Source organism: Streptomyces sp. S465, from assembly GCF_026898115.1.
GTDB classification, from domain to species: domain Bacteria; phylum Actinomycetota; class Actinomycetes; order Streptomycetales; family Streptomycetaceae; genus Streptomyces; species Streptomyces luomodiensis.
In genome coordinates, this window is the sequence record NZ_CP114036.1 from 5,565,622 (window position 1) to 5,622,137 (window position 56,516).

The following is a 56,516-nucleotide window of genomic DNA, read 5'->3' on the forward strand; positions in this document are numbered from 1 at the left end:
CAGCGGCCCGAACCCCGGCTACGACGACGACTTCTGTAGTGACTGAAAGCGGCTCCGCAGCTCCTCGTACCGCTCACTCGGGCTCTCCCCGCGCTGCTTGGCCGCCTCCTCGATGCGGGTCAGCAGCTGCCTGACCCGCACGGCGTCCGTGTAGGCGTCGCGCTCCAGCTTCTTGTACGCGGCGGCGGCGGGCCCCTTGTGGTCGTCGGGGTCGACCGACTGCCTCAGATGGCCGAGACGCTCGATCTGCTCCTCGAGATAACTGAGCATCCCCTCAAGGTCTTTGATGAGATCCGACAGCTCCTGATCCGATACGGACAGTTTGTCTTTACTCATGTCCCATCCGTCCCTGCCACCCTCCGATCGGCCCATTAGCGGGATGATCGTGCCATGACCGGGGCCGGTGTGGAGAGCCACCCGGAGTTTCCGCTCGGCCGAACGGCCCGGCGTGGTGGGCCGTCGCGCTGAGCGTCCGCGGGACCGGCGGGGACTTACCGCTCCGGTACCGCCGCGAGGTGGTCGAATTCGCCCGCCTTGATGGAACGGAGCAGGGCTCTCAGCTTCGTGGGGGTCGTGGTCACGACGGTGCGGGGGTCGTCGCTCTCGCGGAGGGCCACGGCCGCGCCCAAAGAGGCGAGTTCTATGCAGGAGTTGCCGTCCCCCGCGCTGGAATACGAAGATTTCTGCCAGTTGAGCTCGGTCATCTCCACGCCCTCTAGGTCTGCTGTGCGGCGTCACGAATGAAATCACGTGACTCCTCCACCGAGAGGGCCGCCTCGGTCGTGCGGTCCAGCACGCCACGGTGGTTGGCGAGCTGGGACTGCGCGTCCAGGAAGACCGGGCCGTGCGCGGCGTCGAGTTGCGCGGTGTCCAGCTGGGGCACCGCGCCCAGGGCGTAGGTGACCGAGAGTCCGGGCACGTGGAACCCTCCGGCCTCGAAGGTCAGCACCCGCACGGTGACGTTCTTCCGCTCGGAGGACTCCAGCAGGCTGTCCAGCTGGGCGCGCAGGACGCGCCGCGTTCCGAACCGCATGCGCAGCGCCGCCTCGTGGATGACGAAGGTGCACGGCGGCGGATCGTCCCGGTCCAGGATGTCGCGGCGCTTCATGCGGTGGGAGAGTCTGCGCCGCAGATCGGTGGCGGACCACTGCGGAACGGTGGAGCCGAGCACCGCCCGCGCGTACTCCTCCGTCTGCAACAGGCCGGGCATATGCATGATTTCCAGCACGCGCAGGCTCGTGGCGTAGTACTCCAACTCGGCGAGGTCGAGCCCGCCGGTGGCGATATGGCCCCGGTACTCCTCCCACCAGCCGCCCTTGCGCTCCCGGGCCATGGCGGCGAGCGCGTCGACGTACGCGGTGTCCGGGCAGGCGTAGATGGCGGCGAGCGCGCGGACCCGCTCCTCGCTCACTCCGAAGCGGGCGAGCTCCAGGTTGGTGATGTGGGTGCGGTTGATGCCCAGCCGGTCGGCGGCCTCCTGGATGCTGAGGCCCGCGTCCTCGCGCATCCTCCTCAATTCTGTTCCGAGCCGGACTTGACGCGCGGTCGGGACGCTTCTGGGTGGCATGGCCCTCCGTAACCCTCAAGGAGTAATCGTCGAGGAAATTCAACGGGACCGTAGCAGTTGTTTGCACCGCTGCCCTACCGTGGGTGCCGTTGCCGCTACAGCGCGTTGATCGCCGTAACGGTACGCGCGCTGTCGGCCCCTTTGCAGGGAGTTGCCCCATGGATTCCGATCACGAGTCCGACGACCGTCCCCCACCGCGCCCGCCCGTTCCCCCCAAGGACCCGTACGTCTATACCCTCCAGAGCAGTCGACAGGCGACCTCCGCCAAGGTCTGCCGGGACTTCGTCGCCTGCGTCCTGAACTCCGTGGGCCAGGAGGAACTGGTCGAGGTGGCGACGCTGTGCACCTCGGAGCTGGCCACCAACGCCTTTCTGCACGCCGAGGGCGACTCGGTGATGCTCCGGGTGGTGATCGAGTCCCCCCGCTTCCGCGTCCTGGTCTACGACGCCTCCGCCGAGCTCCCCACCGTCGCCCGCCTCCCCGGGGGCGACCGCCTCTACGGCCGCGGCCTCGGACTGGTGGCGGCCCTGGTCGACGGGTGGGGTACGGCGGAGGGGGACGCGGGCGGGACGTATGCCAAGGGGGTCTGGTTCGAGCTCGTGGGCACGGAGGAGGACGAGGGCCGGCCCTGACGGCACGCGGGTGGCCACCGTCCGTACGCCGCCGAGGCCGCTGGACCCAGCTACCGCCGGGAGGTGCCCCTGCTCGCGGCCGGGCACCCCCTTTGGCCCCTTTGGCGACGGACCCTAGGGCTGGGCCGGGTGCCCCAGGAGCATCGTGGGGGCGCCCGCCGACCGTGTCAGCACGATGGTGCAGGCGTTCTCCCCTTCCAGGCGGAGCTTCTTGCGGAGGTGCTCCGGCTCGATCGCCGAACCGCGCTTCTTGATGGTCGCCACGCCGACCTCGCGCTCCCGCAGCAGCGCCTTGAGCTTCTTCAGGTTGAAGGGCAGCACATCCGTGATCTCGTACGCGGTGGCGTACGGCGTCGGGCGCAGCTCGTCCGTCGTGATGTAGGCGATCGTCGGATCGATCAGCCGGCCGCCGACGCGGGCCGCGACATCGGCGACCAGATGGGCGCGGATGACCGCGCCGTCCGGTTCGTAGAGCCAGCGGCCGACCGGGCCGGGCCCGGGGTCCGGGAGGTGCGGGGTGCCGATGAGGGAGTGGACGCTGGGCAGCAGGGTGGCGCGGCGCAGGCCGGGGCGGGCGGTGCCGAACCACAGGACGGCCTCCTTCACATGGCCGTGGTCCGAGATCCACTCGGCCTCCGCGTCCTCGGGGATGGCCTCGTGGGGCACACCAGGGGCGATCTTGAGGGCGGCGCGCGGGGTGGTGCGGGCGGCCTCGACGGCCCAGGAGAGGGGCGGGGAGTACGCCTCGGGGTCGAAGACGCGGCCCCGGCCGCCGCGCCGGGCCGGGTCGACGAAGACCGCGTCGAAGGGCCGGGTGTCGATGCCGGTGACATCGGCGCAGCGGACCTCGATGAGATCGGCAAGGCCGAGCGCCTCGGCGTTGGCGCGGGCGACGGCGCAGGTCAGCGGGGAGCGGTCGACGGCGAGTACGGAGATCCCGGCGCGTGCGAGCGCGATCGCGTCGCCGCCGATCCCGCAGCACAGATCGGCCGTGCGGCGGACGCCGAACTCCGCGAAGCGGGCGGCCCGGTACTCGGCGACGGAGGTGCGGGTGGCCTGCTCGACGCCGTTCGGCGTGAAGTACATGCGGTGGGCGTCCTCGGAGCCGAATTTGGCCACCGCCCGCTGCCGCAGCTCGGCCTGGGTCAGGGCCGCCGAGACCAGCGCCGGGGGATGGTCCCGGCGCAGCCGCGTCGCGGTGGCGAGCTCCTTCGCCGGGTCGTAGTCGCGCAGCGCGGAGAGCAGAGCCTGCCCCTCGTCGCCGAGCAGTGAGTCGAAGGCGTCAACGTCCACATGGCCCATTCTCCCCGCTCCCACGAGCGCATTCGCCCCCGCAGGGCGCGCGGGTCCGTGCGGGGGAGCAGAAGATCGCTTTTGTGATGATGATCAAAGCTGGGTTTTCGAGGTGTCTGGTTCTCGCTGCCGCGGCGGTCGTGCTCACCGGCTGCGGAGGGCTCGGCTCTCCCGGGCCGCACACCAGGACGGGGGAGGCGACCGAGCCCGCGCGGCCGGCCTCCGCCACCCCGCACGCGGTGTCCGGGAACTCCGGGGAGCCGCCGTCCCCGGGTCTGTCGGGGACGGACTCGGTGCCGGGAGCGTTCCCGGACGCGTACCGCCGCTGGGGGCTCGACCGGCCGCTGGCCCCGCCGCCCCGGCCCGCGGTCAAGCCGCCGCTCGCGGCGGTGTGGCCGCCGGCGCCCGGACTCGCGACGGTCATCCGGCGGGTCGACACCACCGATCGGGTGGTTTTCCTGACCCTGGACGACGGGATCGAGAAGGACCCGGCCTTCGTCGACCAGGCCCGGGACCTGGGTCTGCCGTTCACGCAGTTCCTGGAGAACGAGGTGATCGGCGACCACTACGACTACTTCCGCCGGCTGCGCGAGCTCGGCAACCGGATCGGCAACCACACGCTCACCCACCCCAACCTCGCGGGTAAGGACTACGCGACCCAGCTCCACGAGATCTGCGGCCAGCAGCAGGTCCTCCACGACCGCCTCGGCCTGGAGCCCCGTCTCTTCCGTCCGCCCTACGGGGAGTACGACAGGGTCACGCTGGAGGCGGCGGCGGAGTGCGGACTGGGAAAGCTGGTGCTGTGGCGCGCCGAGATGGAGCCCGGGGGTCTGGTGTACCGCTCGGGCGACGGGCTCCGGCCCGGGGACATCATCCTCGCCCACTTCCGCGGCCCGGACCTGCTGGAAGGCAGGACGATGACCGACATGATCACTTCGATGCTGCGGGAGATCCAGGCGCAGGGGTTCACGGTCGCCCGGCTGGAGGACTACATCTGAGGGCCCCGCGCCCCTCCGGGAGGAGGGGCGGCGGTGCGGCGGGTGGGAGGCGCCGATCGGGGGGCGCCACCACGTTGCTTGGCACTCTAGTTGACTGAGTGCTAACCGCGTCATAATGTCGACGCTGGCACTCGGGACCGACGAGTGCCAGGGATACAGCGACGGGCAGGTCCGGCACCCGCGACGACGGATCCACCTGGTCGCCACCTCAGACAGTTGACCCCGTGAGATCTCCGAAGGGGGAGGTCGGATCGTGACGACCACCAGCTCCAAGGTTGCCATCAAGCCGCTCGAGGACCGCATCGTGGTCCAGCCGCTCGACGCCGAGCAGACCACGGCCTCTGGCCTGGTCATTCCGGACACCGCCAAGGAGAAGCCCCAGGAGGGCGTCGTCCTGGCCGTGGGTCCGGGCCGCTTCGAGGACGGCAAGCGTCTTCCGCTCGACGTCTCCGTCGGTGACGTCGTGCTCTACAGCAAGTACGGCGGCACCGAGGTGAAGTACAGCGGCGAGGAGTACCTCGTCCTCTCGGCTCGCGACGTCCTCGCGATCGTCGAGAAGTAATCACCGAAGTTTTGCCTATGAGCCGTGCCCCGGTGCCCGTGTCATCTGAAACCGGGGTCGGGGCGCGGTTCGTTTGAGAGGACATACGCAACTCATGGCGAAGATCCTGAAGTTCGACGAGGACGCCCGTCGCGCCCTCGAGCGCGGCGTCAACAAGCTTGCGGACACCGTCAAGGTGACGATCGGCCCCCGCGGCCGCAATGTCGTCATCGACAAGAAGTTCGGTGCTCCGACCATCACCAACGACGGTGTCACGATCGCCCGCGAGGTCGAGGTCGAGGACCCGTACGAGAACCTGGGCGCCCAGCTCGTCAAGGAGGTGGCGACCAAGACCAACGACATCGCGGGTGACGGCACCACCACCGCGACCGTGCTGGCCCAGGCGCTGGTCCGCGAGGGTCTGAAGAACGTGGCCGCGGGCGCCTCCCCGGCCGCCCTCAAGAAGGGCATCGACGCGGCCGTCAAGGCCGTCTCGGACGACCTCCTGGCCACCGCCCGCCCGATCGACTCCAAGTCCGACATCGCCGCCGTGGCCGCGCTGTCCGCCCAGGACAAGCAGGTCGGCGAGCTGATCGCCGAGGCGATGGACAAGGTCGGCAAGGACGGCGTCATCACCGTCGAGGAGTCCAACACCTTCGGCCTGGAGCTGGACTTCACCGAGGGCATGGCCTTCGACAAGGGCTACCTCTCGCCGTACATGGTCACCGACCAGGAGCGGATGGAGGCCGTCCTCGAGGACCCGTACATCCTGATCACCCAGGGCAAGATCTCCTCCATCCAGGACCTGCTGCCGCTGCTGGAGAAGGTCATCCAGGCCAACGCCAGCAAGCCGCTGCTGATCATCGCCGAGGACGTGGAGGGCGAGGCCCTGTCCACCCTCGTCGTCAACAAGATCCGCGGCACCTTCAACGCGGTCGCGGTGAAGGCCCCGGGCTTCGGCGACCGCCGTAAGGCCATGCTCGGCGACATCGCCACCCTTACCGGCGCCACCGTCGTGGCCGAGGAGGTCGGCCTCAAGCTCGACCAGGTCGGCCTGGACGTGCTGGGCACCGCCCGCCGCGTGACCGTCACCAAGGACGACACCACGATCGTCGACGGTGGCGGCAAGGCGGACGAGGTCAGCGGCCGCGTCGCCCAGATCAAGGCCGAGATCGAGACCACGGACTCCGACTGGGACCGCGAGAAGCTCCAGGAGCGGCTCGCGAAGCTGGCCGGCGGCGTGTGCGTGATCCGCGTGGGCGCGGCCACCGAGGTCGAGCTCAAGGAGAAGAAGCACCGTCTGGAGGACGCCATCTCCGCGACCCGCGCCGCGGTCGAGGAGGGCATCGTCTCCGGTGGTGGCTCCGCGCTGGTCCACGCCGCGAAGGTGCTGGAGAACAGCCTGGACCTGGCCGGCGACGAGGCCACCGGTGTCGCGGTGGTCCGCCGCGCCGCGGTCGAGCCGCTGCGCTGGATCGCCGAGAACGCCGGTCTCGAGGGCTACGTCATCACCTCGAAGGTCGCCGAGCTCGAGAAGGGCCACGGCTACAACGCGGCCACCGAGGAGTACGGCGACCTGGTGAAGGCCGGCGTCATCGACCCGGTCAAGGTCACCCGCTCCGCGCTGGAGAACGCGGCGTCGATCGCCTCGCTGCTGCTCACCACCGAGACCCTGGTGGTCGAGAAGCCGGCCGAGGAAGAGCCGGAGGCCGCCGGCCACGGCCACGGTCACGCGCACTGACGCTCGGCTGCCTGCCGCACGCGGCACAAAGGCGCGGCCGCCCCTGGGGCGGCCGCGCCTTCGCGTTCGGGTCCCGGGGCCGCGCCCCGGCCCCGGCCGGCTGACACTTCGAGGGGACACCGGAGACCCGGACCGGCTGGTCCCCGGAGGACCTACGCCTTCGCCGGGGGGCGGCCGACCTTGGAGGAGAGGGAGGAGAGCGCCGAACGCGGGGTCAGCTTCGCCAGGCCCGTCATCGCCTTGTAGCGCGGGTCGGGAATGGACAGCGACTTGCCCCGGGCGAAGTCCTTCAGGGCCGCCGTGACCAGCCGGTCCGGGTCCAGCCACATCCAGCTCGGCACGTTGTCCGGCTTGATCCCCGCCCGCGCGTGGAACTCGGTGCGGACGAACCCCGGGCACAGCGCCATCAGCCGTACCCCCGAACGCGCCAGGTCCTTCGCCGCGCCCTGCGTGAACTGCACGACCCACGCCTTGCTCGCCCCGTACGTCCCGCGCGGGAAGAAGGCCGCGACCGACGCCACATTGATCACCCCGCCGCGCCCCCGGCCGCGCATCGTCTCGGCCGCCGCGCTGGTCAGCCGCAGCACCGCCTCGCAGTGCAGCTTCAGCATCCGCAGCTCATCGGCGATCGGCACCTCCAGATAGCGGGCGCGGTTGCCGAAACCGGCGTTGTTGACGAGCAGATCGACCGGGTGGGTGCGGTCCCCCAGCCGGGCCTCGACCGCCGCGATCCCGTCCTCCTCGGACAGGTCCGCCACCAGCACGTCCGCCTCCACGCCGTGCCGGTCGTGCAGATCCGTCGCCTGCTCCCGCAGCCGCTTCTCGTCGCGTGCGACGAGCACCAGGTTGTGCCCGTCGGCGGCGAGCCGGCCCGCGAAGGCGGCGCCGATGCCCGCCGTGGTTCCGGTAATCAATGCAGTCGTCATACGCGCACGTTATCGGCCATGACAGGTCCCGGCGGACCGCTGAACGGGCCCGCGGAGCGATCTGAGCCGGAATGAACACTTCCGTCTGCCGGACGGAAGGCCGCGGGGTCAGCCCGCCTTCTCGGCCCGGTACTTCAGGGCGGCCTCCCGCGCCTCCGGATGCAGTGCGTCGCCCGCCGCCAGCACCCTCGGCAGCAGCTCCCGCTCCAGGGTCTCGGCGCGGAAGAGGAAGGCGACCGTCACCTCGTGGTCGGGCCGGTGCACGATCTCGACGGGGTCGCCGGAGCGGATCTCGCCGGGTTCGAGCACCCGCAGATACGCCCCCGGGACGGCGGCTGCGGTGAACCGCTTGACCCATCCCCGTTCGCCCAGCCAGCCCGCGAACGTACGGCACGGGATGCGCGGTGAGGTCACCTCCAGCAGCGGTCCGCTCCCCACCCGCCAGCGCTCGCCGATGAGGGCGCCGCTGACGTCGATGCCGCTGGTGGTGAGGTTCTCCCCGAAGACGCCGTTGGCCAGCTCGCGGCCCAGCTCCCGCTCCCAGGCGTCGAGGTCCTCCCGGGCGTAGGCGTAGACCGCCTGGTCGTCGCCGCCGTGGTGGCGGCGATCGCAGACCGTGTCACCGGCCAGCCCGCTCCCGGCCCGGCCCTTCGGCCCCGGGGCCGCGACCCGCACCGGGCCGTCGACCGGCCGCTTGTCGATACCGGTACCGGTGGGGCAGTCGGTGTGTTCGGTCATCATCGCCCGGCCCAGGTTCACGGTGAGCACGGACGGCGAGGCGGCGGGACGCGCGGAGGAACCCGGAGAATGAGGCATGAGGGCACCGTAGAACAGCGCGGTCAAAGCGTCGACGTAATATCCCGGCGGGTACCCAAGGGTCCCTTATGCTCAAGGCATGATCGAGGCCCGCCATCTCAGGGTGCTGCGCGCGGTGGCCGCCACCGGCTCGTTCTCCGCCGCCGCCCGTGAGCTGGGCTGCACCCAGCCCGCCGTCAGCCAGCAGATGAAGGCCCTGGAGGGCGCCGCGGGCACCCCTCTGCTGATCCGCAGCGGCCGGGAGACGCGGCTGACCGAGGCGGGCCGGGCGCTGGTCAGGCACGCCACCGGGATTCTGGCCGGGCTGACCGCCGCCGAGGAGGAGGTCGCGGCGATCGCCGGACTGCGGGCGGGCCGGGTGCGGCTGGTGTCCTTCCCCAGCGGCAGCTCGACCCTGGTGCCCATGGCGCTCGCCGAGATGCGCGCGGCGCACCCCGGAACCCGGGTCTCGCTGGTGGAGGCCGAGCCGCCGGGCTCGGTGGAGATGCTGCGCGCGGGCGACTGCGAGATCGCGCTGGCCTTCCGGTACCCGCGGGTGGACGCGGACGCGGGGGCCGCTTCGGGGGATGGCGCCGAGTGGGACGACCTGGTCCTGCGGCCGCTGCTGAGCGACCGGCTGGTGGGCGTGGTGCCGGAGGGGCACAAGCTGGCGGGCGCCGGGTCGGTGGGGATCGCCGAGCTGGCCGGGGAGCCGTGGATCGCGGGCTGCCCGCGCTGCCGGGGCCATCTTGTCCAGGTGTGCGAGTCCGCGGGCTTCACCCCGCGGATCGACTTCGCGACGGACGACTATCCGACGGTCGTCGGCCTGGTGGGGGCCGGGCTGGGGGTGGCGGTGCTGCCCGAGCTGGCGCTGGAGTCCGTACGCGCCAAGGGCGCCACGACGCTGGCGGTGGAACCGGCGGTGCGCCGGGAAGTGGTCGCGCTGACCCTGCCCGACCTGGCCCGCGTCCCGGCGGTGGCGGCGACGCTGGACCGGCTGGAGCGGGCCGCCCGCAGGTGACCGGCGCGCCGCCGGGTCCGCCCGTCGGCCGGTCGCGCCCGGCGGAGGGGAGAGGAACGTTTCTTCAGTTGGCCGGGACCAGGCTTCAGGATCCCGGGGCCCCGGTGCTGGCGACGGTGCGGTGGCGCGCCCGGCCCATGAGCTCCTCGCGCTCGTCCTCGGTCAGTCCGCCCCACACCCCGTAGGGCTCGCGTACGGCGAGGGCGTGAGCCGCGCACTGTGCCCGTACCGGACAGCGCATGCACACCTCTTTCGCCGACATCTCGCGCGCGCTGCGGGCGGCGCCGCGCTCTCCCTCGGGGTGGAAGAAGAGCGAGCTGTCGACCCCGCGACACGCGGCCAGGAGCTGCCAGTCCCACAGGTCGGCATTCGGACCGGGAAGACGGGAGAAATCTGCCATTGCCTTATCTCCTCGAAACGATCGGCTGCGGACTGTGTCCTGGGTCGTACACCTACGGTCTAAGTAGATGTAAATATGACTCATTGCGAATCTAGCCACATAGACCCGCAAATTGGAAGCAAGGTCGCCAAATGCCACCGAAGGGACTGCCTCGGGGGCTGCCCTATGGGGGAGGCGCACAGAACGCGGCCTGGGCGACGAAGCTGCTCCGTGTCCGGTCCCTCACGTAGAGTGTCGAAGGTGGCCGCCGAACCCCGTAACTCTTTCGGGTGACCGTCGTTGAGAGTGCGGAGGCGGTTGATGGGTAAAGCTCTCGGACGGATGTCCGGGGCTGTCAATCGCACAGGTGACGATATGTACCAGCCTGGAGGCTCAAGGTGACGCGCATCAGCTGCGGAGGGCGGCCATGACATCCGTCCTCGTCTGCGACGACTCCCCGCTTGCGCGAGAGGCGCTGCGCCGCGCGGTGGCGACCGTGCCCGGCGTCGAGCGTGTGACGACGGCGGCCAACGGCGAGGAAGTCCTCCGCCGCTGGGGCGCCGACCGCTCGGACCTGATTCTGATGGACGTACGGATGCCCGGTCTCGGCGGGGTCGAGACCGTGCGGCGGCTGCTCTCCGCCGACCCCGGCGCCCGGATCATCATGCTCACGGTCGCCGAGGACCTCGACGGGGTCGCGCTGGCCGTGGCCGCCGGCGCCCGTGGCTATCTGCACAAGGACGCCTCGCGCGCCGAGCTGCGCGCCACGGTGACGCAGGCGCTCGCCGACCCCACCTGGCGGCTGGCCCCGCGCCGGCTGCGCTCGGCCGAGATGGGCGCCGCGCCCACGCTCACCGCGCGGGAGATCCAGGTGCTGGAGGGCATGAGCCACGGCCGGTCCAACGCGGAGATCGGCCGTGAGCTGTTCCTCTCCGAGGACACGGTCAAGACACACGCCCGTCGGCTGTTCAAGAAGCTCGGCGCCTCCGACCGGGCTCATGCGGTGGCCCTCGGGTTCCGCTGGGGTCTGGTTCGCTGACTCGGCCGCGACCGTTCTGACGTGCTGCGCAGCGGGGGCGCGACGGTCCCCGCCCGTCGGGTGGCGGGCGGGGCGAGAGCGTACGCGGCGGGCACGGTGGCGGTGGCCTGTATCAGTTCCTCGCGCTATGCCGCATCCTTGAAGGTGTGGAGTTCCTCGGGGACGAGTCGGTCGGGCGTGAGGGGAGAGCGCAGGACGTGACGACAACCGGCGCACCTGCTCATAACGCTTCAACGCACAACTACGGACGCGGTGCCACGGAGCCACCGAGCCCAAGGCACCATGGATGGATGTCGCGCGACGAGGAGAGTCCAGGAGTCCCCAAGGGAGCTCCCGGGGGCACCGGGGCGATCGGCGCCCTCGTCGGGCGCGCCGTCGAAGGGGACGAGCGGGCCACCCACGATCTGCTGGCCCTGGTCCATCCGCTGGCCCTGCGCTATTGCCGGACGCGGCTGGCCCGGCTGCCGGGTGATGCCCGTCACTTCGTGGACGACCTGGCGCAGGAGGTCTGTCTCGCGGTGCTGTGCGCGCTGCCGCGCTACCGCGACACCGGAAAGCCCTTCGAGGCGTTCGTCGTGGCCATCGCCGCCCACAAGGTCGCCGATCTCCAGCGGGCCGCCATGCGCCACCCGGGCTCCACGGCCGTCCCCTCGGACGAGATGCCCGAGCAGCCGGACGATTCGCTGGGGCCCGAGGAGCGGGCGCTGCTCAGCAGCGACGCGGAATGGGCCAAGAAGCTGCTGGCCAACCTTCCGGAGAACCAGCGCGAGCTGGTGCTGCTGAGGGTCGCGGTCGGGCTGACGGCGGAGGAGACCGGGCAGATGCTCGGGATGTCCCCCGGCGCGGTGCGGGTCGCCCAGCACCGGGCCCTGAGCAGGCTGCGCGCGCTCGCCGAGCAGTAGGCCCCCGGGCCCCCGCTGGGACCACGCGCACCCGCCGGGACCACGCGCTGAGACGTTGTCCACAGGCGGAACGAGGCACTCGGGGAGCCCGTTAGCATGGGAGTCCGCGCTGGGGCAAGACCATTTGGAAGGGTGTCATGACTGACAACGTCGACGGAGTGCCTGAGAAGTTCGCCATGCTCGGGTTGACGTACGACGATGTGCTGCTGCTGCCGGGCGCCTCCGAGGTGCTGCCGAACGCGGTCGACACCTCGTCCAGGGTCTCCCGGAACGTCCGGGTGAATGTGCCCCTGCTGTCCGCCGCCATGGACAAGGTCACCGAGTCCCGGATGGCCATCGCCATGGCCCGGCAGGGCGGTGCGGGCGTGCTGCACCGCAATCTGTCCATCGAGGACCAGGTCAACCAGGTCGACCTGGTCAAGCGCTCCGAGTCCGGCATGGTCACCGACCCGATCACGGTGCGGCCGGACGCCACGCTGCACGAGGCGGACGCGCTGTGCGCGAAATTCCGCATCAGCGGTGTGCCGGTCACGGACGCGGCGGGCAAGCTGCTCGGCATCGTCACCAACCGTGACATGGCCTTCGAGGTGGACCGGGGCCGTCAGGTCCGCGAGGTCATGACCCCGATGCCGCTGGTCACCGGCAAGGTGGGGATCTCCGGCGACGACGCGATGCAGCTGCTGCGCCGCCACAAGATCGAGAAGCTTCCGCTGGTCGACGACGCGGGCGTGCTCAAGGGCCTGATCACGGTCAAGGACTTCGTGAAGGCCGAGAAGTATCCCAACGCGGCGAAGGACGCCAATGGCCGGCTGGTCGTCGGCGCCGCCGTGGGCGTCGGCGACGAGGCGTACGAGCGGGCCCAGGCGCTGGTCGAGGCCGGGGCCGACTTCCTGGTGGTCGACAGTGCGCACGGCCACAGCCGGGGCATCCTGGACATGATCGCCAAGGTCAAGTCCAATATCGCGGTCGATGTGGTGGGCGGCAACATCGCCACCAGGGACGGCGCCCAGGCGCTGATCGACGCGGGTGTGGACGGCGTGAAGGTCGGCGTCGGTCCGGGCTCCATCTGCACCACGCGCGTGGTCGCCGGCATCGGCGTGCCGCAGGTGACGGCGATCTACGAGGCCGCGCGGGCCTGCCACGCGGCCGGGGTGCCGCTGATCGGCGACGGCGGTCTCCAGTACTCGGGCGATATCGCCAAGGCGATCGCCGCCGGTGCGGACACGGTCATGCTGGGCAGTCTGCTGGCCGGCTGCGAGGAGTCGCCGGGCGAGATGGTCTTCATCAACGGCAAGCAGTTCAAGTCCTACCGGGGCATGGGTTCGCTGGGTGCCATGCAGACGCGCGGCCAGGCCCGCTCGTACTCCAAGGACCGCTACTTCCAGGACAACGTGCTCTCCGAGGACAAGCTGGTCCCCGAGGGCATCGAGGGCCAGGTGCCCTACCGCGGTCCGCTGGCCTCGGTCGCGCACCAGCTGGTGGGCGGTCTGCGGGCGTCGATGGGCTATGTCGGCTCGGCGAACGTGGCGGAGCTGAAGGAGAAGGGCCGCTTCGTGCGGATCACCGCGGCGGGCCTCAAGGAGAGCCACCCGCACGACATCCAGATGACCACCGAGGCGCCGAACTACTCCGGCCGTTGACCCGAGCCGTTCCCCCGGACGACCCTGCGCGGGTGTGGGCAGGGATACTGGGACGGCTGTTTGTGAACAGGGAAAGGCACCCACGTGACTGAGATCGAGATCGGGCGCGGCAAGCGCGGCCGCAGGGCGTACGCGTTCGACGACATCGCCGTTGTGCCGAGTCGTCGTACCCGGGACCCGAAGGAGGTCTCGATCGCCTGGCAGATCGACGCCTACCGCTTCGAGCTGCCCTTCCTGGCCGCCCCGATGGACTCGGTGGTCTCGCCGCGGACCGCGATCCGCATCGGCGAGCTCGGCGGTCTCGGGGTGCTCAACCTCGAGGGGCTGTGGACCCGTTACGAGGACCCGGAGCCGCTGCTGGCGGAGATCGCCGAGCTGGACGAGCACACCGCGACCACCCGGATGCAGGAGATCTACGCCGAGCCGATCAAGGAGGAGCTGATCGGCCAGCGCCTGAAGGAGGTGCGGGACGCGGGCGTGGTGACCGCCGCGGCCCTGTCCCCGCAGCGCACGGCGCAGTTCTCCAAGGCCGTGGTGGACGCGGGGGCCGACATCTTCGTGATCCGCGGGACCACGGTCTCCGCCGAGCACGTCTCCAGCGCCGCCGAGCCGCTCAACCTCAAGCAGTTCATCTACGAGCTGGACGTTCCGGTGATCGTGGGCGGCTGCGCCACCTACACCGCCGCGCTGCATCTGATGCGCACCGGCGCGGCCGGTGTGCTGGTGGGCTTCGGCGGCGGTGCCGCGCACACCACCCGCAATGTGCTGGGCATCCAGGTGCCGATGGCGACGGCGGTCGCCGATGTCGCCGCCGCCCGGCGGGACTACATGGACGAGTCCGGCGGCCGCTATGTGCATGTGATCGCCGATGGCGGCGTCGGCTGGAGCGGCGATCTGCCGAAGGCCATCGCCTGCGGCGCGGACGCGGTGATGATGGGCTCGCCGCTGGCGCGGGCCACGGACGCACCGGGCCGCGGTCACCACTGGGGCATGGAGGCCGTGCACGACGAGGTGCCGCGCGGCAAGCGGATGAACCTGGGCACGGTGGGCAGCACCGAGGAGATCCTCCTCGGCCCCTCGCACACCCCCGACGGTTCGATGAACTTCTTCGGCGCGCTGCGCCGCGCCATGGCCACGACCGGCTACTCGGAGCTGAAGGAGTTCCAGCGGGTCGAGGTCACGGTCGCCCCGTCGGCCCGCGACAAGAGCTGAGGGCTCGTCGCGCTGAGGATTCTTCACACAGGGAAGGCCCCGACCGCATGGCGGTCGGGGCCTTCCCTGTGTGGCTGGGTGTCTGCCGTCCTGGCTCAGCGGTTGCTGATGCGGTAGGCGGTGCTGACCGCGGCGACCGGCGCGAGCACCATGAAGATGTAGGTCAGCGCGTCGGAGTCTTCCTTCCACGCATCCCACAGGTCGCTGAAGTGGTCGAAGAAGATCTCGTTCGAGGAGAGCACCTGGCTGCTGGCACCGCCGCCGATCTTGTCGGCGTAGTTGCTCAGCACATCATGCGTGATCATGGCGTAGCCGTAGAGCTCACCGAGGAACACCGCGGCCAGGGCCAGCACCGCGCCGAGCACCCACAGCCCCGTGTTCCGGCCGCCGAGCTTGGCGACCGCCAGACCGATGAGCGCGCCGACCACCACACCGGCGTAGGCGAACTGCGTGATCTCCGGCGGGGACTTGTCCGTGTCCGCCAGCGCGCTCAGCAGGAACGCGTAGAGGAACGCGCCCACGACCGTGGCCACGAGGGCGGCGACCACCGCCAGCAGCGGGTTGCCCGGACGGCCGACCTGCGGAGCGGGCGGCGGGAAACCGCCGCCGTACTGCGGCTGGGGCGGCTGCGGCTGGCCCTGCGGGTAGCCGTAGCCGGGCTGCGCCGAGCCGTACCCTCCGGCCTGCTGAGGCGGGGTGGGCTGCTGTGGGTAACCGCCTGGCTGCTGTGGCTGCTGCCAGTTCTGGCTCATGGAATTCCCCCGGGGATGAAGGTGTGGAGATCGCGTTCCGGGGACAGCTGAGCTGACGAGCGGCTGCGGCTGGGAACGCGGAAGGACTTTCGAGCCATCAAACTAACAGGCGGGCATGACAACCAGACAAGTCGTGTCTGGCGTCCGTGACATGGCTGGGACCGGACGGAGACACACTGGCGCTGGCATATGGGGATATTGCCTGCCTTGTTCGGTGACCCCGCTTCACCACCAGGCAACTCTCCGTTCCCGCCGCGGCGTGGAAGGCGGTGTCGTCGCGCCTCGGGTTGTGGTCGGCACCGTAGTCCACCACCAGGCCGGAAGGCCCGGTCGGAGGCCGTGGTGGGCCGAGGCGCCATGGCGGCGCGGTGGCGCGGTGGCGTGAAGGGATCGGTGCCAGGACAGAATCCGGCATAAGCAATAATGTCAACTTATGGCGCAGAACAAGTCGTTCAATGGGCGTGACATGGGGATCGACCTCGGCACCGCCAACACACTGGTGTACGTCCGGGGCAGGGGCATCGTGCTCAATGAGCCGTCGGTTGTGGCGGTCAACACAGTCGACGGCAGTGTGCTGTCGGTGGGTTCGGCGGCCAAGGAGACCATGGGGAGGACGCCGACGAACATCGTCGCCGTGCGACCGCTGCGCGATGGTGTGATCGCCGATTTCGAGATCGCCGAGCGCATGCTGCGGTATTTCATCAAGAAGGTCATGGGCAGCCGCCGGCTCGGCCGCCCCCGTGTCGTCGTCTGTGTGCCCTCGGGGATCACGGGCGTTGAGCGGCGCGCGGTGATGGAGGCCGCCAGCCGGGCCGGGGCCCGTCAGGTGCATCTGGTCGAGGAGCCCATCGCGGCGGCGATCGGCGCGGGGCTGCCGGTGAGCGAGCCGACCGGCTGCATGGTCGTCGACATCGGCGGCGGTACGACGGAGGTCGCCGTGGTCTCGCTGGGCGGCATCGTCACCGCGCGGTCGGTGCGGACGGCGGGCGATGCCATGGACGCGGCGATCAACTCGTATGTGAAGAAGCAGTACGCACTGGCGATCGGTGAGCGGACCGCCGAGCAGATCAAGATGTCCATCGGCTCGGCCGCGCCCTCCGGACCGCTGTCCGTACCGCGGGTGTCGGAGACCGTACGGCGGCCCGAGCGGAATGTGGAGGTGTTCATCCCGGGACAGAGCGAACCCGGGCAGAGTGGCGACAACGAGGACACCCAGGCGCTGCTGCCGCCGGACCGCTGCGCCATCCGGGGCCGGGACCAGGCGACCGGGCTGCCCAAGGTGCTCGAACTGACCGCGGACGAGGTGCGGCACGCCCTCACCGAGCCGGTGGACGCCATCGTCGCGGCGGTGCGCTCCACGCTCGACGAGACCCCGCCGGAGCTGGCGGGCGACATCATGGACCGCGGCATCGTGCTGACCGGCGGCGGGGCCCTGCTGCGCGGCCTGGACGTACGGCTGGCGCGCGAGCTGAACATCCCGGTGCTGGTGGCCGACGACCCGCTGGACTGCGTGGCCATCGGCACCGGCCGCTGCGTCGAGGACTTCGCCTCGCTGCGCACGGCGATGGACGCGCGGCCCCGCAGACCGGACGCCGTGCGGGTGTGACGCCTCGGAGGCCCGCGAGAACGTCAGGGGATCGTCGCGCCTGTGACTGCCTGTTGACATCGGAGAGTGAGGCGTCATCAGCGACATCGGCGTCATCAGCGTCATCAGCGGCGGCCGCCGCGGGGCTTCCCAGCGGTGGCCGGGGGCGCCGTGCCAGGCGTCGTGGGCCCGCGACGAGCCACCGGACGGGGCTCAGGGGGGCCGGCTCGTCTCCCCGGGGTGGGGGCCTTGAGCGTGCGGCATCGCCTCCGGCGTGGTGGGCTGGTGACACCGTGTCGGCCCCGTGCGGCGCGGGCGGACGGCAAGCGCGGGCGTCGAGGTGGTGGTCGTGGGGCGCGGCGGGACGTACCGGTGGGCGGTCGCCGTGACCGTCAGCACGGTCCTGGCCGCGCTCACCTCCGTACCGCCGGCGCCCGCCGGACCCGGCCCGGCCATGAGCCCGGCGCACCGCCATGGGTCCGGTGGTGGTGCCGTGGCGCGGGGGCTGGGGCACGGCCATGGGGCCGTCGGTGGTGTCACGGGGCGGGGCCCGGCGCACCGTCGCGGGCCCGGTGGTGGAGTCGTGGCGCGGGGGCTGGGGCACGGCCATGGGCCCCACGGCGGCACCGCGGCGCGGGGCCCGGCGCGGCCGTACCCGGTATCCGTCGAACTGACCTCCCTCACCCCCGCGGTGATCCGCGAGGGAGGTGAGCTGAGGATCAGCGGGCGGGTCACCAACACCTCCGGGCGGCGCGTCGGCCCCGCGCGCATCGGGGTGCGGATCGGAGCCCCCGGCGCGATCGACACCCGCGGCGGGCTCTCCGCCGTGGCCCGTCGTACGCCCCTGTCCCGGGCCGACGGTCCCGAGGTGCCCGGCCGCACCGCCCGCCTCGCCCCGCTGCCGACCGGCGCCGTGCGCGGCTTCCGACTCACCGTGCCGGTCCCCGACCTCGAACTGGACGGCGCCGGGGCGTACGCCCTCACCGTCGGCGTCATCCGCTCGGACGACGCCGACGCAGGCCCTAATACCGGCACCGTGCTCGGGCTGACCCGTACACATCTGTCCGCCTATCCCGACGCCACCCGGCTGGAGCCGCTGCGCACCACCGTGCTGTGGCCGGTCATCGACACCCCGCGGATGGAGGCGCTGACCCTGCGCACCCCGGACAGCGACAGCGTGCTGCCGGTCTTCCGCGACGACGGGCTGACCGCCGCCTTCGGACCCGGCGGCCGGCTGCGGCGGCTGGTCGAGATGGGCCGGGGCCGGCCGGTCACCTGGGTCCTCGATCCGGATCTGATCGTCCAGGCGCGGGCCATGGCCGCCGGCTACCGGGTGGCCCGTACGCCCGGCGGCAGCGATCCGCAGGAGTCCACCGAGGGGACGGGCGGCGAGGCGGCGGCGGACTGGCTCGCCGCGCTCCGCACGGCGGTCCGGGGCCGGGAGGTGATCGCGCTGCCGTACGCGGACCCGGACCTGGCCTCGCTCGCCCGAGGCGGCGGCGCCTCGCTCACCGGTCTGCTGCGCCGCGCCTCCGGTACGGGCCGGGCGGTGGTGGACCGGGCGCTGGGCGTCCGCGCACGCGCCGGTGTGGGCTGGCCCGCGGGCGGTGAGCTGGACGAGGGGATCGCCCGGTACGCCAAGGGGCTGGGCCTGGACACGGTGCTCGCCTCCGGCGCCGGGGTGGTCTCCGCCGGGGAACTGGTCAGCGAAGGGGCCACCGACGACGGCGCCGTCGCGCTGGAGGGCGGCACGACCGCGCTGCGCTACGACGCGGCGATCGCCTCCCTGCTCTTCGCCGCCCAGCCGGCCGCGGGCGCCTCCGGTGCCCCCGCCCGGCTGCGGCTGCGGCAGCGGCTGCTCGCCGAGACCCTGACGGCCACGCGGGAGCTGCCGTATGCCCGGCGCGACCTGGTGGTGGTGCCCCCGCGCCGGATGCCGCTCGGGGTGGCCCGGGTGCTGCTCACGGTGGTGGACGAGGGCCGGAAGGCGGGCTGGCTGGCGCCGGCCGGGTTCGCGGCGGCGCTGCGCAAGCCCACGGCGGGGCGGCTGCGGGGCTTCGACGGCTATCCGCTCGCCCGGCACGACGGCGAGCTGCCGCCCGAGCGGCTCGCGGCGGTGGTCCGGGACCGGCGGCGGATGCGTGCCCTGGCCAAGGTGCTGTCGGACGCGCGGGCCACCACCGCGTCCGTACGGGCCGCGCTGGCCCGCTCCGTCGCGACCGGGTGGCGCGGCGATCCGGCGGGCGCCGCCTCGTACCAGCGGGGGGTGTCCCGCTATCTGACCGCCTCGATCACCTCGGTGCGGCTGGTGCCGAAGTCCACGGTGGTGGTGGCGGGGGGCTCGGCGACCATCCCGGTCACCGTGGACAACGGTCTCCAGCAGGACCTCACCGGGGTGGAGCTGCGGGTCCTCTCCAGCCGCCCCGAACGGCTGAAAGCCCGGGACCGCACGGTGCCGGTCCGGGCGTCGCGCGCGGTGAGCCGCACGGTGCGGGTGCGGGTGAAGGCGTACGCCAACGGCCCGGTGTGGCTGACCGCCCAGCTCTACACCACCGCCGACGGCAGGCCCTGGGGCGCGCCGATGACGTTCAGGGCGGATGTGCGGTCGGTGCCGTCGGGGGCGGTGATCTTCGTACTGGGCGGGACGGCGCTGATCGTGCTGGCAGTCGCGTTCCGGCTGCGGCGCACGCGGGGGCGGTGACGGCGGGGGCGGTGTACGGCGCCGGCGGGGACGGTGCCGGCGGTGATGCGGGGGAGCGGGCGGGCTCAGAGCCGGTGCGCGGTCCCCGCCGGCCCGGCGCCCCGGGTGTCCAGCAGCAGCTGGGCCTTCACCGCGAGCCCTTGCAGGTCGTAGGTGCGATGGTGTTGCAGCAGGACGGTCAGGTCGGCGTCGGCCGCCGCCTCGTACACCGACTCCGCGCGCTCCACCTCGCGCCCCAGCACCCGCCATCGCGTGAGGTACGGATCGTGGTAGCCGATCCGGGCGCCCAGCTCCATCAGCCGGGAGGCGATCTCCCGCGCGGGCGAGCCCTCCGCGTCGGCGACGTCGGGTTTGTAGCCGACGCCCAGCAACAGGACCCGCGCGCCGCGCGCCGACTTCCCGTACTCGTTGAGCAGGGCCGTGCAGCGGCGGGTGACATAGCCCGGCATCCGCCCGTTGACCTGCTGGGCGAGCCCGACCATGCGCAGCGGGAGGCCGAGGCCGTGCTGCTGGTCCGCCATGTGGTCGTGGTCGACCGGTACGCCGTGGCCGCCGACGCCGGGCCCTGGCCGGAAGGACTGGAAGCCGAACGGCTTGGTCTCGGCGCAGCGGACCACGTCCCACACATCGACGCCCAGGTCATGGCAGTACACCGCCAGCTCATTGACCAGGGCGATGTTGACGTGCCGGTAATTGGTCTCCAGGACCTTGACGGTCTCGGCCTCACGGGTGCCGCGGGCCCGGACCACCTTTTCGGTGAAGCGGCCGTAGAAGGCGGCGGCCGCCTCGGTGCAGGCGGGCGTGAGGCCGCCGATGACCTTGGGGGTGTTGGCGGGGCCGTGGGCGCGGTTCCCGGGGTCGTGGCGGCAGGGGGAGTAGGCGAGGTGGAAGTCGCGCCCGGCCCGCAGCCCGGACCCGTCCTCCAGAAGGGGACGGAGGAATTCCTCGGTGGTCCCGGGGTACACGGTGGATTCCAGCAGAACGGTGGTGTGCGGACGCAGCCGCGCCGCGAGCGTGCGGGCCGCCTCGCCGACCGCCGACAGATCCAGTCTGCGGTCGTTCCCGAGCGGGGTCGGGGCGCAGATGACGGCGGTGCGGACGCGGCCGAGCTCGGCCGCGTCGGCGGTGATCCGGAAGCCCCGGGCGGCCATCCGGCGCAGCTCGGCGGCGGACAGCCGGCCCTCACCCGAGCAGGAGGGCAGCCGTCCGGCCCGGAGGTCGTCGGCGGCGCGCGGATCGGGGTCGTAGCCGATGGTGCGGACACCGGCGGCGGTGGCGGCCTGGGCGAGAGGAATACCGAGATGACCGAGTCCGATGACGGCGAGATCTGCGGGCATGACGTTGTGTCGTCCTTCCCGGGACGATGTCGGATGGCGCAAACCCCCCAAAGGAAGACTAAGCGGAAATATGACTCGTATTCAGTATTGACGGGGGGTGTTGGCGCGGTGTCGCGGCGGCGGGCGCGGCAGCGGCATGGCGTGGTGGGGAGAAAGCCAGGAAAATCAACAAGGCAGACAAGGCGGACAGGGTGGCGTGACGTCGATCACAGCGGGAGGCAGCGGTGAAAACACCGGCACTGGGACCGGCCGAGCGCGCCGAGGCGCTGGCCCGGATGGCGGACCGTGAGCTGGATGTGCTGGTCGTGGGTGGTGGAGTGGTCGGCGCGGGCACCGCGCTGGACGCCGCGACACGGGGCCTGGAGACCGGTCTGGTCGAGGCGCGGGACTGGGCCTCCGGGACCTCCAGCCGGTCCAGCAAGCTGATCCACGGCGGACTGCGCTATCTGGAGATGCTCGACTTCGCACTGGTGCGCGAAGCGCTGAAGGAGCGCGGGCTGCTGTTGGAGCGGATCGCGCCGCACCTGGTCAAACCGGTGCCGTTCCTGTATCCGCTGAAGCACCGGGTCTGGGAGCGGTGCTACGCCGGATCGGGCGTGGCGCTCTACGACGCCATGTCCTTCTCCTCCGGGCACGGCCGGGGACTGCCCGCCCACCGCCATCTGACCCGCGGCCGGGCACTGCGGGTCGCGCCCTGCCTGAGGAAGGACGCGCTGGTCGGGGCGTTGCAGTACTACGACGCCCAGATGGACGACGCGCGCTACGTCACCATGCTGGTGCGCACGGCGGCCGCATACGGCGCACAGGCCGCCAACCGGGCCCGGGTGGTCGGCTTCCTGCGGGAGGGGGAGCGCGTGGTCGGCGCGCGGGTGCACGACCTGGAGCAGGGGGGTGAGTTCGAGGTCCGCGCCCGGCAGGTGGTGAACGCCACCGGGGTGTGGACGGACGAGACCCAGGCGCTGATCGGGGAGCGCGGCCAGTTCCACGTCCGGGCCTCCAAGGGCATCCACCTGGTCGTCCCCAAGGACCGCATCCACTCCACGACCGGGCTGATCCTGCGCACCGAGAAGAGCGTGCTCTTCGTGATCCCCTGGGGCAGGCACTGGGTCATCGGCACCACGGACACCGACTGGGACCTGGACAAGGCCCACCCGGCCGCCTCCAGTGCCGATATCGACTATCTGCTGGAGCACGTCAACGAAGTCCTCGCGGTGCCGCTGACCCGCGACGACGTGGAAGGCGTCTACGCCGGGCTGCGCCCGCTGCTGGCCGGGGAGTCGGAGGCCACCAGCAAGCTCTCGCGCGAGCACACGGTCGCCCATCCGGTGCCGGGCCTGGTGGTGGTCGCGGGCGGCAAGTACACCACGTACCGGGTGATGGCCAAGGACGCCGTGGACGAGGCGGTGCACGGTCTGGACCACCGGGTCGGGCCCTGTGTCACCGAGGAGGTTCCGCTGGTCGGCGCCGTCGGCTACAAGGCGCTGTGGAACGCGCGGGCGCGGATCGGCCGCCATACCGGGCTGCACGTGGCGCGGATCGAGCATCTGCTGAACCGTTACGGCTCGGCCGCCCAGGAGGTGCTGGAGCTGATCGCGGACGACTCGTCGCTGGGCGAGCCGCTCGCCGGGGCGGACGACTACCTGCGGGCCGAGGTCGTCTACGCCGCCTCGCACGAGGGGGCCCGCCATCTGGACGACGTCCTCACCCGGCGCACCCGCATCTCGATCGAGACCTTCGACCGCGGCACGCGCTGCGCCCGCGAGGCGGCCGGGCTGATGGCGCCCGTGCTGGGCTGGGACGAGGACCAGATCGACCGGGAGGTCCAGCACTACGAGAAGCGGGTGGAGGCGGAGCGCGAGTCCCAGCGCCAGCTGGACGATCTGACGGCGGACGCGGCGCGGCTGGGCGCGCCGGACATCGTCCCGCTGTAAGGAGACCGGCTGTAGGGAGACCGGCTGTAGGGAGACCCACTGGAGGGAACCCGCTGTAAGGAGACCCGCTGTAGGGCACCGGTGTCCGGGAGGGGCCCATGACGTCCTTACGGTCGAGGGCAGAACTCGGCTTCGAGCAGAGACGTTTCGGCGGGCAGACCGGAACGGGCCGTGCCGTTGAGCCGGTAGGCGAGGGTGTGGCGGCCGTCGGAGGTGGCCACGGCCATCACGGAGGAGCCGGTGATCTCGCCGTTGTGGCCCCACAGGGTCACTCCGCACGACAGCCGCACCGGGAACAGCCCCATGCCGTACTGGCCGTCGGAGGCGGACGTGTTCCGCATCCGCCGCAGCTCGGCCCGGGGCAGGACCTCGCCGCGCAGCAGCCCGGAGACGAGGCGGCTCAGGTCGTCGAGGGTGGAGATCAGCTCCCCCGCGGCCCCCGCCGAGGAGGGGTTGAGCTCGGTGACATCGCGTCGGGCGCCGTCGGCCGAGGCGCCGCCGCCCCGCGTGTACGCGCGGCCGTGCGGGGCCGGGAGGGTGGTGCGGGCACCGGGGAAGGAGGTGCCGTCCAGACGCAGCGGGACGAGCACGTCGCGCCGGGCCTCGGTCGCGTAGGAGCGGCCGGTGACCTGCTGGACGACCATGCCCAGCAGGACGTAGTTGGTGTTGGAGTAGCGCCACTCGGCCCCGGGCGCGAAGGAGGGGCGGTGCGCCAGGGCGGTGCGCACCAGGGAGGCCGGGGTGTGGGTGCGGTCGGCCGCGGCGGACAGCTCACGTGCGAGCACCGGGTCGTCGGTGTAGTCGAACAGCCCGCTGGTCTGGTTCAGCAGCTGACGGAGGGTGATCTTCCGACCGTCGTTGCCATGTCCGCGTACCAGCCCCGGAAGGTGCTCCTCCACCGTGTCCCCGAGGCCGAGCCGCCCCTGGGCGGCCAGGCGCAGCGTCACCGCCGCGATGACGGTCTTGGTGAGGCTGCCCGCGCGGAAGCGGTCGTCGCGGTGGATGCGGCGCCCGGTGCGGACGTCGGCGACGCCCGACGCGACGAACCGCGTGCCCTCGCCCGTCCGGCGGATGAGCGCCGCGGCTCCCGGCGTGCCGCCCTGCGCCGCCAGCCGGCGTACGGCGGCGCGTACGGCGTCGTCCCGGCGGTCCTCCGCGCCCGTGTTCGCCTCCGGACCCCCGCTCGCCCGCACGTGCGCGTCCCGGCCCGCTTCCGCGGTCGCACCGCAGCCGGGGAGGGCGAGACAGAGGGCGGCGAGGAGCGCCGCAGCGGTCGGCATCCGTCCCCGCCTGTGCCATCGTAGGGCGGAGATGGGCATGACACGGACCTCCGTTTCCTGCGTACTCCCAGATGGTCGCGGGTACCGCGGTGGCCGCCACGCCGCGCCCCGGACCCCCGGCGGTTCGGGGTCCGCGGATGAGAGACAATAGAGGCTCTCCCAGGGTGGGTTCAGGGTGGGTAGATTTACAGAGGGGTCGCATGTCGGAGGCTGAGAAGACGCAGGGCTCGACTGGGCGCCTCCTCGCCGGGCGATACCGGCTCGGGGAGATTCTCGGTCAGGGCGGCATGGGCACGGTCTGGCGTGCGAGCGACCAGACCCTCGGCCGTACGGTCGCGGTCAAGGAGCTGCGCTTTCCGTCCAGCGTCGAGGAGGACGAGAAGCGACGGCTCATCACCCGCACGCTGCGCGAGGCGAAGGCGATCGCCCGCATCCGCAGCAACGGCGCCGTCACCGTCTACGACGTGGTCGACGAGGACGACCGCCCGTGGATCGTCATGGAGCTCATCGAGGGGCGTTCGCTCGCCGACGTCGTCCGCGACGACGGACCGCTGACCCCCAAGCGCGCCGCCGAGGTCGGGCTCGCCGTCCTCGATGTGCTGCGCGCCGCCCACCAGGCGGGCATCCTGCACCGCGATGTGAAGCCCTCCAATGTGCTGATCTCGGACGACGGCCGGGTCGTCCTCACCGACTTCGGCATCGCGCAGGTCGAGGGCGACCCGTCGGTGACCTCCACCGGCATGCTCGTCGGCGCGCCCTCGTACATCTCCCCGGAGCGGGCGCGCGGCCAGAAGCCCGGCCCGCCGTCGGACCTGTGGTCGCTGGGCGGGCTGCTGTACGCGGCGGTGGAGGGCGTGCCGCCGTACGACAAGAGCACGGCCATAGCGACGTTGACCGCCGTGATGACCGAGCCGGTGGAGCCGCCGAAGAACGCGGGCCCGCTGGAGGAGGTCATCTACGGTCTGCTCGTCAAGGACCCGGAGCGGCGGCTGGACGACGCCGGGGCGCGGGCGCTGCTCGAACACGCGCTGAACGCCCCCGAGGAGGCCAAGGCCCCCGCCGACGCCACCCGCACGATGAGCCTGCCGCCCGCCCCGTCGAAGGAGGACGAGGCGGCCGCCAAGGCCAAGGAGGCGGCCGTCGCGGAGCGCAGGCGCGGTGCGCTGAGGTCCGTGCGCAACGCGGCGGCGGCCGCGGCCGTGAAGAAGGCGGACACCGGGAGCGGGGCGGAGGCGGCGGAGCGGTCCGGTGCCGAGAAGTCCAGGGCGGCGGCGTCCGGCGCGGCGGCGTCCGGTGCGGCGCGGAAGGCCGGGGCGGCCGCCGCGACGCCCGAGTCGGCGCCCGCCCCCCAGCCCGCCGTGCCGCCGCGCGCCTCGATCACCGATGTGGTCCCCAGGCGCACGCTGATCATCATCGCGGTGGTCGTGGTGCTCGCCATCGTGGGCGCCGTGCTCGCCGTCGTCCTGAGCAGCGGCGACGACGGCGGCGGCAACGCCAAGGGCGCCTCCGGAGGCGACAAGTCCACCTCCGCCGGGGTCTCCGGCGGCACCGAGGAGGGCCAGGGCACCGACAAGTCCGGCCAGTCGGCCGGTGAGTCGCCGAACGCGGAGAGCTCCGGCGAGCAGACGAGCGCGAGCGCCTCCAAGGGCTCGGACGACGAGTCGGACGACACGTCGGACGACGGCGGGAGCGGGGACGACAGCGGTAAGGGCGAGGACGGCGGCGGTAAGGGCGGGCTGCCCGACGGCTACAAGACCGTCAAGAGCTCCGACTTCCCCTTCAGCATGGCCATGCCGGAGGACTGGTCGGTCCACTCCGGAAGCTATTCCGGCAGCCGTAAGTACTACGGCGGGTCCAGCATTCCGCGTATTCAGGTCGACTTCACCGACTCGCCGAGGTCGGACGCCGTGGCGGACTGGAAGAAGGGCGAGGAGAACGCCCGGCGCACCATGTCCGGCTACAAGGGCCTCGGCATCAAGTCGATCGACTGGAACGGCTACCCAACCGTCGCGGACTGGCAGTTCGAGCGCAACCAGGACGGCAAGCGGGTGCGGGCGATCAACCGCGGCTTCAAGGCGGACGGCAGCCATGGCTTCGCCATACTGATCACGTGCGAGGCGAGCAAGTGGGACGACGAGGAGTGCGCCACCCTCCGTCAGACCGCCTTCGACACCTTCAAGATTACGGACTGAACACTCCTGTCGGCGAAGCGTCGTTCGGGCACGTATCGTGAGAAGCCCTAGACTGTGCGCAGCCGCAGGAACCCGCCAAAACGACCGCATTTGACGGTTTCGCGCTGCGCCGACCGCTGGTAAGGGCGGCGTCGATCGCGCGCTTTGGGGAGGCGTCGTGGAGGAGTACGCGGGCCGGGTGCTGGCCGACCGCTATCGCCTGCCCCTGCCGCCCGCCGACGAGTACGAACTCGTCGAGACCCGCGCCTTCGACACCTACAGCGGGCAGGAAGTCCATCTGCGGCAGATACCGCTGCCGGAGGTCGTGGACGCCGAGGTCGTCGACGAGGACGCGCGGTGGGGCGGCGGTGGCGGACCGCAGGGACGCGGCGGCACGTTCGCCGGTTCCGGGCGTGCGGCCCGGGGCGACGGCGATCCGGCCGTCCGGCGCGCCATCGCGGCGGCGACGGCCGCCGCGCAGATCCCCGACCATCCGCGGCTCGGCCAGGTCTTCCACGTCTTCGCGGAGGCCGGAAGCCTGTGGATCGTCAGCGAACTGGTCTCCGGCCGCCCGCTCGCGGCGCTGCTCGCGGAGGGCACGCTGTCCCCGCACCGGGCCGCCGAGGTCGCCAACGACATCCTTACGGCGCTGGGCGCCCTGCATGCCAACGGGTGGATCCACCGCAACATCACCACTCGTACCGTGCTGTTGTGCGACGACGGCCGCGCGATGCTCACGGGGCTGGCCGCCGGTGCGGCGGAGGAGGCGCTGTGCGGCTACGACCCCGTTCCGGCGCCGGCCGGCGCCGCCCCGGCCTTCGAAGAGCCCACCCCGGCTTCCGATGCGCCCATCCCGGCTTCCGAGGCGCCCGTCCGCGGCGTCGAGGAGTCCCGGTCCGCTGACGCCCCGGCCGCCTCGCCGCGGGGCCCGGCGGGTCCCGGCGACCACTCGGGCCATGGCCCGGTCCGGCGCGGCGGCGAAGGGCACGCCCCCATCCCGGGGGCCCGTGCGGCCGAGGGGGGCGAGGCGCTGCCGCACACCGGGCCGCGGTACCGGGACCAGGGCGCCGCGGGTGGTTTCCTGCCGCCGGGCGCTCCTTACGGTGGCCATGAGCAGGCGGGGACGGGTGCGCGGCCCGGGGACGAGGGCGCGGGCACGCGATCCGGCGACGAGGGCCGGGCGTACCGCGACCAGGGCGCGGCGGCGGTCGTGCCCGAGCCGCGAGCGCCTTACGGCGACCACGGTGCGCCGGCGGCGGGTTCGGGTCCCGGCGCGGGCGGTCCGGGCCACGGGAGCCGGCCGGAGCCCGGCCCGGGGCCCCACGGGCACGAGGCCCCGTACCGGGACCCAGGGGTCGCGGGCGGGCTGCCCGGACCGCGGCGGGCGGGACAGCCGGGGGGCCGGGAAGACGAGCGGGGCACCGCCGCCGATGTGCCGGGCGCGGCCGCGCGGGCGGCGCGGGCCAGCGCCATCGCCGCCTACGCGGCGGGCGCGCGGGCCGCCGCACGGGCCAACGCCGAAGCGGCCCCCCGCTCCCCGCACGCTCCCGAGCCCGCGCCCCAGCCCACACCCACATCCGCACCCGCCCCCGTCCCCGAGGCCGATCCGGACCCGGTGCCCGGCGGTGCCTCATGGCCCGGTCGGCCGGACGGTGCGGAGCAGCCTCAGCCGGCCGCCTCCGAAGGCGGCGGCTCCTGGGACACCGGCGGTACCACCGGTGGCGGCCCGGCCACCGCGCTCGCCGCCGAGCGTGCCCGCCAGGCCCGTATCGTCGTGGTCGGCGCCGTCACCGAGCGGTGGGCGCCCGAGCAGGCGGGTCCGGTCCACGAGAACTGGCGGCTGGCGCCCCCCGTCGGCCCCGCCGCCGACCTGTGGGCGCTCGGCGCGCTGCTGTTCCGCGTCGTGCAGGGCCATGCCCCGTACCCGGAGGAGAACGCCGCCGAGCTGGTGCAGATGGTCTGCGCGGAGGCGCCCGCGTACGCGGAGGAGTGCGGTCCGCTGCGTCCCGTTGTCGAGTCGCTGATGCGCCAGGACCCCACCGAGCGCCCGGACTTCGAGGAGCTGCGCGGCTGGCTGCGGTCGCTGATCCGCTCGGCGCCCGAGCCGGACGTCGGCAGCAGTACGGTCACGGTGCCCTCGCTCGGCTCGGGCGGGGCATCCGACCCCCGGCGGCTGCCGATCATCCGCAGACGCGGCTGGCTGGTGCGCAGGGGCCGGGGCCGCCGCCCGGCCGCGCCGACTGCCCCGGCCGCGTCGGCCGAGCCGGTCGTCGGGCATGCGCGGCACCGGCGGGACAGGCGGGACAGGCGCGAGAACCGGCAGGCGCCGGCGCCTGCCCAGCGCTCGCCGCGCAGGCTGGGGCGGACGCTGTTGCTGCTGATCCTGCTGGCGCTGGCCGCGGCGGTGCTCTACGCGACGATGTTCATGCCGAGCGACAAGGACAACGGCGGCCAGGGCCGTGCGGATTCGGCCGGTGGGACGAGCGCGGCGCCGAGCGACTCCGCAGGCGGCGACGAGAACGGCGGGGAGGCCGGGAAGCCGGCGGACCCCGGCGACCGGGAACCGCAGTCCACCGCCCCCGCCGGACTGGCGAAGGGGTTCGCGGTCCGCAACGACCCCAAGGGCTTCAAGGTCGCCGTCCACCAGGACTGGACCCGCCGGGGCGAGAACAACCGGGGCCAGATCCGCTACATCGGCGGCGACTTCGAGCTGGTGGTCGTGGCCGGACGGGACAAGGCGTCCGAGTTCGGCGGCGACCCGATGGCGTACCAGCAGGACCGCGAGGCCGAACTGGCCGCCTTCCGCGGCTCCTCCTGGGCCTCGTCCTCTGGGCTGCGGCGGATCGACGTCGGCGGGACGGCGATGGCGGAGGGCACGTTCAGCTGGCGCGACAGCAGCGGGCGGGATGTGTACGCGCGCAACCTCGCGATGCTGATCGACGGCCGCTACCACGTGGTCCTGGTCATCGGCCCGTCCGATGAGCGCGACGCGGTCAGCCGCTACTTCGAGCAGGCCACGGCCACGTACAGCACGACCACCGGCTAGGACCTGGCGGGTCCGAGCGGCTGGGCGCCCGCTTCCGCGAACCGCTCCCGCAGCCGGTACTTCAGCACCTTCCGCAGCGTCTCGTTGCGGGGCAGGGCGTCCACGACCTCCAGTCGCTCCGGCAGCTTGTGCACCGACAGGCCCGCCTCGCGCAGATACGACACCACCCCGCCGAGCGTCAGTGCCCCCGCCTCCGCCGGCTGTTCCACGACGGCGCAGACCAGCTCGCCCCGCTCCGGGTCGGGCAGTCCGATCACCGCCACGTCCCCCACGTCCGGGTGCTGGTACAGCAGTTGCTCGATCTCCTGGGCCGATATGTTCTCGCCCTTGCGGATGATGATGTCCTTGGCGCGGCCGGTCAGCACCAGATGGCCGCTTTTCGTGAGATGGCCGAGGTCACCGGTGAGGAAGAAGCCGTCCGCGTCGAACGCCGCCCGCGTCTGGGACACGTCCAGATAGCCGGCGCAGACCGCCTCCCCGCGCAGCCGCACCTCCCCGTCCACCACCCGGATCTCCATCTCCCGCGGCGGCCGGCCCTCGGTGGTGGCGAGGTTCTCATCCGTGTCGTCCGGCGCACCCATGGTGATCGTGGGGGCTTCGGTCATGCCGTAGCCGTGGGCGAGCGCGCAGCCCAGCTCCCGTACGACCTCGTAGTAGAGCTCGGGCGGTTTGGGCGCGCCGCCGCCCGCGAGGAGCCGCAGGGTGGGGATGAGCCTGCGCGAGGGGTCCTTGCGCTGTTCGGCCAGGAACATCGAGTAGAAGGCGGTGCTGCCGCCCGCGACCGTGACCCCGTGCCGCCGGTACGCGGCCAGCGACTCCGGCAGGGAGAAGTGCTCCAGCAGCACGGCGGGGAAGCCGTGGAGCAGCAGCATCACGGTGTAGTCGGGCCCGGCGACATGGGCGTACGGGAAGGCCATCGACCCGACGTCGTCCGGGCCGAGCCGCAGCGCGCGGGCGAGGCAGGCGCCGGCGGTGATGAGGCTGCGGTCGGTGTGCAGCACGCCCTTGGGGTCGGAGGTGGTGCCCGAGGTCCAGTAGATCCAGCGGACGGCCCGGCCGTCGGTGGGCGGTGGCGGCAGCCGCAGGGCCTGGGGGTCGGCGACCGGCAGTGTGTCGTACGCCTCGAAGACCACCGGCGGTTCGGGCAGTTCGGCGGCGAGCCGGCGCGCCATCGCGGTGTGGTCGAAGCCGCGCCACCGGCCGGGCACGGCGAAGAACCGCGCCCCGGACTCGCGCAGCGCGTACCCCACCTCGCGGTCGCGGTAGTACGGGATGAGCGGGGTCTGTACGGCGCCGAGGCGGGCGAGCGCCATGGTCAGCACGACCGTCTCGATCCGGGTGGGCAGCTGCCAGGCGACCCGGCTGCCGGGGCGTATCCCCAGCCGGTACAGCCCGGCGGCGGTCCGCTCGGCGCGGGTGCGCAGGGCCCGGAAGGTCAGCCGCCGGTCGTGCCGGGCGGAAGCGGCGGCCTGTAGCAGGACGGGGGCGTCGGGGGTGAGCGCGGCGCGCCGTTCGAGCAGTTCCCACAGCGTCGCCGATCCGCCGAGCTCATGCGCGACGTCGGTCATCCCGGCCTCCCAGGGGGCGCCAGCTGACGGGGCATCAGGTAACGCTGGGAAGCGTAAGGCCGCGCGCCTTGTCGGTCCAGGGGGTGCGGACTAACCTGCGCATGCCACCTTTCCTGACGGCGCATCAGAAAGGGAGGTCGGCTGCTGATGGATCTCGCGTTCACGGAGGACGAGGAGGACTTCCGGCGCCGGCTGCGCGCCTGGCTCGCCGACACCCTGCCCAAGCTGCCGGACCGCCCGCACCGGGCCGACTGGCCCGGCCGGCGCGCCTATGACTGCGGCTGGCAGCGCATGCTGCACGACGCGGGCTACGCCGGGCTGCACTGGCCCGAGGACGCGGGCGGCCAGGGCGCCACCCCCACCCAGCATCTGATCTTCCTGGAGGAGACCGAGCGGGCCGGCGCGCCCTATGTGGGCGCCGGTTTCGTCGGGCTGCTGCACGCGGGGCCCACCATCGCCGCAGAGGGCACCCCCGAACAGCGGGCGCGCTGGCTGCCGCCGATCCTGCGCGGGGACGAGGTCTGGTGCCAGGGGTTCTCCGAACCGGACGCCGGCTCGGACCTGGCCTCGCTGCGCACCCGGGCGGTACGGGACGGTGACGCCTATGTCGTCAGCGGAAGCAAGATCTGGACCTCGCACGCCGAGATCGCCGACTGGTGCGAGCTATTGGTGCGCACCGCGCCGGTAAACGCCGACACGCCGAAGCACCGGGGCATCAGCTGGCTCGCGATGCCGATGGACGCGCCCGGGGTGACGGTGCGGCCGCTGCGGACCCTCGCCGGGACGGCGGAGTTCGCCGAGGTGTTCCTGGACGAGGTGCGGGTGCCGGTCACCCACCGGGTCGGGGAGGAGAACGACGGCTGGCGGGTGACCATGGTGACCCTCTCCTTCGAACGCGGTACGGCCTTCGTGGGCGAGGTGGTCGCCTGCCGACGGGTGCTGGAGGCGCTGGCCCGGACGGCGAAGGCCAACGGGCGCTGGGACGACGCGGTGCTGCGGCGCCGGTTGGGGCGGCTCGCGGCGGAGTGCGCGGCGCTGTGGCGGCTCACCCAGTGGAACGTGAGCGAGGCGCAGCGCACCGGCGGGGTGCCGGGCGTCGGTGGCTCGGTCTTCAAACTGCGCTTCTCCCAGGTGCGGCAGGAGCTGTACGACGCGGCCGCCGAGGTGCTGGGGCCGGACGCGCTGGACGCCGGTCAGGAGTGGGTCGCGGACCGGCTCTCCTCGCTCTCGTACACGATCGCGGCGGGCACCTCGCAGATCCAGCGGAACATCGTGGCCGAGCGGATCCTCGGCCTGCCGAAGGGGCGGTGAGCAGGCCGTGGACTTCCAGCTCACGGACGACCAACGGGCGCTGCGGACCGGGGTGCGCGAACTGCTGGAACGGCGCTTTCCGCGGACCCGGCTGCGGGCGATGGTGGACATGGCGGACGGTGACGGCGCGGAGCGGGGAGCGGGGCTGGACCGGGCGCTGTGGCGGGAACTGGGCGCGGCGGGGCTCTTCGCGCTGCGGGTACCGGAGTCGGCGGGCGGGGTGGGGCTGGGGCTGCCGGAGGCGGTGCTGGCCTTCGAGGAGGCGGGCCGTGCGCTGCTGCCGGGTCCGCTGGTGGCAACGGAGCTGACGGCGGGACTGTCGGTGCCGGGGGCGTTGGCGGCGGGGGAATCGGTTGCGGGTGCGGCCCGGGGCGAGGCCGTGGTGACGGCGCTGGACGAGGGGGACGCGCTGGTCGAGCATCTGGCCTCGGCCGATGCGGTGCTGGTGCTGGGTCCGACCGCCGTGGAGGTGATCGCGGCGGCGGCGGTGACGCGTTCGGCGGAGCCGATACGGTCAGTGGACCCGGCCACCCCGCTGCACCGGACGGCGCCGTATCGAACGGCACAGCGGCGCACCGCACCGGAGCGCACCGCACCGGAGCGGGCCCGGCCGCCGGTGGTGCCCTCGGGGGCTTCGGGGGCTTTGGGGCTCGCCGCCCGGTTGCGCCGCGAGGCGGCGCTGCTGACCGCGGCGCAACAGCTGGGCAGCGCTTGCCGTACGGTCGAGCTCGCTGTGGACCATGCCAAGCGGCGCACCCAGTTCGGCCGTCCGATCGGTGCCTTCCAGGCCGTACAGCATCTGTGCGCCCAGATGCTGGTGCGCGCCGAATCAGCCAGAAGTGTGGTGTATGCGGCGGCGGTCACAGAAGACCCGGGTGACATAGCCGCCGCCAAGCTGCTGGCGGATGAGGCAGCTGTCCGCAATGCCCGCGATTGTCTGCAAGTGCACGGCGGGATGGGCTTCACCTGGGAGGCGGATGTCCATCTGCATCTCAAGCGGGCCTGGGTACGGGCAGGTCAGTGGCAGTCCGCTGCCGCTGCGGAGGAGGAACTCGCGGCCGGGCTCTTGTCGACCGTTGAAACATGTTTGTAGCCGAGCTCTATGGATACGCCTGAATTGTTGGGATGTCGCATTCTCTGGGGAGATCCCCAGAGCCTCCGAGGTGACCGAGCGTTGATACCGGGTTGTTTCCTAGGCGTGACTCGTCACAGGGGGGAGTCGGGCTCGCGCTCGGGTACTCTCCGTGGGGTGCGAGCGCTTAAGGGGTGCGATAAGCCCGGCGTTGCCCATGGGGCGACTCCGGGCACGCCGACGTACCCCGATCACCCGGGGTGTACGGCGCCCGGGTCCCGGTGTTCGAGTCCCCAGAGCGTGTGTCGCACAGTATGCCCCACGCATACTCCTTGGCGCTGGAATATGACTGAAGCGCTTGTTGGCGTGACTGTACGTCAACCATGCTGTTTCGCAAGGGGGTGCCTCCCGGCGGCGGCTGGGGGAGAGTCGCGGTCTGTGACCTCTTGGAGGTACAAGGCGATGTGTCTGCCGGTTCGGATGGTGTGAGCGGTGCAGGTACTTCAGGCGCAGATGGAGGTCAGGCCCGACCCTGCGGAGGTGAGCCGTGCCCGTCGGTGGGCCCGTTCGCGGCTCGCCGGCTCCGGGATCGGGGCCGACGAGCCGCTCGCCGAGACGTTGATCCTGCTCATCTCCGAACTCGTCACCAACGCCGTGGTGCATACGGGCTGTCCCGCCGTGCTGCGGATGCTCTTCCCCGCCCAGTCGGCGGGCGGCAGCGGGGCCTCGGGCCCGTTCGGGGGCCGGAGCTCGGGTCTGGGGACGGTCCGGGTCGAGGTGGCCGACGCCAGTGACCGTGCGCCGCGCCAGCGCTGTGCCGGTGAGGGGGACACCCATGGGCGCGGGCTGGAGCTGGTCGACGGCCTCGCCGACCGGTGGGGCTGGCAGCCGGAGGGCGCCGGAAAGCGGATCTGGTGTGAAATCGACCGCGCGAAGGGTGAGGAGCCCCTCGCCCAGAGGCGGGCCGCCTCCCCTGCGCCGTCACACATGGGGCGAACCAGACAAAGTCCAGACCAGGTGTTGACGTGACGTGTTCGGTTGATCACTCTAGGATCAGCGATTCGTCGCGAGGGGACGCCGAGGGCTGTGGTGTCTGCGTGAGCTCTGTGCTCACGGGGACGTTCCTTGGCGAGTGCGGGTCGCGCCCCCGCTGCTGATACAGGGCTCAGCGCCGGGAGCCGGGTGGCGGTGCGCGGTGCCGTGCTCGGGGCGCGCATGAGCGCACCGCCACCCGAGAGGAAGCGACCCGCCGTCCCCTTCCAGGCGGCCGACGCCGCCCGGCGCGGCGGGAGTCACAGGTTCGCTGGGGTGTCAGAGGATCGCCACGGGTGCGACCGGTGCGCCCGTGCCGCCGACGAACGGCTCGGGCGGAGCCGACAGCAGAAAGGCGTAGCGCCCCTCCTCGGCGCAGTTCTCGGACAGCTCCTCAAGATTCCAGTTCTGGCCCTGGAGCATGCCCATCTCGACCAGATCGAGGGCGTGGACCGGCAGCCAGAGGTTCTCGATCTCCGGTGGGAAGACCTCGAAGGTCAGCGTGTCATTGGCGACCGCCGCCACATCGCGGGCGTGGAACCACTCCGGTGTGCGCAGGGAGAGGCCCGGTGAGGGGAAGGCGTATGCCTCCTTCTCGCCCGCCAGATAGCGCTGGATCTGCCCGGTCCGGACGAGTGCGATATCGCCGGGACGGACCTTGGTCCCGGCCAGTTCCTCGGCGGCGTCGAGGTCTTCGGGGGTGACGGTATGCCCGTCGGGAAGCCGCTGGACGCCCAGGGCCCGTGCCACATCGAGGAGCACCCCGCGCGAGACGAGGGGACCCGCCTTCTCGATGCCGCTGAAGGCGGCGCGGTCATGGGTGGTTATGGAGTCGGCGGGGCGGCCGTTGTAGATCCTGCCGGAGTGCGAGACATGGGTCAGCCCGTCCCAGTGGGTTCCGGCCTGTAGTCCCATCGTCACGGCGTCGTCGCTGGTCGCCACGGTGTCCGGGCCGAACATCTCGAAGTTGACCGCGATCATCGTGTGCAGCGGGTTGACCCGCCCGGGGATCATTCCGGTCTGGATGCCGTCCTGTCGCAGCGGCACCGCGAGGGGAACGCGGCGACCGGTCCGTATGGTCGCCGCGGCCTCCCGGATCACGGCATCGGTGATCAGATTGAGCGTGCCGATCTCGTCCGCCGCTCCCCAGCGGCCCCAGTTGTTGACGCGCTTGGCGATCTCGTGGAACTCGGCTGGCAGCGGCATGGCGTCTCCTTCGTCGTTCCCGGTCGACGTTTGTGTGCGAGGGCTTGTACTCGGGCCGCGTCTGCTCAAAAATCTAACGGACCGTCAGAAACTCCGGGAGGGGATGCGGCGTGGGCAACTTCTTGGACGGCAAGGTGGTCGCCGTCACCGGGGCCGGACGCGGTATCGGACGGGCGGTGGCCCTCGCCTGCGCGGCCGAAGGGGCTCAGGTCGTCGTCAACGACTACGGGGTTTCGATCGAGGGCGGTGAACCGAGCAGCGAGGTCGCCGAGGCCGTGGTCAAGGAGATCGCGGCGGCGGGCGGTGCGGCGGTCGCGGTCGCCGACGACGTCTCGACCATGGCCGGTGGCCAGCGGGTCGTGGACACCGCGCTCGAACAGTACGGACGGCTGGACGGGGCCGTCTGCGTCGCCGGGATCCTGCGCGAGCGGATGCTCTTCAACATGTCCGAGGAGGAGTGGGACCCGGTCGTCGCCACCCATCTCAAGGGCACCTTCACGGTCTTCCGGGCGGCGTCGGCGGTGATGCGCCGCCAGCGCTCCGGAACCCTGATCGGCTTCACCAGCGGCAACCACCAGGGCAGCGTCGCCCAGGCCAACTACGCCTCCGCCAAGGGCGGGATCATCTCCCTGGTGCGGAGCGCCGCGCTGGGGCTGCACAAGTACGGCGTCACGGCGAACTGTGTCGCACCGGTCGCCCGCACCCGGATGTCCGCCAACGTGCCGATGGAGCTCAGGGAGATCGGCGAGCCGGAGGACGTGGCGGCCCTGGTCGTCTATCTGCTGAGCGAACGCGCCCGTGCGGAGCGGATCACCGGCCAGGTCTACACGATCGCGGGCCCCAAGATCGCGGTCTGGGCCCAGCCCCGTGAGCTGCGCGCCGGATACGCCGAGGGCGCCTGGACCCCGGAGAGGATCGCCGACTTCCTCCCGGGCACGGTCGGCACCGACCCCATGCCGATGCTGGCCCAGCTGGACGCCATGGCCCAGGCAGCCGCCACCGGCCAACGCCCCAACGCCTGACGTCCGTAACGGCGGGTCGGCCGGGGAAGACCGGCCGGGACCGACGAGGGGAGAGGTTGTGGACTTCGCTTTCGGGCCGGAGGACGAGCGGTTCCGCGCCGAGGCACGCGGCTGGCTGGCCGAGCACTTCACCGGACCGTTCGCCGCTCTCGCGCAACAATCCGGCGGCCATCCCGGCGAGGGGCACGGCGACATGGCAGCCCGCCGCGCCTGGGAGCGCGAGCTGGGCACCGGCGGCTGGATCGGCATCGGCTGGGACCGCACGGACGGGGCGTACGGCAACCGCGCCGCGACCCTGACCCAACAGGTCGTCTGGGCCGAGGAGTACGCCCGCGCCGGGGCGCCCGGCCGACTGGGGCATATCGGCGAGAACCTCCTCGCGCCCACCCTGCTCGCCCACGGCGACTCCGCACAGCGCGCCCGCTTCCTGCCAACCATCGCCCGCGGCGAGGAGCTGTGGTGCCAGGGCTACAGCGAGCCCGACGCCGGCTCGGACCTCGCCGGGCTGCGGACCCGTGCCGTCCACGACCCGGGCGAGGGCACCTATCGCATCACCGGACAGAAGATCTGGACCTCCCTCGCCCATGAGGCCGACTGGTGTTTTGTCCTGGCGCGCACCGAGGAGGGCTCACAGCGCCATCATGGGCTCTCCTTTCTGCTGGTGCCGATGGACCAGCCGGGACGGATCGAGGTGCGGCCGATCCGGCAGCTGACCGGGACCGCGGAGTTCAACGAGGTGTTCTTCGACGGGGCCGTGGCCCGCGCCGAACACCTCGTCGGCGGCGCGGGCCACGGCTGGCGCGTGGCCATGAGCCTGCTCGCGGTGGAGCGCGGGGTCTCCACCTTGGTCCAGCAGATCGGCTTCGCCCAGGAGTTGAGCCGGGTGGTGCGGCTGGCCCTGGAGACCGGCGCCGCAGCGGAGCCCGTCCTGCGGGACCGGCTCATACGGCAGTGGGCCGAGCTCAAGGTCATGCGCTGGAACGCCCTGCGCACCCTGGGCACCGCGCAGAACCCCGCCCGGGAGCCCGCCCGGGAGCCCGCCCGGAACGCCCGGAACCCCGCCCAGGACGCCGCCCCGCGGAAGGCCGTCCCCCACGACCTCCCCCCGCGGAGCGCCGACGCCCAGGCCCCCGGCTTCCGCGATGCCGGCCCGCAGGACCCCGGCGCGCCCAGCGTCGCCAAGCTGCTGTGGGGCGGCTGGCACCAGCGGCTCGGCGAGCTGGCCATGCAGGTGAGGGGCGCCGCGGCCGCACTCGGTCCGGCGCGCTGGACCGCCGGCCGGCCGTACGAACTCGACGCCTTCCAGCGTCTCTTCCTCTTCTCACGCGCCGACACCATCTACGGCGGCTCGGACGAGATCCAGCGCACCATCATCGCCGAGCGCGTACTTCACCTCCCCAAGGATTCACGCCGATGACGAAGACCTACGCGCACTGGATCGGCGGCTCGTGGCGGGCTCCCGGGAACGGGCACTACCCCGTCGTCAATCCCGCCACCGAGCAAACCGTCGGCCATGCCCCCGAGGCCGACCGGGCCGACGTGGACGCCGCTGTCCGGGCCGCCCGCGCCGCGTACGACGGCTGGTCGCGCACCGCCCCCCGGGAGCGCGCCGCCGTACTCGAGCGGGCTGCCGACCTGCTCGCCGAGCACGCCCCGGACCTGGTGCCCCTCGTCCAGGCGGAGACCGGTGCGACCCTGCGTGTCGCCTCGTCCCTCCAGGTGCCCCCGGCGATCGACCGCTTCCGCCGCTACGCGCGCGGCGCCGTCGAGCCGGACACCGTGCCGCTCGCCCCGCTGCCCGTGGCCGCCACCCCGCTGGCGCCCGGCGGGCTGGTCGGGGCTGCCGCGGTCCGCCGCCCCTTGGGTGTCGTCTGCTGCATCACCTCCTACAACTTCCCTCTCACGAATCTCGCGGGCAAGGTCGCCCCGGCCCTGGCCATGGGCAATACGGTCGTGGCCAAACCCGCGCCGCAGGACCCGCTGTGCTGTCTCGAGCTCGGCCCCCTGCTCAAGGAGGCCGGGCTCCCGGACGGTGCCTTCAATGTCGTCACCGGCTCGCGCGCGGCCGTCGGCGAGGCGCTGGTCGCGCACCCCGGTGTCGACATGGTCAGCTTCACCGGATCCACCGCTGTGGGTAAGAAGATCGCCGAATCCGCGGGGAGGTCGATGAAGCGCACCCTGATGGAGCTGGGGGGCAAGGGCGCGGCCATCGTCCTGGGGGACGCCGACGAGCGAGTGATCGCGTCGGCGGTCGGGGCGGTCGGTTCGACCTTCTCCTTTCACAGCGGTCAGATCTGCACGGCTCCGACCCGGGCGCTCGTCCATCGATCGCTGTACGAGAAGGTCATCGCCGCACTCACACACTACGCAGAGTCACTGAAGATCGGGGACCCTGTGGATAACTCCACGATCGTCGGTCCGCTGATCTCCGCCGCGCAGCGCGATCGCGTCGAGGCGTATGTCTTGGACGCCCGTGACCAGGGCGCCCGGATCGTCGTGGGCGGTGAACGCCCCGCGCGCAAACCCGGCTTCTACGTCGCCCCCACCCTCATCGCCGACGCCGACCCTGCCATGACCGTCGCGCGGGAGGAACTGTTCGGCCCGGTCGTCGTGGCCCTGCCCTTCGACGACGAGGACGAGGCGGTGCGGATCGCCAACTCCACCTCCTACGGCCTCTACGACTACGTCTTCAGCGCCGACGCGGGCCGGGCCTGGGCCCTCGCCGCCCGGCTGCGCAGCGGAAACATCGGCATCAACACCGCCCAGCGCCACCCCGAGACGCCGTTCGGCGGTTTCAAGGAAAGCGGAGTCGGCCGCGACGGCGGCTCGTTCGGCCTGCACGCGTACAGCGAACTGCAGTCGCTGGTCTGGGTCTCCTGAGGAACGGAACCGGGAGGGTGATGGGGATGAGAGGCGTCATTTTCGACGGCACGGCGCCGCGCGTGGTCGAGGACCTGGAGGTGCAGGACCCCGGCCCCGGCGAGGTGCTGGTGCGCATCGCCGCCGCGGGGCTGTGCCACAGCGATCTGTCGGTCGTCGACGGCACCATCCCCTTCCCCCTCCCCGTCGTGCTCGGCCACGAGGGCGCGGGTGTGGTGGAGGCGGCCGGGCCGGGCGTCACCCATGTCGCACCTGGCGATCATGTGGCGCTCTCCACCCTCGCCAACTGCGGGACCTGCGCCGACTGCGCGCGAGGCCGCCCCACGATGTGTCGCTCGGCGTTTCGCCGGCCGACCCGGCCCTTCCGGCGCGGCGACCAGCGGCTGTACAGCTTCGCCGCGAACTCCGCCTTCGCCGAGCGCACCCTCGTCACCGCCGTCCAGGTGGTGCGGATTCCCGAGGAGATTCCGCTCGTCTCCGCAGCCCTCATCGGCTGCGCCGTCCTCACCGGTGTCGGCGCCGTGCTCAACCGCGCCAAGGTGGACCGCGGTGAGTCGGTCGTCGTCATCGGCAGCGGCGGCATCGGGCTCAATGTGCTGCAAGGGGCCCGGATCGCCGGGGCGTCCCCGATCGTGGCCGTCGACTCCAACCCCGCCAAGGAGCCGATGGCCCGGCGCTTCGGCGCGACCCACTTCGTTGCGTCCGCCGACGATGTACGGGAGATCCTGCCGACCGGCGCGGACCACGTCTTCGAATGCGTCGGTTCCACCCGGCTCATCCGCCAGGCCGTCGATCTGCTCGACCGGCACGGCCAGGCGGTGCTGCTCGGCGTGCCGCCCGCCGACGCCGAGGCGGCCTTCCGCGTCTCCTCCATGTATCTGGACAAGTCCATCCTGGGCTGCCGCTACGGCTCCGCACGGCCGCAAGCCGATATCGCCCTGTACGCCGGCCTCTACCGGCAGGGGCGGCTGCTGCTGGACGAACTGGTCAGCAGGACGTATCCGCTGGAGGACTTCGCCGAGGCCGCTGACGACGCCCACCACGGCCGGGTGGCGCGCGCCGTGCTCACCTTCTGACCGGCCCCGGCCCGCCCGCGGTCACCGTGCGGTCGTGCGGTCATGGCCCGGGGCGCTCGCGCGGAAGGTGCGGCGGTAGGCGGTGGGGGAGACGCCCACGGCCGCCTGGAAGTGCTGGCGCAGGGACGCGGGTGAGCCGAAACCCGCCTCGCGGACCACCTGATCCACCGACAGGTCGGTGTCCTCCAGGAGGTGCCGGGCCCGCTCCACCCGCTGCTGGGTCAGCCACTGCCCCGGGCTGATCCCGACCTCCTCGCGGAAGCGGCGGGTGAACGTCCGTACGCTCATCGACTCCTGGGCGGCCAGTTCGCTCAGCGAGATGGGCCGGTCCAGCCGGCCGAGCGCCCAGGCGCGGGCCGTCGTGGTGGTGGCCTGCTGGGGCTCGGGCAGCGGGCGCTGGATGTACTGGGCCTGACCGCCGTCGCGATGCGGCGGCACCACACTGTGCCGGGCGACATCGTTGGCGATCGCCGTGCCATGGTCGCGCCGCACCAGGTGCAGACACAGGTCGATCCCTGAGGCGACACCGGCCGAGGTGAGCACATCGCCGTCGTCCACGAACAGCACATCCGGATCGACCCTGACCGTCGGGAAGAGCCGCTGGAAGTGGTCGACGCTGGCCCAATGGGTGGTGGCCGGGCGGCCGTCGAGAAGACCGGCGGCGGCGAGCACATACGAACCGGTGCAGATGGACACCCAGCGCACGCCCGGCCGGGCGTGGGCGAGCGCGGCGGCGAGCGGCTCGGTCAGCCGGCCCTCCTCGGTGACCGGGCCGAGCGCGTACGAGGCCGGCACCACGATGGTGTCCGCCTCGGCGAGGGCCTCCGGGCCGCGTTCCACGGTGATCGGGAAGTCGGCGTCCGTGGGCACCAGACCGGGCTCGACGGTGCAGGTGACCACCTCGTACAGGGCTTGGCGGCCGGCGGAGCGGGCCTTGCCGAAGATCCGGTACGGAATGCCCAGCTCGAAGGGGATCACGCCGGGGAGGGCGAGGACGGCGATCCGATGGCGCCGGCCGGTCTTCCCGGGCGGGGAGTCGGTCTTCTCGGGCGGGGATGGGAGCACTTCCGACCTCCGGTCGCTCGGGCAGGGCCCGAAAGGGGCATGGCCCGATCCTAGCGAACACTGTCCCATGGGCCACTCGTCCGTACCGACCCGCTGCCCGATGCTGGTCCGGTGACACAGACGACCGAGCTCTTTGGAGCCCCCGAACAGGACGAACAGCCCGACCGGCCCCCGAGACGGGCCCTGCCGCGCCTTCCGCACCGCGCCTGGTCGGTCGCCGCCATCACCTTTGTGGCGATCATCGGCGCGGCCGGATTCGCCTCCCTGCCCGGTCTGCTCATCGACCCGCTCCACGAGGAGTTCGGCTGGGGGCGCGGCACGATCGGGTTCGCGGTCTCCGTCAACCTCGCCCTCTACGGGCTCACCGCGCCCTTCGCCGCCGCCCTGATGGACCGCTTCGGCATCCGCAAGGTCGTCGCGGCCGCGCTCCTCGTCATCGCGACCGGTGGCGGCCTTACGGTCTTCATGACCGAGCCCTGGCAGCTCATCCTGTGCTGGGGCGTGCTCGTCGGCCTCGGCAGCGGCTCCATGGCGCTGGCCTTCGCCGCCACCGTCACCAACCGGTGGTTCGTCGCCCGGCGCGGACTGGTCACCGGCATCCTCACCGCGGGCGGGGCCTCCGGGCAGTTGATCTTCCTGCCGCTGCTCTCCTGGATCGTCGAGGGGCACGACTGGCGGCCCGCCGCGCTGACCGTCGCGATCGCCGCGCTGGCGATCGTCCCCTTCGTCTGGCTGCTGCTGCGCGACCACCCCTCGGACGTGGGCCTCGCCCCGTACGGTGCCGATGGGCCGCCTGCCCCGAGGCCCGCACCCCGGCGCGGCGCGGCCCGGAGGGCCGTGGGGGCCCTCGTCTCCGCCTCGCGCACCGGCTCCTTCTGGCTGCTCGCGGGCACCTTCGCGATCTGCGGTGCCTCGACGAACGGCCTCGTCAAGACCCATTTCGTGCCCGCCGCGCATGACCACGGCATGCCGGTGACGGCCGCCGCGAGCCTGCTCGCCGTCATCGGTGTCTTCGACATCGTGGGGACGGTGGCCTCCGGCTGGTTCACCGACCGCTTCGACGCGCGGCGGCTGCTGGCCGTGTACTACGCGCTGCGGGGGCTCTCCCTGATGTTCCTGCCGATCCTGCTGGCCGACGCGGTGCATCCGCCGATGGTCTTCTTCATCGTCTTCTACGGCCTCGACTGGGTCGCCACCGTGCCGCCGACGATGGCGCTGTGCCGGGAGCAGTACGGGGAGGACAGCGCGATCGTCTTCGGCTGGGTGCTGGCCTCCCACCAGGTGGGAGCCGGGGCCGTGGCCTTCGTGGGCGGTATGGCGCGGGACACCTTCGGCTCGTACGACCTGGTCTGGTACGGCGCGGGGGCGCTGTGCGCGATCGCCGCGCTGATGGCGCTGGTGATCCGGCGGGGCGAGGGCGCGAAGGCCGCGGCGGCGGTCTGAGGACGTGCGGGCAGGGGACGAGATCGGCGTGCGGGTCGAGGGCGAGATCGGTGTGCGGGCCGAGGGTCAGGGCGGCGTGCGGGCCGGGGGCGAGGCCGGTGTAGGGCCGGGTACGAGGCGCGAGGGCCGCGGAACGCGATGGCTACGGAAACGGCGTGAACTCCCCGAAGGAGCCGCGGTGGAAGAGCAGCGGCCCCGACCGCGCCGCCGACTCGTCCGCCGCCAGGGCCCGGACGCGGCCCACCACGACCAGATGGTCGCCGCCCGTGTGCACGGCGTGGACCGCGCAGTCGATCCACGCCGGGACGTCGGCGAGTCGCGGTGAGCCGGTGACCGGGGACGGCTCGTAGCGGACGCCCGCGAATTTGTCGGGGCGCCGGGAGCCGCTGACCGCGAAGGCACGGCACAGCTCGCCCTGGTGCGCGCCCAGGACGTTGACGCAGAAGACGCCCGCGCGGGCGATGCGCGGCCAGGTCGTGGAGGTGCGGGCGACCATGAAGGCGATCAGCGGCGGGTCCAGGGACAGCGAGGCGAAGGACTGGCAGGCGAAGCCGGCCGGGCCGGTCGCGTCGACGGTGGTGATCACAGTGACACCGCTTGCGAAGTGGCCCAGCACGCGGCGGAATGCCGCGGGGTCGACCGGGGGCCGCTCATCGTCGCGCACACAGCGCAACTCCGGTGGGGGCAGCGGGTCGACCGGTCGTACGGAAGCGGTCGGCGAGCCGACCGCCCGGAGATAGCGGACGGCGGTGGCGGCCATACCGGCGTGTCCCATCATGGCCCGTCCCCCTTCCTGAACTTTCCTGCTGTCCGGGCTTTCTGACGGCGGGTGTCCCTCAGCGGCCTCGGTACACGGGGGGTCGGCGTTCGAGGAACGCGCGGACGCCCTCCTGAGCGTCGGCCGTGGTCATGTTGATCTCCTGCGCCGCCGCCTCGGCGGCGAACGCGGCCGGGCGGTCGGCCTCCAGGGAGGCGTTCACCAGCGCCTTGGTGAGGGCGAGGGCGCGGGTGGGGCCGGCCGCGAGGCGCTCGGCCCAGGCGCGGGCGGTCTTGGCCAGTTCGTCGTCCGGGACGATCCGGTTGACCAGGCCCAGCCGCTCGGCCTCGGCGGCGGGCAGCGTGTCGCCGAAGAACATCAGCTCCTTCGCACGCTGCGGGCCGGTCAGCCGGGGGAGGAGGTACGCACCGCCCCCGTCGGGGACCAGACCACGGCGGATGAACACCTCGATGAAGACGGCCGATTCGGCGGCCAGCACCAGATCGCAGGCGAGGGCGAGATGGGCGCCGAGCCCGGCCGCGGTGCCGTTGACGGCGGCGATCACCGGTTTCTCGCAGTCGAGGACGGCGGTGATGAGCCGCTGCGCTCCGCCGCGGATCAGCCGGGCCACATCGCCCGCGACGCGCTCCTGCCCGGCCGGGGCGCCGCGCAGATCCGCTCCCGCGCAGAAGCCCTTGCCGGTGGCGGTCAGCACGACGGCCCGGACGGTCGGGTCGGCGGAGGCGGTTTCCAGCAGCGAAACAAGGCGTTCCCGCTGGTCGGGGGTGATGGCGTTCATCGCCGCGGGGCGGTTGAGCGTGATCCACGAGACGCCGTTGTCAGTGGTGTGCCGTACAACGGAGTCATGTTCTTCTTCGGGGGAGGGAGAGATCATGGGAACGCTCCACGGGTCAGCGGCAGATCGCCAGCGCGTCCAGTGCCACGGCGCCCTGGCCGCGTTCCAGCACCATCAGCGGATTGACGTCGAGTTCGGCGAGGTGGTCGCCGAGCTCCAGGGCCATGCGCTGGACGCGCAGCACGACCTCCACGAGCGCGTCCACATCGGCCGGGGGCGCGCCGCGCACCCCGTCGAGGAGGGCGCGGCCGCGCAGTTCGGCGAGCATCGTGCGGGCCTGGTCCTCGCCGAACGGGGGGACGCGTACGGCCGTGTCCCGCAGCACTTCGACGAGCACGCCCCCTACACCCACGGTCACGGTCGGGCCGAAGAGGTCGTCGTGGCTCATGCCGACGACCATCTCCACCCCGCGCTCGACCATCTGGCAGACCAGCACCCCGTCCAGCTCGACGCCTTCGTAGCGGGCGATGTCGGTGAGCTCCCGATAGGTGTCGCGGACCTGGCTGGCCGAGGTCAGCCCCAGCCGGACCAGTCCGAGTTCGGTCTTGTGGGCGAGCTGCGGCGCGGATGCCTTCATGACCACCGGGTAGCCCACCAGTCCGGCGGCGCGGACGGCGGCGGCCGCGCTGGTCACCAGCTGCTCGCGCGGCACCCGGATGCCGTACGCCCGCAGCAGCTGTTTCGCCGCGTGCTCGCTCAGCCGGCCGCCTGGGCGCAGCAGGTCGCGCGCCTTGCGCAGGGACGGGGACGGGGTGCGCGGGGCGTCGTCGAAGGGGGAGCGGTAGGAGGTGGTGAAGCGGTGGTGCCCCAGATAGGCGCCGACGGCGGTGACGCAGTTGGCGAACGTACGGAAGGTGACCACGCGGGAGGAGCCCAGGAGGGTGGTGCGGTAGGCGTCCTCGGTGCCGACCGGCGATCCCCACACCACGCACACCAGCTTGTCCGTCTGTTCCGCCGCGTCCACCAGATCCTGCGCCAGCTTGTCGCTCATGGGCGGAAACGGGCCGGTGATCGGGCAGATCAGCACGCCCACGGCCGGATCGGCGAGGATCGCGTCGATGATCTTGCGGCCGCGCCAGTCGCCGACCGGGTGGCCGCCGTTGTCGACCGGGTTGGCGACGCTGAGATCGCCGGGTATCCACTGGTGGAGCTCGGCCTGCTTCTCGGCGGAGAGGGTGGGCAGGGGGAGACCCCCCGCCGTGGCGAGATCGGAGAAGTGGGCCCCGGTGCCCCCGGAGATCGAATACACCACGACGCCCTCGGCGAGCGGCGGGCGGGCGCGGGCGAGCAGCGTCGCCGTGTCCTGAAGCTCGTCCAGGCCGTCCACCCGGATCACGCCGAACTGCCGCATGGCCGCGTCCACCACCGTGTCCGAGCCGGTCAGCTTGCCGGTGTGGGAGGCGGCCGTGCGGGCGCCGGTCTCGGTGCGGCCGACCTTCACCGCCACGACGGGCACCTTGGCGCGGGCGGCCCGGTCGGCGGCGAGCAGGAAGCCGCGGCCGTCCTTCAGCCCCTCCGCGTACAGGGCGATGGCGCCGACCTCGGGCCGGGTGGCGAAGTAGGAGATGAAGTCGGCGGTCTCCAGGTCGGCCTCGTTGCCGGTCGGGGCCCAGTGGCTGAGCCGGATGCCGAGTTCCTGGAGGGTGAAGACCGGGCGGCCCTGGTGGCCTGACTGGGTGATGAGGGCGATGGCGGGGCCTTCGAGGTCGTCGCGGAACCTCTCGAAGGCGTTGAGGTTGGTGTTGGGGCCCAGCAGTCGCAGTCCGGCGCCGCGGGCCGCGGCGGCCAGCCGGGCCTGCGCGGCGGCGCCCTCGGGGCCGGTTTCGGCGAAGCCGGAGGCGAAGGCGACGGCGAACTTCACCTTGCTCCCGTCGAGTTCCTCGATGACCGGGAGCGGATCGCGGACGAGGAGGACGGCGAGGTCGACGGGCTCGGGCAGCGCGGCCACGGACGGTACGCACGGAATGCCGAAGACGGCGGGACGGGAGGGATGCACGGGGTGCAGCCGGGCGCCGACGCGTTCGGCCCAGGCCAGGAGTTGGCGGGTGATGCCGGTGTTGGGGCGGCCGTCCGCGTCGGAGGCGCCGATGAGGGCCACCGACTCGGGATGGAAGAAGCGGTCCAGATCGGGGACGGCGGAGTGCAGCGGGCGTCCGCTGACGTCCATGTCGTCCACGTCGTCCACGCCTTCGGCGGTCCCGCCCGGCGCGTGCCCGCTGTGGATGTGCACGGCGGGGCCGGGGGCCCGCCCACAGGCGACGGCGCGGGCATGACGGGAGTTGGTGGTCAGGGTGCCGTAGGTCGATCCAAGCATCGGTATCCGCCACTCCTGCTCGTTGGCCAATAACCGGGTAGGTGACCGGGCTGTTCGACGCCAAACTGACGACACGTCACATTACCCAGTGGTCAGGTTACTGAACTGACGGCCTGTCAGGAATGCTCGGTGCGGGAGGAACACGCAGGGTGACGGCGGGGGTCATGCCGTGGTGCGGGCGATCGTCTTGGCGATCTTCCGGGCGTCGATGGCCAGCTCGCGCAGCATGCCGCTGATCGGATTCGTATAGCCCGTGAAGTGCAGCCCCGGGGCGGACGCCAGGGTGCGCCGGCCATGGGCGAGGGGGCGGCCGCGGTCGTCGAGCACGCCCAGATGGCCGACCAGCTCCTCCAGGCCGCGCCGGTAGCCGGTCGCGGCGATCACCGCCTCGGGGGAGATCCGCGAGCCGTCGGTCAGGACCACCTTGTCCAGGTCGAAGGAGTCGACCGCCGAGACCACCTCCACCCGCCCCGTCCGCACCGCGTCCACCAGCCCCGCGTCCTGGACCGGGATCGCGCCCTCGCGTACGCGGGTGTAGAGCCCGGTGTCGGGCCAGGGCAGGCCGTGCTCGGTCAGATCCGGCATGCTCAGCCGGCACACCACCCGCGCCGCCCGGTCCACCGCGCGCCGGGGCAGCCGTCGCACCAGGATGCCGGTGGCCTGCGCGGGCCAGCCCGCGGTCGAGCGGCGCAGGATGTGCGGCACGGTGCGGACCGCGAGCCGGACCCGGGCCGCGCCGCCCTCGACCAGGTCGACCGCGATCTCCGCGCCCGTGTTGCCGACGCCGACCACCAGCACGTCCTTGCCCTCGAAGGGGCGGGCGTTGCGGTAGTGGGCGGCGTGCAGCAGCTCACCCGTGTAGGCGGTGCGGCCCGGCCAGTCCGGCAGCCGTGGAGTGTGGTTGAAGCCCGTCGCGACGACGACCACGGGCGAGGACAGTTCGCGGCCGCCCGTGGCCCGCAGCACCCATTCCGTGTCGTCGGCCGCCCGGTCGACGCGGGAGACCTCGACCCCCGTGACGATCTCCAGTCCGTGGTGCTCGGCGTAGCGTTCCAGATAGCGCACCACGTCGTCGCGGGCGACCCACCGCCCGTAGGACCGGGGGATCGGCAGCCCGGGGAGTGCGGACAGCCGGCGCGTGGTGTGCAGACGCAGCCGGTCGTAGTGGTTCCGCCACGACGTGGCGATCGCGTCGGACCTCTCTACGACGACGGCGCGGATCCCGCGCTGGGTGAGCGCCGCGGCGGTGGCGAGTCCGCCCGGTCCGCCGCCGATCACATAGACGGGTGAGGACTTCTCGGGTGAGCTGTCGGCCATGCGGGTGAGCGTAACCGGGTGCTTGACGGGTTTCGGTCAATGCGATCCGGCCAAAGTGATTGCGGATGGGTTGTGGACAGGTCGCGGTCGGTCGGCGCTCGCAACCCCTTGTGGGTGCCGGTTCCGCCGGTGAAACTGACGTACCGTCAGGTCTGCTTCGGGGTGGGAAGAGGTGGGACGGTGCGGACGATCGGACTCAGCGGGGCCGAATGGCTCGCCGTACTGCGCGACTCGATGTTGGTGCTGATCTCCGTGGCCGGACTCTTCGGTATGAGCCGGCAGACCTGGTCGCCCCACGGGAGATGGGGGCTGTTCCTGTGAGCCCGACGCCCCCCGCGGGCGCCCCGCGGTTCGACCTGCCCGAGATCGACGCCTTCACCCGCCCCTACTGGGACGCCGCCGCCGAGGGCCGACTGCTGATCCGGCGCTGCGCCGACTGCGGCCGGGCCCACCACTACCCGCGCGAATTCTGCCCGTACTGCTGGAGCGAGGAGGTCGTCTGGGAGGAGGCGAGCGGCGCCGCGACGCTCTACACCTGGTCCGTGGTGCACCGTAACGATCTGCCGCCGTTCGGCGCCCGCGTCCCGTACACCGCCGCCGTCGTCGACCTCGCCGAGGGGCCGCGGATGATGACCGAGCTCATCGAGACCCCGGTGGGCGGTCCATGCGTCGGGATGCGGCTCCGGGTCGCGTTCCGGGCCACCGAGGGGGAGGTCCCGGTCGTTCCCGTCTTCCGGCCGCTGCCCGCCTGACGCACCGCGTCATCGCCTTACGGCGGCCTCCTTATGGCCTCGCCCGCCTTACGGTCACCGTCTTTCGGTCGCGGCCTCAGGGGGTGCCGCTCTTTACGGCCACAGCAGCTCTCGTCGCCAGCCGCCGCGCTCGTCCGGGTCGCGGCGGTAGCGGAGCCGTACGTGCCGGCGTCGCGCCTCCTCCTGGTAGAACTCGACCTCGTCCGCCTCCAGGACGTACAGGGTCCAGGTGGGGGCGGTGGCGTCCGGGTCGCGTTCCGCCCGTTCGTACGCCGCGTCGAAGGCCCGTAGCAGCTCCTCGTACGAGCCGAGCACCTCGCTCTGCCGCCCGTTCCCGGCCAGCGCCGCCGCGAGCGCCGCGGGGGACCGGCCGCGCAGATCGGCCGCGCTCTCCTCCGGTCCGGCCTCGACGGCCCGCCCGCTGACGCGCACCTGACGGCCCGCCCGCATCCAGTGGAACGCGAGGGAGGCGTACGGGTTCTCGGCCAGCTCGCGGCCCTTACGGCTGGTGCGGTGGGTTCCGAAGTGCCAGCCGCGCTCATCGGCGCCGTGCAGCATCACCGTGCGCTGGGACGGTCGGCGGTCGGCGCCCACGGTGGCCAGGGTCATGGTGTGCGGGCCGGGTTCCGCCGTCTCGGCGGCCTCGCGCAGCCACCGCCGGAAGAGCGGAAGCGGTGCGTCCGGGGCCGTGGCCGGGTCGAAGACGGGCAGCTCGCCCGCATGGGGTACGCGCAGGCCGCGCAGCAGGGCGTGGAACGCCTCATCCTCGTTGTCGCTCATCGGCTCCCCATCCGACCATCCGCGACTGGCCGGGGCAAGCGGGGGGCGTACGCCGAGCGGAGCCCGGTCAGCCGCGGCCCAGGACGACCGTGCCCGCCGAGCAGAACCAGCCACCTGTCCCCGACGCCACCGCCAGCTCCGGCAGCCGTCCGCCCGCCTTGCGCACCTGCCGCTCCCCGGCCTCGCCGCGCAGCTGCCGTACCGCCTCGACCAGCAGGAACAGGCCGCGCATCCCCGGGTGGCAGGCGGAGAGACCGCCGCCGTCGGTGTTGGTCGGCAGTTCGCCGTCCCGTGTCAGCCGCCCCTTCGCCGCGAACGTCCCGCCCTCGCCCTTGGCGCAGAAACCGAGGTCCTCGAGGGTCACCAGGGTCATATAGGTGAAGGCGTCATAGAGCTCGGCCACATCGATCTCCGACGGCCGCACCCCCGCCCGCGCGAAGGCGGCCCGCCCCGAGATGGCCGCCGGGGAGACCGTGAAGTCCTCCCATGCGGACATGGTGGTGTGCGAGACGGCCGTGCCCGAACCCAGCACCCACACCGGGGGTTTCGCGGTGTCCGGTACGTACTCCTCGGCCGCGAGCAGCACCGCGCAGCCGCCGTCCGAGCGGATGCAGCAGTGCAGCTTGGTGAAGGGGTCGGCGATCATCGGGCCGCTCAGGACATCATCGACCGTGATCGGTGCGCGAAACATCGCGTCCGGATTGTGCCCGGCGTTGGCGCGCGCCTGAACGGCGATGTCCGCCAGCTGTTCGAGAGTGGTGCCGTACTCATGCATATGGCGGCGCGCGGCCATCGCGTACTTGGCCACCAGCGTATGGCCGTACGGGACCTCGAACTGGAGCGGTCCGCGCGCGCCGAACGAGAGGTTCGCGGTGCGGCGGCCCGCGCGGATGTCGGCGCGGGCGGTGGAGCCGTAGACGAGCAGTACGGCGCGGGCGTGCCCCGCGGCGATCGCGTCCGCCGCGTGCGCCGCCATGACCTCCCAGGTGGAGCCCCCGACGGCCGTCGAGTCGGCCCAGGTGGGCCGCAGCCCCAGATATTCGGCCACCTCGACCGGTGCGAGGGCGCCGAGCCCCGCCGAGGCGAAGCCGTCGACGACCGAGCGGTCGAGCCCGGAGTCGGCGAGGGCCCGGCGGGCGGCCTGGGCGTGGAGGGCGTAGGGGGTGGCCGTGTCGACGCGGCCGCAGTCGGAGAGGGAGACGCCGACGACGGCGACCTTACGGGCGCGATGCGCTGCGGGCGACATAAAACTGACGGTACATCAGCTCGGGTGGGAGCGGGATGGTGGTGGAGGGGTGGGAAAGCTCGCTCGCCGTCCTTAGTATGACGAGCCGTCAGAAACGGAGGTGCTCGCCGATGGACGCCGCGTTCACCGAGGAACAGGACGAGATCCGCCGTACGCTGCGCGAACTGCTGCGGGAGCGGTGCGGGCCGGAGGAGGTCAAGGCGGCGGTCCATACCGCCCCCGGCTACGACGAGGCCCTGTGGCGGCGGCTGGCCCGGACGCTCGGGCTGCCCGGCCTGGCCCTTCCGACGGCGTACGGGGGCGTCGGCTGCGGGGTCACCGAGCTGGCGCTGGCCTGTGAGGAGACGGGGCGGGTGCTGCTCCCTTCGCCGTTCCTGGCCACCGCCGTGTTCGCCGCACCCCTGATCGCCGCGCTCGGGACGGAGGCGCAGCGCGCCGAGCTGCTGCCGCGGATCGCGGAGGGCACCCTTACGGCGGCGCTCGCGGTGCCGGGGCGCGCACTGCCCGAAGCGCTCGGGCTCACCGGAGCGCGGGACGGCGCATGGGCCGGTGGAGGGCGCGCGGGGGGCGTCCAGGCGCGCCCGGACACCGGCGGCGGCGCGGGGTGGCGGCTGTACGGGCAGATGGAGCAGGTACTGGGTGGCCACAGCGCCGAACTGCTGCTGGTCGCCGCCCGAGCCGGGGGCTATACGCGCGGGCGGACGCTGCTGTTCCGCGTCCCGGCGGGGGCGGACGGGCTGGTCCGCACCCGGCTGACCGCGCTCGACGCGACGCGGCCGCAGGCCCGTATCCAGCTGCGTGACGTACCGGCCGAGCTGCTGGGGGTGGACGACGGCGGGAGCGGGGACGAGGTGGCGGACGTGCTGACGGAGGTGGGTACGGCGGCCGCCGCCGTGCTCGCCGCCGAGGCCGTGGGGGCGGCGGACGCGGTCCTGGCGCGGACGGTCGGGTATGTGCGGACGCGTGAGCAGTTCGGCCGTCCGATCGGCTCCTTCCAGGCGGTCAAGCACCGGCTGGCGGATGTGTACGTCGCCGTCCAGGCGGCCCGTTCGGCGGCGTACTACGCGGCCTGGGCCGCGGCCCAGGGCGGTGTGGACGCCACGGACACCGCGGACACCGCGGACGCCACGGACACCGCGGCCGCCGTGGACGCCACGGACACCGCGGCCGCCGTGGAAGCCGGGGTCGCGGGTGGGCTCGCGCTCGCCCAGGCGCTGGACGCGCAGCGCAGGGCGGCGGCCGAGGCGGTGCAGCTGCACGGCGGTATCGGCTTCACCTGGGAGCACGAGGTGCATCTCTACGTCAAGCGGGCCGCCTCCGACGAGCTGCTCTTCGGGCCCGTCCACCGGCTGCGGGCGCGGGCGGCGGAGCGGGACGGGCTCTTCGCCGGGACCGATCGCGCCCCTTACGGCGGCCGTGGCGGCCATGGCCGCCACGACGAGTGCGACGGTATCGGTGGGCGCGGTAAGGGCGGCAAGAACGGCGGGTACAGCGGGAAAGATGACCGCGACGGGCGCGACGGGCTGCGGAAGGCGGTGACGGTCTGATGGCCGGTTATGGCGTGAAAGTGGTCCGGAAGGTGTCCTCGACCCGTGCGTTCGCCAAGGTCGCGCCCCACGTCATCCCCGCCTTCGACCGCGCCGTCCACCGGCTGACCCGAGGCAGGGTGCTGCCCAGCGCGCGGATGCTGCCGGGCGTGATCCTTACGGTGCGTGGTGCGCGGTCGGGGCTCCCCCGCCGTACGCCGCTGGCCTGTATGCCGGAGGACGGCGACACCTGGGTCCTGGTCGGCAGCAACTGGGGCCGCCCCGGCCACCCCGCCTGGACCGCGAATCTGCTGAAGCACCCGGAAGCGGAGATCAGCTGGCGGGGCCGGGACATCGCCGTCCGAGCGCGACTGCTGGAGGGCGCCGAGCGCGAGGCGGCCTGGAGGGCGGTGCTCGCCTTCTGGCCGCCGTACGCGAGCTATCAGTCGCGGGTGGAGCGCGAGATCCGGCTCTTCCGCCTCCACCGCCTTCCGGCAGCCTGAACCGGTCTGTCGGTCGGCCTCCAGGCCGCCGGGGCGGTCCGGTGGCGGTCCGGTGGCGGTCCCGTGGCGGTCCGGTGGCGGCAGAGTGGCGGCAGATGGGAGACGCAAAGCCGCGGCGGATCACTCGGGAGTGATCCGCCGCGGCGTGACAGGACGTGCGGGCCCACCGGCCGGGCCGGTCGGTATGGAGAGGTCTGCGGATTCGTTACTTCGGCGGTTTGCGCCCGGTGATGCCGAGGTGGAGGAGCCAGGTCAGGCTCGGCCTGAGGTCGGCCTGCTTGACGCCCCAGCTCTGGAAGCCCTTCTGGTGCGCCGAGACCGAGGCCAGCATCGCGACCAGTGAGCCCGCGATGGCCGCCGGGTTGAGGTCCTCGTCGATCCGGCCCTTGGCCTGCTGCTCCTTGACGGCGTCGGTCAGGGAGTTGGTGACGGAATTGAGGATCTTCATGCGGATCTTGTAGAACCGCTTGTCACCCTCGGCGGCGCCCAGATCGACCACTCGCAGGATGGCGTCATGTTTGCGCCAGAAGGAGAGGAACCCCTCCACCAGGTCCTCCGCCGCCGCGCCGCCGGACTTGCCCGCCCATGAGCGTCCGGCGACCAGATCGGTCAGGCTCGCGCCGTCCTTGGCCATCTCCTCGGCGAGCTCGAGGACGGCGCCCTCCACGTCGGGGAAGTACTGGTAGAACGTCGCCGGCGAGGTCCCGGCCTTACGGGCGACATCGATGACCTTGACGTCTCGGTACGGGGATGTGCTGAGCATCTCGCCGAGGCAGTCGAGCAGCTTCTGCCGCGTCGCCTGTCCGCGACGACCGGCCACCCGCCCGTCGACTGTGCGTACTTGTCCTGTCATGCCGTCAGCTTACCGAGGGGTGATCGGAGCGCGATTCTGCTGCGTGCAAATGGGGTTAGGGCGGGATGAGGTGGTTTGTGCACCTCGCCGAGCAGGCTGGAATGGCTGATTCCGGCCCCTGTCCACCGTCGTCAAGCCCTCAATCACCGCTCGCCCAGGCGAGTGAATCCTGTTATCAACAGCCTGTGGATAAAAACGGTGGATGACCCGGTGCGGGTCGGTCTCGAACCGAAAAAGATTGTCTAAATATTTCGAGTTCCAGGGCGAGCAGATCGGACGATACCCCGTTAGCGTGGCAAGTGAGGTAAGTGAAGCAAGCTGCCACAAATGCGCATCAAGCTTCTCCAAGCGGGCGCCGATCAAACTCCGGGCACCATTGCGTGCGGGCGCCGGGCGCGACCCGAGCGGACTCCCGGTACACGCCCCGGGCGGACCCCGGCGCGAGAGGCCGCCAGGGGCCATCAGGGGCCGCAGGAGGGGTGCCGGGAGGGTCGGAGGCGGGCGGGCCGCGGGAGAGTGCCGGCGGGGCGCCGGGAGGGGCGGAGAGGGCGTCGGAGAGGCGAGAGAGGCCAGAGACCGAGAGGATCCGGACCATGGCGGCATTCGCGGAAGGCGTGCCCTGCTGGACGGATGTGCTGCTGTCCGACCTCGCCGCGGGCCGGCGCTTCTACGGTGAGCTGTTCGGCTGGACCTTTCAGGAGATCGTCACCGACTACGGCTCGTTCACCCGGGCCCTCCTCGACGGTAAGGACGTCGCGGGGCTGGTCCCCAAGCCGGACGGCCGGATGCCCACCGTCTGGAACCTCTACTTCGCCGCCGAGGACGCCGCCGCGACCGCCGTCCGGATCCGCGAGGCCGGCGGCCGGGTGATCACCCCGCCGGTCTGGATCGACGGATTCTGCGTCATGGCCACGGCCGCCGATCCGGGCGGTGCCGTCTTCGGGATCTGGCAAGCGGGCAGCCACACCGGCTTCGGGCGGCGCGGCGCGCCCGGCACGTACGGCTGGGCCGAGGTCCACACCCGTCAGCCGCGCGCCGTGGATGCCTTCTACCGGGCGGTCTTCGGGTACGAGACGGTGCCCGTCGGCGAGGGCACCCCGACCGACGTCGTGCTGTGGACACCGCGCGGCGAGGCCCCGGACCCCCGTCACGCGATCGGTGGACGGGTCGTGATCGGTGAGCAGTACCCGGTCGAGCTGCCCGCCCACTTCCTGGTGTACTTCGTGGTGACGAATTGCGATCAGGCGCTGCGCACGGTCCACGAGCTGGGTGGGCGGGTCCTCAAGACGCCCGAAGATACGCCGTACGGGCGTTTCGCGGTCGTTGTGGACAATCAGGGCGCGTCCTTCGCCGTCATCGACCTCTCGGCGGCGGGCTGAACCCGGGGCGCGGAACTGGGCGATGGGGGTCCGGGGACGCTCGGCCGAACCCCGGTCGAAGCGGGCCGGCCCCGGCTCCGTATCGCCCGATGACACGACGATTCGCCCCCGGGTTCGCAACCGCCGCCTTCGCCAGAGAGAATGCAGGATGCGTGCCGCCGGTTGGTTTGTCGGTGAGACGCTGCACGGGGCTGTATTTTTTCAAGCCCCCACGGGGAGGTGGCAGGCAAGTGGTGGAGCAGCTGACGCAGCACGATCCGAGGCGGATCGGCCCTTTCGAGGTGCTCGGCCGTCTCGGCGCGGGCGGCATGGGGCTGGTCTATCTGGCCCGCTCGGCATCGGGCCGACGGGTCGCGATCAAGACGGTCCGGACCGAGCTCGCCGAGGACCAGCTGTTCCGTGTCCGGTTCACCCGTGAGGTGGAGGCGGCCCGCGCGGTCAGCGGGTTCTACACGGCCGCGGTCGTGGACGCCGATCCGCGCGCCGCGGTGCCGTGGTTGGCCACGGCCTATGTGCCGGCTCCCTCCCTCGAGGAAATCGTCAACGAGTGCGGACCGATGCCCGCCCAGGCGGTGCGGTGGCTGGCGGCCGGGGTCGCCGAGGCGCTCCAGTCCATCCACGGCGCGGGCCTGGTCCACCGGGATCTGAAGCCGTCCAATGTGCTGGTCGTCGAGGACGGCCCGCGCGTGATCGACTTCGGTATCGCCTCCGGTGTCTCGAACACCCGGCTGACGATGACCAACGTCGCGGTCGGCACCCCCGCCTACATGTCGCCCGAGCAGGCGCGCGACTCGCGCAGTGTGACGGGCGCGAGCGACATCTTCTCGCTCGGCTCGACGCTGACCTTCGCGGCCACCGGACACGCGCCCTTCCACGGCGCCAACCCGGTGGAGACCGTGTTCATGCTGCTGCGCGAGGGTCCCGACCTGGCCGGGCTGCCGGACGAGCTGCGGCCGCTCATCGAGTCGTGCATGCAGATGGAGCCCGAGCGGCGGCCGTCCCCGGCCGATCTGCAGTCCCAGCTGGCCCCGCATCTGTTCGCCTCCAACGCCGACGACAGTGGTACGGC

49 protein-coding genes (2 of these 49 only partly in view) are annotated in these 56,516 nt (G+C 72.3%); 29 read left to right on the plus strand and 20 right to left on the minus strand.

The annotated features are described in order from the left end of the window. Positions 1–46: the 3' portion of a hypothetical protein gene (locus tag N6H00_RS23410; RefSeq protein ID WP_268973782.1), read on the plus strand. It extends 680 nt beyond the left edge of the window; 46 of the gene's 726 nt are visible here — the last part of the coding sequence; its start codon lies beyond the left edge, outside the window; it ends in the stop codon at positions 44–46. Here N6H00_RS23410 and N6H00_RS23415 read toward each other — a convergent pair. The 3 genes from N6H00_RS23415 to N6H00_RS23425 all read right to left on the minus strand — a co-directional run bounded on the left by N6H00_RS23415 (position 19) and on the right by N6H00_RS23425 (position 1,567). Next, complete coding sequence (locus tag N6H00_RS23415) at positions 19–336, minus strand: hypothetical protein (RefSeq protein ID WP_268973783.1); 318 nt, start codon at positions 334–336, stop codon at positions 19–21. The two genes, N6H00_RS23410 and N6H00_RS23415, sit on opposite strands and share 28 nt — an antisense overlap. A gap of 155 nt (positions 337–491) precedes the next feature. Next, positions 492–704, minus strand: coding sequence for a DUF397 domain-containing protein (locus N6H00_RS23420; RefSeq protein WP_268973784.1), 213 nt, complete (start codon positions 702–704; stop codon positions 492–494). Positions 705–715: 11 nt separating this feature from the next. After that, positions 716–1,567: a helix-turn-helix domain-containing protein gene (locus N6H00_RS23425; RefSeq protein ID WP_268973785.1), complete on the minus strand. Its 852-nt coding sequence runs from the start codon at positions 1,565–1,567 to the stop codon at positions 716–718. A 158-nt stretch (positions 1,568–1,725) separates the two neighbouring features. On the opposite strand from N6H00_RS23425, the gene N6H00_RS23430 reads away from it, so the two are divergent. Next, a complete protein-coding gene (locus tag N6H00_RS23430) occupies positions 1,726–2,199 on the plus strand; it encodes an ATP-binding protein (RefSeq protein ID WP_268973786.1) in 474 nt (157 codons plus the stop codon). A gap of 114 nt (positions 2,200–2,313) precedes the next feature. Here the strand turns inward: N6H00_RS23430 and N6H00_RS23435 are convergent, their stop codons facing one another. After that, entirely contained in the window at positions 2,314–3,501 is a 1,188-nt protein-coding gene (locus tag N6H00_RS23435; protein WP_268973787.1) for a class I SAM-dependent methyltransferase, read from the minus strand. Between the two features lie 77 nt (positions 3,502–3,578). On the opposite strand from N6H00_RS23435, the gene N6H00_RS23440 reads away from it, so the two are divergent. The 3 genes from N6H00_RS23440 to groL all read left to right on the plus strand — a co-directional run bounded on the left by N6H00_RS23440 (position 3,579) and on the right by groL (position 6,772). Then, entirely contained in the window at positions 3,579–4,490 is a 912-nt protein-coding gene (locus N6H00_RS23440; RefSeq protein WP_268973788.1) for a polysaccharide deacetylase family protein, read from the plus strand. A 253-nt stretch (positions 4,491–4,743) separates the two neighbouring features. Continuing rightward, complete coding sequence (gene groES / locus N6H00_RS23445) at positions 4,744–5,052, plus strand: co-chaperone GroES (protein WP_014054228.1); 309 nt, start codon at positions 4,744–4,746, stop codon at positions 5,050–5,052. A gap of 94 nt (positions 5,053–5,146) precedes the next feature. Continuing rightward, positions 5,147–6,772, plus strand: coding sequence for a chaperonin GroEL (gene groL / locus N6H00_RS23450; RefSeq protein WP_268973789.1), 1,626 nt, complete (start codon positions 5,147–5,149; stop codon positions 6,770–6,772). A 152-nt stretch (positions 6,773–6,924) separates the two neighbouring features. Here the strand turns inward: groL and N6H00_RS23455 are convergent, their stop codons facing one another. Next, the gene (locus tag N6H00_RS23455) at positions 6,925–7,698 is read right to left on the minus strand and encodes an SDR family NAD(P)-dependent oxidoreductase (protein ID WP_268973790.1); all 774 of its coding nucleotides are present in this window, start codon (positions 7,696–7,698) and stop codon (positions 6,925–6,927) included. 108 nt (positions 7,699–7,806) lie between these two features. Further along, positions 7,807–8,514 carry an MOSC domain-containing protein gene (locus tag N6H00_RS23460; RefSeq protein ID WP_268973792.1) on the minus strand — a complete coding sequence of 236 codons (708 nt, stop codon included), beginning with the start codon at positions 8,512–8,514 and terminating at the stop codon, positions 7,807–7,809. Positions 8,515–8,593: 79 nt separating this feature from the next. Here N6H00_RS23460 and N6H00_RS23465 point away from each other — a divergent pair, with 79 nt between their 5' ends. Next, entirely contained in the window at positions 8,594–9,514 is a 921-nt protein-coding gene (locus N6H00_RS23465) for a LysR family transcriptional regulator (protein ID WP_268973793.1), read from the plus strand. 85 nt (positions 9,515–9,599) lie between these two features. On the opposite strand, the gene N6H00_RS23470 is transcribed toward N6H00_RS23465, so the two are convergent. Next, complete coding sequence (locus N6H00_RS23470; protein WP_268973794.1) at positions 9,600–9,914, minus strand: WhiB family transcriptional regulator; 315 nt, start codon at positions 9,912–9,914, stop codon at positions 9,600–9,602. Positions 9,915–10,320: 406 nt separating this feature from the next. Here N6H00_RS23470 and N6H00_RS23475 point away from each other — a divergent pair, with 406 nt between their 5' ends. From N6H00_RS23475 to N6H00_RS23490, 4 genes are all read left to right on the plus strand, one after another. Next, positions 10,321–10,932, plus strand: coding sequence for a response regulator transcription factor (locus N6H00_RS23475; RefSeq protein WP_003948568.1), 612 nt, complete (start codon positions 10,321–10,323; stop codon positions 10,930–10,932). Positions 10,933–11,222: 290 nt separating this feature from the next. Then, positions 11,223–11,834: a sigma-70 family RNA polymerase sigma factor gene (locus N6H00_RS23480; RefSeq protein WP_268973795.1), complete on the plus strand. Its 612-nt coding sequence runs from the start codon at positions 11,223–11,225 to the stop codon at positions 11,832–11,834. A gap of 137 nt (positions 11,835–11,971) precedes the next feature. Continuing rightward, positions 11,972–13,474: an IMP dehydrogenase gene (guaB, locus tag N6H00_RS23485; RefSeq protein ID WP_268973796.1), complete on the plus strand. Its 1,503-nt coding sequence runs from the start codon at positions 11,972–11,974 to the stop codon at positions 13,472–13,474. Between the two features lie 84 nt (positions 13,475–13,558). After that, the gene (locus tag N6H00_RS23490; RefSeq protein WP_268973798.1) at positions 13,559–14,686 is read left to right on the plus strand and encodes a GuaB3 family IMP dehydrogenase-related protein; all 1,128 of its coding nucleotides are present in this window, start codon (positions 13,559–13,561) and stop codon (positions 14,684–14,686) included. Positions 14,687–14,781: 95 nt separating this feature from the next. Here the strand turns inward: N6H00_RS23490 and N6H00_RS23495 are convergent, their stop codons facing one another. Further along, entirely contained in the window at positions 14,782–15,438 is a 657-nt protein-coding gene (locus tag N6H00_RS23495) for a hypothetical protein (protein WP_268973799.1), read from the minus strand. Between the two features lie 433 nt (positions 15,439–15,871). On the opposite strand from N6H00_RS23495, the gene N6H00_RS23500 reads away from it, so the two are divergent. Together N6H00_RS23500 and N6H00_RS23505 are read left to right on the plus strand one after the other, a co-directional pair. Then, positions 15,872–17,044, plus strand: coding sequence for a rod shape-determining protein (locus N6H00_RS23500; RefSeq protein WP_268973800.1), 1,173 nt, complete (start codon positions 15,872–15,874; stop codon positions 17,042–17,044). A 283-nt stretch (positions 17,045–17,327) separates the two neighbouring features. After that, positions 17,328–19,724, plus strand: coding sequence for a DUF6049 family protein (locus N6H00_RS23505; RefSeq protein WP_268973801.1), 2,397 nt, complete (start codon positions 17,328–17,330; stop codon positions 19,722–19,724). Positions 19,725–19,789: 65 nt separating this feature from the next. Here N6H00_RS23505 and N6H00_RS23510 read toward each other — a convergent pair whose 3' ends face one another. After that, a complete protein-coding gene (locus N6H00_RS23510) occupies positions 19,790–21,061 on the minus strand; it encodes a nucleotide sugar dehydrogenase (RefSeq protein ID WP_268973802.1) in 1,272 nt (423 codons plus the stop codon). A 224-nt stretch (positions 21,062–21,285) separates the two neighbouring features. Between N6H00_RS23510 and N6H00_RS23515 the strand changes: the two genes are divergently transcribed. Beyond that, complete coding sequence (locus N6H00_RS23515; protein WP_268973803.1) at positions 21,286–22,992, plus strand: glycerol-3-phosphate dehydrogenase/oxidase; 1,707 nt, start codon at positions 21,286–21,288, stop codon at positions 22,990–22,992. 107 nt (positions 22,993–23,099) lie between these two features. On the opposite strand, the gene N6H00_RS23520 is transcribed toward N6H00_RS23515, so the two are convergent. Next, positions 23,100–24,272: a serine hydrolase domain-containing protein gene (locus N6H00_RS23520; RefSeq protein WP_268973804.1), complete on the minus strand. Its 1,173-nt coding sequence runs from the start codon at positions 24,270–24,272 to the stop codon at positions 23,100–23,102. A 200-nt stretch (positions 24,273–24,472) separates the two neighbouring features. Between N6H00_RS23520 and N6H00_RS23525 the strand changes: the two genes are divergently transcribed. Both N6H00_RS23525 and N6H00_RS23530 read left to right on the plus strand, forming a co-directional pair. Next, positions 24,473–26,464 (plus strand): serine/threonine-protein kinase, encoded by a 1,992-nt coding sequence (locus N6H00_RS23525; protein WP_268973806.1) that lies wholly within the window; start codon positions 24,473–24,475, stop codon positions 26,462–26,464. A gap of 157 nt (positions 26,465–26,621) precedes the next feature. Beyond that, positions 26,622–29,489, plus strand: coding sequence for a protein kinase (locus tag N6H00_RS23530; RefSeq protein ID WP_268973807.1), 2,868 nt, complete (start codon positions 26,622–26,624; stop codon positions 29,487–29,489). Here N6H00_RS23530 and N6H00_RS23535 read toward each other — a convergent pair. Then, complete coding sequence (locus N6H00_RS23535; RefSeq protein ID WP_268973808.1) at positions 29,486–31,057, minus strand: AMP-binding protein; 1,572 nt, start codon at positions 31,055–31,057, stop codon at positions 29,486–29,488. The genes N6H00_RS23530 and N6H00_RS23535 overlap by 4 nt on opposite strands. 147 nt (positions 31,058–31,204) lie before the next feature. On the opposite strand from N6H00_RS23535, the gene N6H00_RS23540 reads away from it, so the two are divergent. From N6H00_RS23540 to N6H00_RS23550, 3 genes are all read left to right on the plus strand, one after another. Then, positions 31,205–32,368 (plus strand): acyl-CoA dehydrogenase family protein, encoded by a 1,164-nt coding sequence (locus N6H00_RS23540; protein WP_268973809.1) that lies wholly within the window; start codon positions 31,205–31,207, stop codon positions 32,366–32,368. A 7-nt stretch (positions 32,369–32,375) separates the two neighbouring features. Further along, the gene (locus tag N6H00_RS23545) at positions 32,376–33,461 is read left to right on the plus strand and encodes an acyl-CoA dehydrogenase family protein (RefSeq protein WP_268973810.1); all 1,086 of its coding nucleotides are present in this window, start codon (positions 32,376–32,378) and stop codon (positions 33,459–33,461) included. 471 nt (positions 33,462–33,932) lie between these two features. Then, positions 33,933–34,469, plus strand: coding sequence for an ATP-binding protein (locus N6H00_RS23550; RefSeq protein ID WP_268973811.1), 537 nt, complete (start codon positions 33,933–33,935; stop codon positions 34,467–34,469). 282 nt (positions 34,470–34,751) lie between these two features. On the opposite strand, the gene N6H00_RS23555 is transcribed toward N6H00_RS23550, so the two are convergent. After that, entirely contained in the window at positions 34,752–35,678 is a 927-nt protein-coding gene (locus N6H00_RS23555) for a cyclase family protein (RefSeq protein WP_268973812.1), read from the minus strand. Positions 35,679–35,788: 110 nt separating this feature from the next. On the opposite strand from N6H00_RS23555, the gene N6H00_RS23560 reads away from it, so the two are divergent. Genes N6H00_RS23560 through N6H00_RS23575 form a run of 4 tightly spaced genes read left to right on the plus strand, consistent with a single transcriptional unit; the run spans position 35,789 to position 40,656 of the window. After that, a complete protein-coding gene (locus N6H00_RS23560; protein ID WP_268973813.1) occupies positions 35,789–36,700 on the plus strand; it encodes an SDR family oxidoreductase in 912 nt (303 codons plus the stop codon). A gap of 58 nt (positions 36,701–36,758) precedes the next feature. Continuing rightward, the gene (locus N6H00_RS23565; RefSeq protein ID WP_268973814.1) at positions 36,759–38,117 is read left to right on the plus strand and encodes an acyl-CoA dehydrogenase family protein; all 1,359 of its coding nucleotides are present in this window, start codon (positions 36,759–36,761) and stop codon (positions 38,115–38,117) included. Next, positions 38,114–39,580, plus strand: a complete 1,467-nt coding sequence (locus N6H00_RS23570; protein ID WP_268973816.1) for an aldehyde dehydrogenase family protein — start codon at positions 38,114–38,116, stop codon at positions 39,578–39,580. The genes N6H00_RS23565 and N6H00_RS23570 overlap by 4 nt, the downstream gene beginning before the upstream one ends. A 26-nt stretch (positions 39,581–39,606) precedes the next feature. Then, positions 39,607–40,656 (plus strand): Zn-dependent alcohol dehydrogenase, encoded by a 1,050-nt coding sequence (locus tag N6H00_RS23575; protein WP_268973818.1) that lies wholly within the window; start codon positions 39,607–39,609, stop codon positions 40,654–40,656. 21 nt (positions 40,657–40,677) lie between these two features. On the opposite strand, the gene N6H00_RS23580 is transcribed toward N6H00_RS23575, so the two are convergent. After that, the gene (locus N6H00_RS23580; protein ID WP_268973819.1) at positions 40,678–41,721 is read right to left on the minus strand and encodes a GlxA family transcriptional regulator; all 1,044 of its coding nucleotides are present in this window, start codon (positions 41,719–41,721) and stop codon (positions 40,678–40,680) included. A 111-nt stretch (positions 41,722–41,832) separates the two neighbouring features. Between N6H00_RS23580 and N6H00_RS23585 the strand changes: the two genes are divergently transcribed. Further along, positions 41,833–43,164, plus strand: a complete 1,332-nt coding sequence (locus N6H00_RS23585) for an MFS transporter (RefSeq protein ID WP_443073018.1) — start codon at positions 41,833–41,835, stop codon at positions 43,162–43,164. Positions 43,165–43,306: 142 nt separating this feature from the next. On the opposite strand, the gene N6H00_RS23590 is transcribed toward N6H00_RS23585, so the two are convergent. The 4 genes from N6H00_RS23590 to N6H00_RS23605 form a co-directional block, all read right to left on the minus strand. Then, on the minus strand, positions 43,307–43,942 hold the full coding sequence (locus N6H00_RS23590) for a flavin reductase family protein (protein ID WP_268973820.1): 636 nt from the start codon (positions 43,940–43,942) through the stop codon (positions 43,307–43,309). Between the two features lie 58 nt (positions 43,943–44,000). After that, positions 44,001–44,816 (minus strand): enoyl-CoA hydratase/isomerase family protein, encoded by an 816-nt coding sequence (locus N6H00_RS23595; protein WP_268973821.1) that lies wholly within the window; start codon positions 44,814–44,816, stop codon positions 44,001–44,003. Positions 44,817–44,832: 16 nt separating this feature from the next. Next, positions 44,833–47,091 carry an acetate--CoA ligase family protein gene (locus N6H00_RS23600; protein WP_268973822.1) on the minus strand — a complete coding sequence of 753 codons (2,259 nt, stop codon included), beginning with the start codon at positions 47,089–47,091 and terminating at the stop codon, positions 44,833–44,835. Between the two features lie 162 nt (positions 47,092–47,253). Continuing rightward, positions 47,254–48,408 carry a flavin-containing monooxygenase gene (locus tag N6H00_RS23605; RefSeq protein WP_268973823.1) on the minus strand — a complete coding sequence of 385 codons (1,155 nt, stop codon included), beginning with the start codon at positions 48,406–48,408 and terminating at the stop codon, positions 47,254–47,256. A 180-nt stretch (positions 48,409–48,588) separates the two neighbouring features. Between N6H00_RS23605 and N6H00_RS23610 the strand changes: the two genes are divergently transcribed. Together N6H00_RS23610 and N6H00_RS23615 are read left to right on the plus strand one after the other, a co-directional pair. Beyond that, positions 48,589–48,729, plus strand: coding sequence for a hypothetical protein (locus tag N6H00_RS23610; protein WP_268973824.1), 141 nt, complete (start codon positions 48,589–48,591; stop codon positions 48,727–48,729). Continuing rightward, positions 48,711–49,160: a Zn-ribbon domain-containing OB-fold protein gene (locus N6H00_RS23615; RefSeq protein ID WP_268973825.1), complete on the plus strand. Its 450-nt coding sequence runs from the start codon at positions 48,711–48,713 to the stop codon at positions 49,158–49,160. The genes N6H00_RS23610 and N6H00_RS23615 overlap by 19 nt, the downstream gene beginning before the upstream one ends. A 93-nt stretch (positions 49,161–49,253) precedes the next feature. Here the strand turns inward: N6H00_RS23615 and N6H00_RS23620 are convergent, their stop codons facing one another. Next, complete coding sequence (locus N6H00_RS23620) at positions 49,254–49,940, minus strand: pyridoxine/pyridoxamine 5'-phosphate oxidase (protein ID WP_268973826.1); 687 nt, start codon at positions 49,938–49,940, stop codon at positions 49,254–49,256. 67 nt (positions 49,941–50,007) lie between these two features. Continuing rightward, complete coding sequence (locus N6H00_RS23625) at positions 50,008–51,186, minus strand: thiolase C-terminal domain-containing protein (protein WP_268973827.1); 1,179 nt, start codon at positions 51,184–51,186, stop codon at positions 50,008–50,010. A gap of 110 nt (positions 51,187–51,296) precedes the next feature. Here N6H00_RS23625 and N6H00_RS23630 point away from each other — a divergent pair, with 110 nt between their 5' ends. Further along, positions 51,297–52,733 carry an acyl-CoA dehydrogenase family protein gene (locus N6H00_RS23630; RefSeq protein ID WP_268973828.1) on the plus strand — a complete coding sequence of 479 codons (1,437 nt, stop codon included), beginning with the start codon at positions 51,297–51,299 and terminating at the stop codon, positions 52,731–52,733. After that, positions 52,733–53,215 (plus strand): nitroreductase family deazaflavin-dependent oxidoreductase, encoded by a 483-nt coding sequence (locus N6H00_RS23635; protein ID WP_268973829.1) that lies wholly within the window; start codon positions 52,733–52,735, stop codon positions 53,213–53,215. The genes N6H00_RS23630 and N6H00_RS23635 overlap by 1 nt, the downstream gene beginning before the upstream one ends. A 205-nt stretch (positions 53,216–53,420) precedes the next feature. Here the strand turns inward: N6H00_RS23635 and N6H00_RS23640 are convergent, their stop codons facing one another. Beyond that, positions 53,421–54,068: a TetR family transcriptional regulator gene (locus N6H00_RS23640; protein WP_268973830.1), complete on the minus strand. Its 648-nt coding sequence runs from the start codon at positions 54,066–54,068 to the stop codon at positions 53,421–53,423. 593 nt (positions 54,069–54,661) lie between these two features. On the opposite strand from N6H00_RS23640, the gene N6H00_RS23645 reads away from it, so the two are divergent. Together N6H00_RS23645 and N6H00_RS23650 are read left to right on the plus strand one after the other, a co-directional pair. Further along, positions 54,662–55,447, plus strand: a complete 786-nt coding sequence (locus tag N6H00_RS23645; RefSeq protein ID WP_268973832.1) for a VOC family protein — start codon at positions 54,662–54,664, stop codon at positions 55,445–55,447. 230 nt (positions 55,448–55,677) lie between these two features. After that, positions 55,678–56,516, plus strand: the beginning of a protein-coding gene (locus N6H00_RS23650; protein WP_268973833.1) for an outer membrane protein assembly factor BamB family protein. 1,870 nt of this gene lie beyond the right edge of the window; the window shows 839 of its 2,709 coding nt (coding positions 1–839); it begins with the start codon at positions 55,678–55,680; the stop codon falls past the right edge of the window.

What these genes read in the sequence shown, in the direction of transcription:
- N6H00_RS23415 (WP_268973783.1), bottom strand. Translation starts at nt 336, where the DNA reads ATGAGTAAAGACAAACTGTCCGTATCGGATCAGGAGCTGTCGGATCTC.
- N6H00_RS23420 (WP_268973784.1), bottom strand. Translation starts at nt 704, where the DNA reads ATGACCGAGCTCAACTGGCAGAAATCTTCGTATTCCAGCGCGGGGGAC.
- N6H00_RS23425 (WP_268973785.1), bottom strand. Translation starts at nt 1,567, where the DNA reads ATGCCACCCAGAAGCGTCCCGACCGCGCGTCAAGTCCGGCTCGGAACA.
- N6H00_RS23430 (WP_268973786.1), top strand. Translation starts at nt 1,726, where the DNA reads ATGGATTCCGATCACGAGTCCGACGACCGTCCCCCACCGCGCCCGCCC.
- N6H00_RS23435 (WP_268973787.1), bottom strand. Translation starts at nt 3,501, where the DNA reads ATGGGCCATGTGGACGTTGACGCCTTCGACTCACTGCTCGGCGACGAG.
- N6H00_RS23440 (WP_268973788.1), top strand. Translation starts at nt 3,579, where the DNA reads ATGATGATCAAAGCTGGGTTTTCGAGGTGTCTGGTTCTCGCTGCCGCG.
- groL (WP_268973789.1), top strand. Translation starts at nt 5,147, where the DNA reads ATGGCGAAGATCCTGAAGTTCGACGAGGACGCCCGTCGCGCCCTCGAG.
- N6H00_RS23455 (WP_268973790.1), bottom strand. Translation starts at nt 7,698, where the DNA reads ATGACGACTGCATTGATTACCGGAACCACGGCGGGCATCGGCGCCGCC.
- N6H00_RS23460 (WP_268973792.1), bottom strand. Translation starts at nt 8,514, where the DNA reads ATGCCTCATTCTCCGGGTTCCTCCGCGCGTCCCGCCGCCTCGCCGTCC.
- N6H00_RS23465 (WP_268973793.1), top strand. Translation starts at nt 8,594, where the DNA reads ATGATCGAGGCCCGCCATCTCAGGGTGCTGCGCGCGGTGGCCGCCACC.
- N6H00_RS23470 (WP_268973794.1), bottom strand. Translation starts at nt 9,914, where the DNA reads ATGGCAGATTTCTCCCGTCTTCCCGGTCCGAATGCCGACCTGTGGGAC.
- N6H00_RS23475 (WP_003948568.1), top strand. Translation starts at nt 10,321, where the DNA reads ATGACATCCGTCCTCGTCTGCGACGACTCCCCGCTTGCGCGAGAGGCG.
- N6H00_RS23480 (WP_268973795.1), top strand. Translation starts at nt 11,223, where the DNA reads ATGTCGCGCGACGAGGAGAGTCCAGGAGTCCCCAAGGGAGCTCCCGGG.
- guaB (WP_268973796.1), top strand. Translation starts at nt 11,972, where the DNA reads ATGACTGACAACGTCGACGGAGTGCCTGAGAAGTTCGCCATGCTCGGG.
- N6H00_RS23495 (WP_268973799.1), bottom strand. Translation starts at nt 15,438, where the DNA reads ATGAGCCAGAACTGGCAGCAGCCACAGCAGCCAGGCGGTTACCCACAG.
- N6H00_RS23500 (WP_268973800.1), top strand. Translation starts at nt 15,872, where the DNA reads ATGGCGCAGAACAAGTCGTTCAATGGGCGTGACATGGGGATCGACCTC.
- N6H00_RS23510 (WP_268973802.1), bottom strand. Translation starts at nt 21,061, where the DNA reads ATGCCCGCAGATCTCGCCGTCATCGGACTCGGTCATCTCGGTATTCCT.
- N6H00_RS23520 (WP_268973804.1), bottom strand. Translation starts at nt 24,272, where the DNA reads ATGCCGACCGCTGCGGCGCTCCTCGCCGCCCTCTGTCTCGCCCTCCCC.
- N6H00_RS23525 (WP_268973806.1), top strand. Translation starts at nt 24,473, where the DNA reads ATGTCGGAGGCTGAGAAGACGCAGGGCTCGACTGGGCGCCTCCTCGCC.
- N6H00_RS23535 (WP_268973808.1), bottom strand. Translation starts at nt 31,057, where the DNA reads ATGACCGACGTCGCGCATGAGCTCGGCGGATCGGCGACGCTGTGGGAA.
- N6H00_RS23540 (WP_268973809.1), top strand. Translation starts at nt 31,205, where the DNA reads ATGGATCTCGCGTTCACGGAGGACGAGGAGGACTTCCGGCGCCGGCTG.
- N6H00_RS23555 (WP_268973812.1), bottom strand. Translation starts at nt 35,678, where the DNA reads ATGCCGCTGCCAGCCGAGTTCCACGAGATCGCCAAGCGCGTCAACAAC.
- N6H00_RS23570 (WP_268973816.1), top strand. Translation starts at nt 38,114, where the DNA reads ATGACGAAGACCTACGCGCACTGGATCGGCGGCTCGTGGCGGGCTCCC.
- N6H00_RS23575 (WP_268973818.1), top strand. Translation starts at nt 39,607, where the DNA reads ATGAGAGGCGTCATTTTCGACGGCACGGCGCCGCGCGTGGTCGAGGAC.
- N6H00_RS23590 (WP_268973820.1), bottom strand. Translation starts at nt 43,942, where the DNA reads ATGATGGGACACGCCGGTATGGCCGCCACCGCCGTCCGCTATCTCCGG.
- N6H00_RS23595 (WP_268973821.1), bottom strand. Translation starts at nt 44,816, where the DNA reads ATGATCTCTCCCTCCCCCGAAGAAGAACATGACTCCGTTGTACGGCAC.
- N6H00_RS23600 (WP_268973822.1), bottom strand. Translation starts at nt 47,091, where the DNA reads ATGCTTGGATCGACCTACGGCACCCTGACCACCAACTCCCGTCATGCC.
- N6H00_RS23605 (WP_268973823.1), bottom strand. Translation starts at nt 48,408, where the DNA reads ATGGCCGACAGCTCACCCGAGAAGTCCTCACCCGTCTATGTGATCGGC.
- N6H00_RS23615 (WP_268973825.1), top strand. Translation starts at nt 48,711, where the DNA reads ATGGGGGCTGTTCCTGTGAGCCCGACGCCCCCCGCGGGCGCCCCGCGG.
- N6H00_RS23620 (WP_268973826.1), bottom strand. Translation starts at nt 49,940, where the DNA reads ATGAGCGACAACGAGGATGAGGCGTTCCACGCCCTGCTGCGCGGCCTG.
- N6H00_RS23625 (WP_268973827.1), bottom strand. Translation starts at nt 51,186, where the DNA reads ATGTCGCCCGCAGCGCATCGCGCCCGTAAGGTCGCCGTCGTCGGCGTC.
- N6H00_RS23630 (WP_268973828.1), top strand. Translation starts at nt 51,297, where the DNA reads ATGGACGCCGCGTTCACCGAGGAACAGGACGAGATCCGCCGTACGCTG.
- N6H00_RS23635 (WP_268973829.1), top strand. Translation starts at nt 52,733, where the DNA reads ATGGCCGGTTATGGCGTGAAAGTGGTCCGGAAGGTGTCCTCGACCCGT.
- N6H00_RS23640 (WP_268973830.1), bottom strand. Translation starts at nt 54,068, where the DNA reads ATGACAGGACAAGTACGCACAGTCGACGGGCGGGTGGCCGGTCGTCGC.
- N6H00_RS23645 (WP_268973832.1), top strand. Translation starts at nt 54,662, where the DNA reads ATGGCGGCATTCGCGGAAGGCGTGCCCTGCTGGACGGATGTGCTGCTG.